The sequence below is a fragment of the Paractinoplanes abujensis genome (assembly GCF_014204895.1).
Classification (GTDB): Bacteria; Actinomycetota; Actinomycetes; order Mycobacteriales; family Micromonosporaceae; genus Actinoplanes; species Actinoplanes abujensis.
The window spans coordinates 6933436-6988802 of the sequence record NZ_JACHMF010000001.1 but is presented as its reverse complement, the minus strand read 5'-3'; the positions used below and the strand labels follow the sequence as shown (position 1 = coordinate 6988802).

Here is a 55367-nt window from a genome sequence, read left to right as displayed (position 1 = left end):
CGTCGATCGCGGCGCTCATCGCGGCCGAACTGCCCGCCGTGGCCAGCACTACCGTGGCCCCGCCGAGCTGCTGCAGCCGCTGCGCCACGTCGCCGGCCGCGCTGTCGAGGTAGTGGTGGGCACCCAGTTCCCGCGCGTCCGCCTCGCGGGCCTCGCCGCGGGCGATCGCCACCGTCTCGAAGCCCAGCTTGGCCGCGAACTGCACACCCAGGTGACCGAGCCCGCCCAGGCCGAGCACGGCGACGAGCTCGCCGGGACGGGCCGAGCTGGAGCGCAGCCCGTTGAACGTGGCCACACCGGCGCAGCCCATCGGCGCCGCCTCGGCCGCGGTGATCGCGTCGGGGATGCGGGCCAGGGCGTTGGCCGGCACGACGAGCGCGTCGGCGTAGCCGCCCGGGTAGGCCCAGCCCGGCACCTGAAGGCGTACACAGTGGATGAAGTCGCCCGAACGGCAGGGGTCGCACACGCCGCAATGGCCGCCGAACCAGCCGACCGCCACCCGGTCACCGGTCTGCCAGCCCTCGACGTCCTCGCCCACGGCGTCCACCCGCCCGGCGATCTCGTGCCCGGTGACCAGCGGGAACGACACCGGGAAGGCGGCGTTGACGAAGGCCGCGTCGGTGCGGCAGACCCCGCAGGCCTCGACGGCGACCCGCACCTGACCGCGGCCGGGTTCGGGGCGAGCCGACTCGACGATGCGGAACGGGGCGCCCGGCTCGGCGACCTGGGCGGAACGAATCATGCTCATGGGAGAACCTCTCTCGTCTTGGAGTTCCTCACCATCGAACCCGCCGGGAAGGGCCCATGAGCTGCCGGAACAGGCCTGGCGCACCCTAGGAACGGCAGTACCAGGTTCGCCCTTCGACGCGCGCCCGGCGGCGTCGATACTGGAGGGCGTGACCCACAACGCGGATCTCAAGGAGTTTCTCCGCTCGCGCCGGGCCCGGCTCCGGCCCGAGGAGTTCGGCCTGGGCGACACCGCCGGAGCCCGCCGCGTGCCCGGTCTGCGGCGCGAGGAACTGGCCGCGCTGGCCGGCGTGAGCGTCGACTACTACGTCCGCCTCGAGCAGGGCCGCAACCTCAACCCGTCGTCGACGGTGCTCGACGCGATCGCCCGCGCGCTGCGTCTCGACGACACCGAGCGGGCCCACCTGTTCGACCTGGCCCGGCCCCGGGAGGCCCGCCGCCGCCCGCCGCGCCGCCCGCAGCGGGTGGCCCCGGCGACCTATCAGCTGCTGGAGACGCTCGACGCGGCCGGCGCGCCCGCCTTCATCGTGGGCCGCCGGATGGACGTGCTCGCGATCAACCACGCCGCCCGCGCCCTGATCTGCGACTTCAACGCGTTGCCGGCCCGCGAGCGCAACTACGCCCGGTTCATCTTTCTCGACGAGAACGCCCGCGATCTGCACCCGGACTGGGCCGTCATCGCCGCCGAGACGGTGGCCACGCTGCGTGTCGACGCCGGCCGCCACCCCGACGACCCGGACCTGTCGGCGCTGGTCGGTGAGCTGTCGGTGCGCAGCGAGGAGTTCCGCCGCTGGTGGGCCGACCACCAGGTGCTGGCCCGCACGAGCGGCACCAAGCGCTTCCGGCATCCGGTCGTCGGCGCGCTCACCATCACCTATCAGGCCCTGACCATGCCGGGCGACGCCGAGCAGACGATGTTCGTCTACACCGCCCCGGCCGGCTCACCCGACCAGCACGCCCTGCGTCTGCTTCAGTCGGGCGCCGAGACGTTCTCCAAGGCGTCCAGCGCGTCCTGATCGAGGGTGAGCGCGCCCGCGGACAGGTTCTCGCGCAGGTGCGCGACTGAGGACGTGCCCGGGATGAGCAGGATGTTGGGGGCCTGGTGGAGCAGCCAGGCCAGCGCCACCGCCTGCCGGCTCGCGCCGATCCGAGCCGCCACCTCGTCGAGCGTGCCCGACTGCAACGGGCTGAACCCGCCCAGCGGCCAGAACGGAACGTACGAGATGCCCTGCTCACCGAGCGCGGCGATCAGTTTCTCGTCACCCCGGTGCGCGACGTTGTACCAGTTCTGCACGGTGACGATCGGGGCGATCGACTGCGCCTCGGCGACCTGGTCGGCGTCCACCACGCTCAGGCCCAGATGCTTGATCAGACCTTCCCGGCGCATGTCGGCCAGCGCCCCGAACTTGTCGGCGATCGAACCCGGCACCGGCGAGTGGCCGTCCGCGCCGCCGCCGACCCGCAGGTTGACCACGTCGAGCGCGTCCACGCCGAGGTTGCGCAGGTTGTCCTGCACCTGTTCGCGCAGCTGGCGGGGCTCGCGCGCGTGCACCCAGCCACCCTTGTCGTCCCGGACCGCGCCCACCTTCGTGACGATCAGGAGCTGTTCCCCGTACGGGTGAAGGGCTTCGCGGATGATCTGGTTGGTGATGTGCGGCCCGTAGAAGTCGGCCGTGTCGATGTGATCGACGCCGGACTCCACTGCCGTCCGCAGCACGGCGATCGCCTCGGCGCGGTCCTTGGGCGGCCCGAAGACCCCCGGCCCGGCGAGTTGCATCGCGCCGTAACCCATGCGCTCGACGGTGATCCCGCCGGCCATCGTGAAGGTTGTCATGCCCCCAGCATTCGCCTTTTCCGGCGGTCCAACCATCACTCGGCCGATCCTGGGACCGGTGGACCTGTGGTGACGGACTCACCCCGCGGGACGCATCTTCCGCAGGTCACGGGTATGGGAGGAGATGGAGAAGACCACGGCGTGGAAGGGACGACCATGAGCACTCTGGGCAGCAGCGGTATCGAGGTGTTCCCGCTCAACCTGGGCGGCAACGTGTTCGGCTGGACCAGTGACGAGTCCGCGTCGCATCAGGTGCTGGATGCGTTCGTCGCGGCCGGCGGCAACTTCGTCGACACCGCGGACGGCTATTCGGCCTGGGTGCCCGGCAACTCAGGAGGCGAGTCGGAGACGATCATCGGGAACTGGTTCGCCGCCCGCGGCGGGCGGGACCGGGTCGTGCTGGCCACCAAGGTCAGCCAGCACCCGCAGTTCCGGGGTCTGGCCGCGGCCACCGTCGCGGCGGCGGCCGACGCGTCGCTGACCCGGCTCCGGACCGACTACATCGACCTCTACTACGCGCACTACGACGACGCCGACACCCCGCTCGAGGAGACCGCGGGCGCGTTCGACGCCCTGGTCAAGGCGGGCAAGGTGCGCGCGATCGGCGTCTCCAACTACAGCGCCGAGCGCATCCGGGAGTGGTTCGAGGTCGCCCGCAGGAACGGTTTCACGCTGCCCGTGGCCGTGCAGCCGCACTACAACCTGGTCGAGCGCACGGCGTACGAGCGCGACATCGCACCCGTGGCCGAGGCCGAGGGCCTGGCCGTGCTGCCCTACTACGCGCTGGCCAGCGGCTTCCTGACCGGCAAATACCGTACGGAGGCCGACCTGGCCAGTGGTCCGCGTGGTGGCGGGGCCCAGAAGTACCTGACCGAGGACGGGCTGGCCGTCATCAAGGTGCTCACCGACGTCGCGGCCACACACGGCGTCGAACCGGCCACGGTTGCGCTCGCCTGGTTGCGTACGCGCAAGAACGTCGCCGCCCCTATCGCCAGCGCCCGTACGACCGAGCAACTGCCGGCCCTGATCGCCTCGGCCACCCTCGACCTGGCGGCCGACGAGATCGCCGCGCTCGACGAGGTCTCGGCCCGCTAGCACTACCCTGCGCGCCCGCATGATCCGCGATTTGTAGTCACCCCCGTTAGAGTCATCGACGGGGGTGACTTGTGGGGGCCGCTCGTGGCGTCAGTCTGGTGTTCGCCCTCAGCGGCGCGACGCAGGCGTCCTGGATGTCCCGGCTGCCTCCGGTTCTCGAGCAGACCCAGGCCGATTTTGTCCGCTTCGGCGCCGCGCTCCTGATGCTCGGCCTCGGCACCCTGACCGCGATGCTGCTCACCGGGGCGGCCTGCGAACGGTTCGGTAGCCGCCGGGTCCTGACCTTCGGTTTCGTCGTCACGCTGGCCTCGCTGCCGGCGATCGCGCTCAGCCGGTCCACCCCCGTCCTGGCCCTGACTCTGCTGGTCATGGGTCTGGGCAGCGGCGTCTGGGACGCCGGCATGAACGTGCAGGGCCACGCGGTCGAGAGCCGGCTCGACAAGCATCTGATGAGCCGCTTCCACGGCTGGTGGAGCGTCGGCAGCATGGCCGGGGCCGGTCTGGGCCTGGCCGCGGCCCGCTTCGCCGTCCCGCTGCTGCCGCACCTGGTCACGGTCGGCGCGCTCACAGCCGGGCTGTGCGCGCTCAGCCTGCGGACGTTCGGCGAGGCCAAGGACCTCCGCTCTGCCCGGTCGCGCCACCAGCAGCGATGGCCGGTGCGGCGCCTGCTGCCGATCGGTACCCTGATCTTCTGCGGCGCCGTTGTCGAGGGTGCGGCCGGCGACTGGCTCGCGGTCTTCCTCCACCAGGAACGCGGCCTTTCGCACACCGGCGCCGCCCTCGGCTACACCCTGTTCGTCTCGGCCATGGCCGCCGGGCGCCTGTTCGCCGAGCGCCCGCACCGCCGCGCCGGGGCCACCGGCGTCGTTCGCTCCGGTGCCATCGCGGCGGCCCTCAGCATCGCTCTCGTGGTCTTCGCCGACGCCGGCTCGTGGGCCTTCATCGGCGCTCTGGGCTGGGGTATCGGCATCTGCTGGGTGTTCCCGGCGGCGCTGAGCGCGGCCGGTAACGCGGCCACGTCGTCCGCGGTGGCCGCTATGACCGCGGTCGGCTACAGCGCCAGCATCTTCGGGCCGCTCGGCATGGGCTGGCTGGCCCACGCGACCGGCTTGGCCGCCGCCATGCTCACCTTGCTCCCACTCGCTCTGGTCGTCGCGCTCCTGGCTTCGGCGCTGGCGGGCGCGGATGCCGGCGAGTGAGCCCTAGCTGCTTCAGCACGAGGGGAATGTCGCCCACCGGGTCCGTCCCGGTCATGAACGTGGCCCAGACCGTCCGGTCGCGCTGCCAAGCTCTGATGTAGACGACGCAATCACGCGGCGTGATGATCCGCAGACGACCCCCGGCCGCGGTCAGCGACGCGCGGATCTGCTGGTCACGGGCCGAGGTGGTGCACTTGTCCTTGATCCGGGTGATCAGTTCCAGCCGCGCCGCGAGGAACTTCTCCCAGTACTGCTCGGTGGCGTCACCGATCTTGCCGCCGTCGTCGAAGAGCGCGAACAACCCCTCGGCCAGCACGTCGCCGAACTCCTCGTCACGCGCCCGATCGGGGTTGGCGAACGGGTCGTACGCCTTCTGCAGCGCGACGCCGACCTGGCCGACCGGCCGCAGCGTCGTGTCGTCGATGAGGAAGAACCAGTCCTCGTTGTAGATCTCCGGGAAGAACGAGTCGATCCGGTGGGTCGCCACCGCCATGGCTCCGCCGCCCAGGAACGTGTCCTGGGCGGCGCCGGTCTCGCGGTTGGCGTGACAGACCACGGAGTTGTCGGGATAGCCGCCGATGCGCAGGCCGACCGCGTCGCAGGTGTCGAGGAGGGCGACCGCACGGCGCAGGTCGTCAGCCTCGGGCACCATGATGTCGTCGTCCAGGAACACGACCCGGCTCCAGCCCGCCATCCGGGCGAACACCAGCCCCAGGTTCCGCTTGGCGCTCGTGTCCGTGCGCCGCCGCAGCCGCGACTTGTTCAGAATGGTGGACGTCTCGAGCCCGGGCAGCCCCGCGATTCCGGTCGTGGGGAAGTCGACCGGGACGACGTCGACGTCGACGTCGCGCAGGAAGTCGGCGACCCGCTGCGCATCCGATCGCTTGCTGGAGAGCACCAGCAGCACGCACTTCAGTTCCGCGGCGAGCCGGGCGGCCTCCCGCAACGACACCTCGTAGCGCGCGCTCGGCACGATGATGGCGTCGACGGGTACGCCGAGATCGCCCGCGGTCGCCGGAGCAATGAGACCGCGGTGCGAAGAATGGTGAGCGCTGTCGTCCTCGCTCACGCCTCAGCCTCGGGCGGCCACTCATGCAGCCGCACCTCGGACTGTGTCCAGTCGGGGGTCACCACCGCTCCATTCGGATTGACCCGAACACGCATCAGAACACTGAACGACTCAGCCTTAGTAAAGCGGTTGCTGATGTGCTCCTCATTACGATCGCGAAACTTTACGTCGGTCAGGGCTCTCACCGCGCCGTACGTCCCCCGCGCATACATACCACTACACAAAGTCACGGTTCGCCGCGCGTTGTAGGGGTTTTTGCCCCGATAAAACAGCGCGACGTCCTCGGCCAAACTACCGGTTGCATCGTCGAGGACGGGCTTGAAGGTAGTCCCTTCGGCCGTCGAAAAAAAGCCCGAATCTTTTTCGCTCGGCCGCAACTGTTGACGAACCGCCAATTCCAGCCGCCGGGTGATGTCCCGGTTGACGGAGTTGAAATCCCCGCCACCCAGCAACACCAGATGAGACGTGAAATCGTCCTCGTCCATCTCCTCCGACTTCAGAATGCGCACGTCAGCCGCCGGGTTCACGGCGCGGATATGTCCGTGCAGCTCGACCAGCGCATCCAGATCGGCGAGCGTCAGAGCGCGTACGTAATCCGGGTTCTTGACATCCGCGTACGGCATCAAGCTGCGCAAACGGGGCGACATGCTCCCGCTGACGATGATGATCGACCGCTGATCCGGGAAGAACCACGTGCCGCCGCCGATGCTGTCGCCGATGGAGCCGGCGATCGTGAGCCGTTGCGGCCAGAAAGCGCCCGGGTCGTCCGGGACCGAATCCTCGAACGACCGCAGGCTGAGCAGATCGGCGTGCACCACGTCGCGCGTGGTTCGCTCGTCCTCGGTGAGTTCGTGCTCCTCCAGCAGCCGGGCCGGCTCCGACTCGACGCTGCGCCGGGTCGCGAAGAAGAGCGCGTACTGCGCCAGCCGGTTCGCGGGGGGAACGATCGGTTTGCGGACGGACTCCCACGACGAGATCAACGACAGGCTCAGCGGGGTGCCCCGGCCCAGCGCCTCCGCCACTTGCTGCTGAGTGACCTTCAGGTCGGGCCACTGCTGAAGCCGGAGCGCACGCAGGCGTCGTGCCAGACGTGCCTCGGGCCGCTCTGCCGGCTGCATCTCGCACCCTTCACTGAACTTCAGGGAATGCCGCCGAAGTTTAGGGTGCCGTGCAAGCTCGCGCTACGCCAAAACGCACGCCGTACATACTGTGCCGAGAACGTGATTGAACGAAGATTCACGTCCGGCACTTGCCTTAGCCTTACTTCACAGAAGTTCATTGAAGTTCAGGGGGCACCGAGATGAACCCAGGGGTCTCTCGACTGACAGCCGGCCTAACTCCCACGACCGCCCGCCGCAGGCGCCGCCCCGACCCTCGTCGGGATCTCGCTCGATGCCTGATGTTCGCGATCGCCCTGCTCATCTTCGCGGCCACCTCCGGGTCAGGTCCCGCCGCGGATGCTTCCCGCACCGAACTGACCGTCTATTCCTCGGCCTGCGCCCTCACCCTGGCCGGGGTGCTGACCACCGCCGTCCCGGTTCTCCGGCTGCTCGCCGAGCACGCTTTCTGGCTGCTCAAAGCCGCAATCGTCGTGGCCACGGTGCTCGGTCTCGTCCACGTCCTCACGTGACCACCTCAGAAAGGGCGGTGCCGCCGGGGCAGGGATTCCCGGCGGCACCGTCGATCGGAGGGGTCAGCAGGACAGGTTGCCGCCCGTGGGGACGCCGAGGATGCCGGCGAACCGGGTGTAGAGGCTGATCCGGCTCTGCACCTGGCCCGAGTTCCCGCCGTTGCACTCGATGCTGTTGATGGCGCGGATCGTCGTGCCGAAGCCGTTGCCGTTGACCATCGCGTTGTGCGACGTGGTGCCCGCGGCGCCGGTGCCGGTCATCCAATACCAGAGGCCGGTCTGCCACGAGATCGACGAGTTGGTGGCGACCAGGTTCGGGTTGTTGAGCAGGTCGACACCGAGCGCGTTACCTGCCGCGTAATAGTTGAAGTTCCAGCTCAGCTGGATCGGGCCGCGCCCGTGATAGGCGGACTGACCGGCCGGGCACCCGTACGGCTGCGAGGTGTCGCAGTAGTGCGGCCAGTTGGCCTGGTTGATCTCGTCGATGTAGACCAGGCCACCGGTCTCGTGGCTCACGTTGGCCAGGAAAGCCGCGGCCTCCTGCTTCTTGACGGTGTCGCTGCCCGTGGTCGCGAAGGACGGATACTTCTTCATGGCGTCGGTCAGCCCGGCGTACGTGTAGAAGGCGTTGCGGCCCGGGAACATCGAGTTGAACTGGGCCTCACTGACGACGAACCCGCCACCGCCACCGGTGTCGCCCCCGCCACCGCCCGTGCAGCTGTGGGGCGACCAGTACCAGGTGCTGATGATCGGGTCGTAGCCCGGGTTGGCGTTCGTGGCCCGGTAGTACTGCCCGTTGCTGTAGCGCACGATCGCGCCGGCGTCGTACCACTGACCGGCCACCCAGTTCGGGTAGTTGCAGGTGGTGCCGCCGCCACCGCCACCGCTGTTGCCGTCGCAGGCGCCGTTGTCCTGCCAGACGTTCGAGCCACCGGTGCTCGGCGCCTCGCCCTGGGTCCACCACTTGGCGGTCCAGTTGCGGCCGTTGTAGGAGGCGGTCATGCCGCCGGTGTAGACGGCACTGCTGCTGTAGGGGGTCACGCACGCGGCGGCCGCCGGGGATGCCGTCATCGGCACCACCGCGCCGACCACACCCAGAACGAGCGCGCCGAGCAGCGTCAGCAGACGATTTCTCTTCATGGCGGACCTTTCGAGCCCGAGGGGGATGAGAGCGCGCGCGATACATCGACAAAAGCAAATGCCCATGGGTCCGGTCAACGGTTTCTGTAAACAAACTTAATTCCTCCCGCGAGACAAGCCCCGCTACCCTGACGCGATGCCGCCCCGGTCCCGCCCCCACACCCCGGGCGGCGGCGACGACGGCGGCGAGCCGCCCCCACCGCCCCGGCGGCCCGGCAGCGGCTCCGGCAGCGGTGGCCACGCCCGCAGCATCGCCGACGCCCAGACCCAGGTGACGGGCAAGGCCCAGGACGGCCGCGCCGACACCGAAGCGCGGGCGACTGGAGGCGCCCCGAACACGCCGGCGGGACCTGCTGCGACGGCTCCGCTGCGGCCGCCCAACGCGCTTCGCCACAATCTCAACAGCATCAAGCTCAACAGCCGCAGCAAGGACAAGAACACCATCGTGCTGCCCGGCACCGACGTCGCCGGGGACCTGGCCGACATCTCCGCCGGGCGCGGCACATGGGACGAAGCGACCAACACCTATCAGGTCAACGGCCGGAGGTACGGCGTGGAATCCGCCAATACCACCTTCCCTGCCGATGGCCCGGGCTTCGTCAACCTCAGCCGTTCCGAGTACAAAGTCCTCAAGAACCTGATCGGCAGCGACGGTGACATCGCGGCGGCCCAGGAAGCCCTGCGCCGTGATCCGTTCATCAGCGAATCCGACTGGACAATGGCCCTCGAGGTCTTTCAACACCACAAGAGCTACCGGGGTGGCGCATGACGTACGGCATCTACTTCGACAGCGGCCAACCCGCCGAAGCGCTGCGCGACGCGCTGCACACGGTTTACAACATTGCGCCGGAGCTGGTCTACGTAGGCCCGTACGAGCAGCTCAAGTCGCACGCCGGGCCTGATCCGATCGTGCTCATCACACCCGCAGGTGGGCCGTTCGGGCATGAGTTCGAGGCCGGTGACGAGCTCACGAAGCGGACCCGGGCCACTCCGCTCGAACTGGCGCAAGCCGTCTGCCGGATCGCCCGCACCCGGGCGCTGCTCGACGAGGGCAGCCTTGCGCCAGACTACTGGTTCCTGGTCACCGCCGACGGAAGCTTCGGCCGGGTGATGACCGACCCCGACAGCGACTACCCGACCATCCTGCACGCCCTGGAGCCCATCCCGGGCGAACCTGGCCTCAAGGTCGTCCCGCCGCCCGATTGGGCCAGGACGTGGTGAACGACGGCTACATTCTCTATCTGGCCGGCGAGGTGGATCGTGCCGATCTTGCCGCGGCACTGACCGAGCTCACCGCGAGCGAGGTCGACATCGGCGACGACGGCCAGGACGACCGGAACTGGGCCGCGCCGGTGAGCTGCACCGCGACGCCCTTGGCAGGCGACCTCCGTTGGCATCTGGACATCTATTTCACCGAGGCGGTCGTGAAGACACCGCCGCGGTCGGCTGCCGGTGCTTTCCTCGCCGGTCGGCTCGACACGGTCGTGGCTTACAAGGGTGTTGAGCTTCCGCCCAGCGCCTTCTGGGTAGTGGGTCCGGACGGCATCCGTACTCGGGCGCGCATCTACGACGAGGACGAGGGGTATCTGATCGACGCCGTCGAACAGCCAGTCGCCGCACTGCCGCTCGCACCCGTCGCCGTGATCGAGCCCTGGCTCGAGTCCTGAGTGCCTCCGCCTCCACCCGAAATCGGCACGAACGCCCACTGCAAATAGTTCGCGCCCCACCGTCAGCCTGAACTGCTGCCAGGCGGCGCCGCCCGTGCAGCCCTCACTGCTGGAGCAACGCACCGGTCGCGGACGAAGTACCGGGCACGTCGACGCACATGCCGCTCTTAGTCACCTTGAGCTGATAGGTGCCGCCGGTCGCGGGCAGCGTCGCCGCGCTCGACGGCAGCATCTTGCAGCCGACCAGCCCGGCGGGCAGGATCATCAGGGCGGCCGTGGCCGCGAGCCATCTGGATTTCCGAGTCATGACCCGGTAGATGCCGGCCGGGCGTCGCGACAACGAGACTCGCGCCTATTTGTCGAGCAGCCATTCCCGTACGGTCGCGGTCTCCTCGTCGGTGAAGGTCATGTCGACGGATTCGGCCCGGCTGAGCACGTTGCCGACGAAGGCCGCGCCGATCTCGGCCGCCGTGGGGGCGGGCAGCCGGAACAGGGGGCAGCCGCCGAAGGCCGCACCGCGCACGACGAACGCCACCGCGCCCCGGCTGACCGGCACCCCCTGATCGCGCAGCCGGTCCCGCGACCAGCTCGTGCACTGGGTCAGGTTGAAGCGGTGCGACTCCACGTACGCGGCCAGGGTCTCGTAGATCGCCGGCCACCAGGTCTGCGGCAGCCGCGGCAGGTCGAGCTGCGCGGCCAGGCGCTCCACGGGCTCCGGCTGGGCCGGGCTGGGCGTCGTGGTCGCGCCCGGCTCCGGGGCCTCGTGCCGGGTCTCGTCCCACAGGAAAAGCTGCGACATCCGCAGGTCGGGCAGTTTCAGACCGGCCACGGCGCGGGCGAAACTGCCGAACCCGAACCAGTTGCTGTCGGTGATCGACTGACCGAGCTGGCTGCGTAGCCGGGCCGCCAGCGAGGCCATGTTGAGCGGTTCGGTGGCGGCGGCGTACTCGGTCGAGACGACCTCACGGAAGGACTCGTACGTCTCGCCCTGATCGGGGACCACGGGGAACTGCTCGTCCTCGTCCAGCTCGACCGGCTCGCCCTGCACCAGCTCCAGCAGCTGCTGGCTGTCCAGCACGTGGTCGGCGATCGAGGTGAACGCCTCGGCCGCGTCGGCCGGAGACACGATCATGGTGCGCCGGTCGGAACGCCGCAGCCGCTGGAGCAGCGGCGTCATGTCGGAGTCGCCGGACGCGATGACGAACTCGTCGTACCGGGTGTCGGCGGCCAGCGCGTCGACCGCGTCCACCACGATCCGGATGTCGGCCGCGTTCTTGGTGCCGCTGTACCGCGGGCAGTCGATCACGTCGAACCCGGCCCGCACGAACCACGGGCGGAACTTCGAGAAGAACAGCCGGGTCTGCTCGCCGGACGGGTCGGTGTGATGGACCCAGCCCGCCGGGTTGAGATAGCAGCGCAGCACGAGCCACCGCCGCGGCGCCTCCGACGTGGCCGTCACCGACATGCGCCGCAGCCAGCCGCCCGGATCGCTGGCGAACTGTACGGCGGCCTCGGGATCAAGCCGGTAGAGCCCGCCGAACACGTTGTCGAAATCGAGATAGAGCGCCGCCCGGACATGACCCACGCTCGCAACCTATCAACGCGGGCGGGGCCGCGCCCGCGCGCTGTGCGGAAACAGCGCGCGGGCTCCTCGCTCCGGTTATGCCGGGGGCAGGGCACCGACCCGCCACAGGCGGACCTTGTTGTCCGCCCCGGCGGTGATCAGACGTTTGCCGTTGGGGGTGATCCGCAGCGCCCAGACCGCCCCGGTGTGCCCGGCCAGCGGCGCGGCGGTGGCGGCGCCGGTCGTGGTGTTCCACAGCCGGACCGATCCGTCGTCCGCGCCGGTGGCCAGCACCCGGCCGTTCGGGGTGAACCGCATGGCCCGCACCGGTCCGGTGTGCCCGGCCAGGGGTTCGGTGGCCGGCTGCCGGGTCGCCATGTTCCACAGCCGCACGGTGTTGTCGCCCCCGGACGAGGTGGCCAGCAGCCGCCCGCCGCGGCCGAACGTGAGGGCGTACACCGGCCCGGCGTTGCCGGTCAGCTGCTTGCCGGCGGGGGCGCCGGTGGCCGTGTTCCACAGCCGTACGACGTTGCCGCCGCCGGACGCGGCCAGCACCCGCCCGCCCGGGCTGAAGCTCACCGCGTACACCGGCCCGGGGTTGACGATCAGCGGCTCGGCGATCGGCTCGCCGGTGGCGACCTGCCACAGCCGTACGGTGTTGTCGTCGCCGCCCCCGGCGGTCGCGAGGCGTTCGCCGTCCGCACTGAACGTGACCAGCCGTACGGGACCGGAATGGGCGGCGATCGTGCGCACCAGCTCACCGGTGGTCGGGTTCCACAGCTTGACCGTGCCGTCGTCACCGGCGGTGGCCATCAGCCGGCCGGTCGAGCTGAACGAGATCGACCGCACCGGCCCGACGTGACCGGTCAGGGCCGGTCCGTTGCGCTGCCCGATGGTGGGATCCCACAGCGACACCTGGCTGTGGCCGGCCACCGCCAGCAGCTTGCCGTCCGAGCTGAACGCGATGGAGTAGATGGGCCCGGTCTTGGCGGCGAGCGTCGGACCGCCGCGGCGCCCGGTCGCGGTGTTCCACTGCCGGACGGTCGCCTTGCTCACCGTGGCGAACACCTTGCCGTCGGGACGCACGGCGATGAGGCCGGCCGAGCCGGGCACCACTGTCCGGTTGGCGGTCGTCGCGCCGGCCGGGCCCGGAGCTTGCGGGTTGGCGTGTGCTGGGGCGGCGGCTAGTGCGAGCAGCCCGACCAGGGCCACCGCAACGGACCAACCGGCACGACGCCGGTGGCCACCGACCGCATAGTCACTGCTCGTGTCTTTACGATCTCTTTTGGTAGTCACACCGGCACCGTAACGACCAAGTGTGGCGGTTTTGGGGCGGTTTCCCGCCGTTCCCCCGGCCGGGTTCTGCCCCCGCTCAGGCCGCCGGTGTCACCAGGCGGCGAACCCGGTCGACGCCGATGGCCAGCAGCAGCGTGGGCAGACGCGGACCGGTCTCGCGGCCGGTCAGCAGCCGGTAAAGCAGAATGAAGAACTTCCGCTGCACCGCCTTCAGCTCGGCCGTGGGCGCCACATCCATCGGCAGACCGAGCACCATCTTGGGAACGCCGTAGACCAGCGTCGTCAACCCGGCCAGCGACCAGTGCTCGTCCAGACCCTCCACCAGATGGCGCAGGGCCAGGCGCTCGTCGTCGGCCAGACCGGCCAGCAGCTCCGCGTCCGGCTCGTCGGCGACCCGGGTGCGCGCGTCGGCCGGCATCTGCTCGGCCACCCAGCGCATTGCGCAGTCGAGCCGCGGACGCACCTCGCCCAAGTCGTCGACCGGGCGCTCCGGGTCCAGATCGTGCAGGATGCGCAGCATCTGCGCCTCGTCACCGGTCGTGATGTCGGCGACCGAAGCCAGCATCCGGTACGGCAGGGGGCGCGGCGTCACCGGCAGCTCGGCCTCGGCCGTGCGCCGGGCCCGGTCGTACGCGGTCGCGTCGCCACCCGGAGCCGTGCCCGCCTGCACCTTCGTGCCCAGCGCGTCCCACTCGTCGTACAGCCGCTGAATCTCCTGGTCAAAGGCGACCTTGAAGCTCTGGTTGGGCCGGCGGCGGGCATAGAGCCAGCGCAGCAGCGGCGCCTCCATGATCCGCAGAGCGTCGCCCGGGGTCGGCACGCCGCCCTTGGAACTGCTCATCTTGGCCATGCCGGTGATGCCGACGAACGCGTACATCGGGCCGATCGGCGGTTCCGCCCCGAAGATCTCGCGGACGATCTGCTGGCCCACCACGTACGACGAGCCGGGCGAAGTGTGGTCCACACCGGACGGCTCGAAGACCACGCCCTCGAACGCCCACCGCATCGGCCAGTCGACCTTCCAGACCAGCTTGCCGTGGTTGAACTCGGACAGCTTGACCGTGTCGCCGTGCCCGAACGCGCAGGTGTAAGTCAGCTCGGTGGTCTCGTCGTCGTACGCCGTCACGGTCGTCGTGTCGCGGCCACAACCCGAGCAATACGGCTTGTACGGGAAATACTGGCTGCCGCTGCCGCCGTCGTCCTCACTCGCCGCGCCCGACCCCTCGGCCGCCGCGGCCTCCTCGGCCGAACTGTCGGCGGTCACGGCCGCCGGCTTGGCCTTCGTACGGTACTGGCCCAGGATGGCGTCGATGCGGTGCCGCTCACGCATCGCCAGCAGGATCTGCTCCCGATAGACACCCGACGTGTACTGCTCCGTCTGGCTGATGCCGTGGAACACCACACCCAGCTCGCCCAAGGCAGTAATCATCGCGGCCTTGAAGTGCTCCGCCCAGTTGGGGAAGTCACTGCCGGGCGGCGCGGGCACCGACGTCAACGGCTTGCCGATGTGCTCCGACCAGGACTCGTCGATGCCGGCCGGCACCTTACGGAACCGGTCGAAGTCATCCCACGAGATGATGTGCACACACTCGCGGCCACGGCGCCGAATCTCGTCGGCGACCAGATGCGGGGTCATCACCTCGCGCAGATTGCCCAAGTGGATCGGACCCGACGGGCTCAACCCGGAGGCGCAGACGATCGGCTTGCCCGGCGCCCGGCGCTCCGCCTCGGCAATAACCTCGTCAGCGAAGCGGCTGACCCAATCCGACTCGGCAGTGCTGGACATCGGGCGCGGATCCTTTCGACCTTCGAGTGGAAATCGGTCTACAAACGCGAGTGGACCTGAACCGCGTCTCCGCAGGTCAGGCCCATCAATGCTGTGCGCCCGAAGGGACTCGAACCCCTAGCCTTCCGACCCGTAGTCAGATGACTAGTGGTCGCTAGTCCACTCTGCAATCCTTCGGGCCAAAGCATGCGCAAAAGGTGCTCTGGCAGGTCAGAGCGCCTTTGCACGTCCCCCGTTCAAGGCCAAGTGCATGATACAGCTCGCCGACTTGCAGGTCGTCGCCGCTCGAACGTGCTGGTTCAGCCGCGCCCGTCCGGAAACGGTCGCCGACGTCCGACCACCCACCGATCACCCGGCACCGGCATGTCGAGAGTGACGGTACGCGGGCGGTCGGCCTGAGCCTGGGTCGGAGACCACCGGCCCAGTGCGGTGCGCTGTCATCGCCGGTTACCGCGCCGAGCCCGGCCTGTGCACGCTAGGGGATTGCTGGCCAGCCGGCGTGCCAGGTACGCCGGGGTTAAAGAACCGGGCGTTGCTGCCGATGATGAGCCCATGAAGTTCTGGTCCCCGCGCGTGTTGCCGGTGACGGCGGCCGTCCTGGGGGTGCCGACGCTGCTGGCGCCGGATTCGACCACGGCAGGCCTGACGTACGGCCTCGCATTCCTCCTCATCGTGGTGGGTGCGTGGCTGGCGGTCCACGCGGAGGCGCGTCACCGCCTGCCACGGGCGCTCATGGCGGCGGCACTCACCGTGTGGCTCTCCGGCGACCTCGTGTACTCGGTGCTGACCTGGCGGTTCGGCGAGTTGGGTGACGTCTCGGCCGCCGACGTGTTCTGGGTCTCGGGGTATCCGCTGCTGGCGGCCGGCCTGATAAGCATGGTGCGGGCGCGCACCACCGGCCGGCTGCGCGAGGCGACGCTCGACGGGCTGGCCATGGCGACGGTGGTCGGGGTGCTGTTCTGGCAGTTTCTGATTCAGCCGGAGATCACCGATGAAGCCGCGTCAGCGGCCATGATCATCGGTGCCTTCTACCCGTTCGGGGACGTGCTGCTGTTCGTTGCGGGCGCTCTGCTGGTGCTCGCGCCGGGCAACCGGCGTGGCCCGACCGGCTATCTGCTGACCGCCCTGACCATCACGTTCCTCGGTGACGTGGTGATCACCGTATTGTCCGCGGTGCTGTCGGACTTCGACACCGGCCGGCTGGACTTCCTCCTGCTGCTGGCGAACAGCCTGTTCGCCGCGGCGCTCTGGCACCGGGACACCGACCGGCCGGAGAAGGGGCGTACCGGCGTCGAACGGGTGCACTCGGCCCGCCTGGTGTTCCTCGGCATCGCGCTGATCACCCTGCCGGTGCTGAGCCAGCTGCACGTCCACGACAACGCCCACGGCCATGCCGTCCCGTGGATCGCGTCGATCCTGCTCACCACGATCATCTTCGCGCGGTTCGTCCTGGTGGTCCGGGATCAGGAGCACGCGAAGGCGGCGCTGGCCCACCGGGTGGCGCACGACGATCTGACCGGCCTGGTCAACCGTCAGGAGCTGCATGCCCGGCTCACCGCGGCGCTCGGGCGCGGCGACGGGCCGGTGGTCCATTTCCTGGACCTCAACGGCTTCAAGGCGATCAACGATCGGTACGGCCACTCCGCAGGCGATTTCGTGCTGACCGAGGTCGCCCAGCGGCTGAACCGGCAGGCGCACCCCAACGACATCGTCGCCCGGCTAGGTGGCGACGAGTTCGTCGTCGTCACCGAGGACACCGCCGACGCCGGTAAGGTGTCCGAGCGGATCCGGGACGCGGTACGGGCCGAGATCGTTTTCCACGGCCACCGGCTCGAGGTGGACGCCAGCATCGGCGTGGCCTCGGCGGCCGACCTGAACCATCCCAACTCGGACCTGCTGCTGGCCACGGCGGACGAGGCGATGTACCGCGTGAAGCGCCATCGCCGGAATTCCACCGCCGAAGCGAGAGGCCACGACAGTGCGCCGGTGCGCCTGACGGTGTAGGGGCGGGCCCGCGGATCACCCGGATCCCATGCTGCGGGAAGACCGCCGTGACTCCTGGGAACGACAAAAGCTCTGAACCGCGTTTCCGCAGGTCGGGGTCGAGTCCATGATTGACTCGCTTCCCGTCCCGATCGCCGCCACTCGCGCGTGCTGATTTAGTCGCGCTTGTGCTGAAACGGTCGTCGACATCCGATCACCCACGGATCACCACGCGCCACCATTACGCAGCGTGATCCCTGCTTCGATCAGTGCTGGTCAGTGCGGTAAGGCCAACGCTTCTCCGCCGGTCCACTGCGTTGTGGCATCCGCTGTAGCGCCGTGCGATCACCCGCGGATCACCATCCTTGACACGGCTGCGGCCGACCATCTCGAACTGTTGCCAAAGTCCGTCGCTGACAGCAACCACGAAGGAAAGCATTTGATCCGTAGCCGGACTCAGGCATGGTCATGGCCTTCAAGGCGAGCCTTCTCGCCGTCCGGGCTCGTACGCCGGGCGGAGTCGGCATCACGGTCGGCGACGATGCGGTTCATGAGTTCGCGGGATGCGGCGACAAGATCACCGGCGCGGGCGAGCAGCGCCGCGGACGTCTCGATCACCTCGGCCGTGACCTGCCTGGCCGAGTCCGTAGACGAGGGCCCCGGTTTCGGCACCGGGCGGACAGCCGGCACCGGCCCGTTCGGCGCAGGCGGGCACAACGACCGCCGGGTACCGGTGAGGTCCAGGACCTGGGCGACAATCCCGTTGTCGTTGACGACGCTCAGGCTGCCACCGGCGGCGAGGGCAAGCGCGCGGCAGGTGAGCAGGGCGCCGATGGTGGCGGCGTCGATCGAAGTGGCGTGCTCGACATCGACCACGACATGGTGAGTGCCGATGGCCAGAGCATCCCTGACGGCGGCGGTGAGCTGAAGGCGGCTGCTGCGGTCGAACGCGCCGCCGGCCATTATCGGGACCGCCCGAGTGTCTGCCGGGTCCGGTGCGAGCTGCCGGATCGATGCCTCACTCTTTTCGACCATTCCACCTTCCCCTCGCAGCGCATGGGGCGAAGGATCGCTTCAGCTTGGGACATGCGATCGGGAGGCCGCTACGTCACCAGACGAGGTACCAGCCGGTATCTGTGTGGTGAGCGAAGTGTCCATGCCGGCGAAAGCTCGTAGCATCGTGCGCAGCAGGCGATGTCGCGAAAACACATCGGCAAGGTCGCTGGGCGGGAGGACAAGCGCATGGTCACCACGACCGCGGCTGAACTGACCGACGTCGACGCCATCGAGGGGTTCCTGAGCGACGCCTACGGCAGCGACTTGCGCATCCGCAGCGACCTCGACCACCCGCTGCTGCGCTTCTGTCGCGCCGACGCCGGCGCCTTCGCTCTCGACCGTCTGGACCAGTCCGCCGTCCTGGATTTCCAGGTCGCTCCGATGAACAAGGTCGTCATCGCCCGGATGAGCAGCGCCCGCGTGCAGCGGACCTGCGCCGACTCCGACCGGCAGTACGAGGTCGGCGACATCTTCCTCGGCTCCTACCCTGACCTGCCGTATACCGCCCGTCTGCAGCCCGGCGAGTTGACCAACTGCGTCATCGATCTCGCCGAGATCGCCAAGGTCGCGGCCACCGCCCCCGGCCGGCTTCCCCGGCCGATCCGGTTCACCAGCCTCGACCCGATCTCCCCGGCCGCCGCGGCACGCTGGTGGACTACCCGCTCGTACGCCGCAGATTTGCTCGACAATCCCGATGCCGCGGCCGCGCCGCTGGTGCTGGCGAGCGTGGCGCAGCTACTCGCCGCGGCGACGCTGGCGGCGTTCCCGAACACGGCACTAACCGATCCCACCATCGAAGACCGCCATGACGCCCACCCGGCCAGTCTGCGCCGCGCCATCGCGTTCATCGACGACAACGCTCACCGCGACATCAGCCCCGCTGATATCGCCGCCGCTGCCTACGTCACCATCCGCGCCCTGCAACTCGTGTTCCGCCGGTATCTCGACACCACCCCCACCGCCTACCTGCGCCAGGTGCGCCTGCACCACGCCCACCACGATCTGCGCACTGCCGACTCCACCAGCGGCGCGACCGTCAGCGCCGTCGGGGCCCGGTGGGGCTTCGCCAACCACAGCCGTTTCACCGCCGAGTACCGCGCCGCCTACGGCACCACCCCGTCCCAAACCCTTCGCCGATAAGCCAGACCGGTCCGGGTCAGCACCGGCCCGCGCGACAGCGAGCCGGCAGCGCACCATCGGCGGCCATCGGCACGCCGCCGGAGTCGGGCACCGGCGGCGGGTCCGCAAGGACACGACCAGTGGCAGGCGTGGTTTCGGCACGTGCGGCAGCCGCGGGACGGATCAGTGCGGCCTTGACGTCCAGGATCGTGAGCACGTGCGCGACGATGCCGCCGGCGTTGACGATCCGGATGCCGCCTCCGGCCGCGGCGATGAGGTCTCGGCAGGTGAGCAGGGTCGCCACGGTTGCGGCATCGATGAAAGTGACAGCGGTCAAGTCGAGGTCGATCCTGCGGTGACCCGCGGCCACTGCCTCGCGCGCCGCGGCCAGAATGAGCTCGCGGTTGTCGCGGTCGAACTCGCCGTATGCGTGCAGTACCGCCCTGCCCGAGGTGCCTGCACCGGCGATGCGGAGGCCTGCCCATGGATCGGCTCGGTCCCGGTCGCTGACCTCGCCTGTGCTGTCCGTGGCCGCTCCCCTCGATCGGCGTTCCCGACCGACGGCACGCATGGCGAAGCAGCCAGGCCCCTGCGATCAGCCTCTCGCCGATCCACCGAACGGGCTACTACGAATCACGAAGTCTGGAGGACGTCCTGTGCGGTGAGCGAACTGGTGAACCCGGTGCGGTGCACTTGGTCGGCGCGCAGTGCACGGGCGCGTTCATCGGCGAGTTCGGCGTCGCGCCGGGCCGTGGCGGCCCGTTCAGACATCTTTCCGGCGGTGAGCGAGCGCTGATGTGCGCGGTCGCGGGCGCGCGCGACATCGGTGTGCAGGGCACGGGCCCGCTCCAGTGCCCGAGACAGGCCGCTTGGGTCTTCCACCTCTTCATGCACACGTCCGGGGGACCAGGCGTCAACACGGCCGTGGTTGCGGCATCGTTGTACGGGTAGACGCGACGCAATTCGCGTAAACCGGCACCCGGGGTTCTCCGATCGTCGGGAAGGACGAGAACGGAGGACGGCCGTGTCCCTGACATCTGTGCCGATCGCGCGGGCCGCGATGCAGTCGGACGATCTCGGCGAAGTCCAGGATTTGATGAGTCAGCGTTATGTCGAGCATCGCACCAGGGTGGTCGGGGGCGCGGACGCATTCGTGTTCCGCTCCGCGTCCGCCGGCGCTGGTCCGCTGACCGTCGACCAGCTCACCTACCAAGCGTGCATGGCGATCGAGGCGCAGCCGTTCGAGTCGCTGTTGGTCGTCAGCGTCCTCGACGGCCGGTTCGACCTGACCGCCGGCCGGCAGCAGTCCCACGCCGGCCGGGGTGAGTCGCTGCTCTACCTGCCGCACGTCGGCCTGGACCTGCTGATGGACCGGATGACCTACCAGGTCCTCCAGCTCCCCCTGCGCGTGGTGACCAGAATCGCCGGACGGGCCGGCGTCGCCGAGCCGGACTTCCGATTCGAGGCGATGACCGCGGTGACCCCGGAGGCGAACCGGCAGTGGCTGGCCACCATCGCCTACCTGACCCGGCTGCTGTCCGGCCCGGCCGAATCCGGCATCCCCGCTCTGCTGCTCGACGCCGCGATCGACGCCACCGCCACCGCCGCGCTCAGCGTTTTCCCGAACACCACGATGACCGCCGGCTACACCCCAGGACCAGGCCAGGTCGCCCCAGCGGCCATCCGCCGGGCAGTCGCCTTCATCGACGCCCACGTCGCCGAGCCGATCACCCTCGACCAGATCGCCGCCGCCGCCGGGCTCAGCACCCGCGCCCTGCAAGCCGGATTCCGCCGCCACTACGACACCACCCCCACCGGCTACCTGCAGAAGGTTCGCCTCGAGCACGCCCACCGCGACCTACAGACCGCCGACCCCGCCGACGGAGCCACCGTCGCCGGCATCGCCCGCCGCTGGGGCTTCCCCGACCACAGCCGCTTCAGCGCTGCCTACCGCACCACCTACGGCCAGACACCCAGCCACACCCTGCGCTCGTGAACACCCCCGCACAATCCGAGGATGACCGCCACCGGGAGCAGGCCATGACGTCGTTCACCGAGATGAGCAACGCGGAAGCCGTCCGCGAAGTGCTGGCGACCCACTACGGTGTCCGCCGGGTCGCCATGCCCACAACCGGCCTGCTGCTCGGCGTCGGCCTCACCGACCTCGGCCCCCTTCAATTGCACCGCGCGACCTGGGGCATGACCTGCACCCTCGACAGCACCCTCACCGGGCAGTTCTTCATCGGCCACGTACGGGGCGGCACCGCCACCTACTCCCACGGCCACCGCTCAGTGGATCTCGCCGCCGGTGACGCCTATCTGGCCGCCGTACCGGACCAGCCGATCTCCTGGAACATCGACCGCGCCGACCTCGACCTGATCGCCTTCGACACCAGCCTGATCCACCAGGTCGCCGACACCACCGAGAGCACCGGCACCCGCACCCGAGCACCGTTCCGGTTCACCGGGTTTCGCCCCACCAACCCGCACGACAACCAACGCTGGCTCGACACCCACCACTACGCCCGGCAGATCGCCGGCACCGACGGCACAGCCACACCGCCGCTGCTGCTGGGCAGCCTCGCCCGTCTCCTGGCCGCCACCGCCCTGACCGTCTTTCCCAACACGGCCCTGACCGATCCGACCATCGAGGACCGGCGCGACGCTCACCCCGACTGCCTACGCCGCGCCATCGCGTTCATCGACGACAACGCCCACCGCGACATCAGCCCGGCCGACATCGCCGCCGCCGCACACGTCACCATCCGCACGATTCAGCTCGCGTTCCGCCGCCACCTCGACACCACCCCCACCGCCTACCTACGCCACGTGCGCCTGCACCACGCCCACCACGACCTGCGGGCGGCCGACTCCACCACGACCACCGTCTCCGCCGTCGCTCAGCGTTGGGGCTTCGGCAACCACAGCCGCTTCACTGCCGCCTACCACCACACCTACGGCACCACCCCATCCCGAACCTTGCGCGACTGATTCCATGCCGTCTGCGTCACTCGTCGGCAAGCCATACGGGGCGCGTGGCGCGTGGCGGCTCGAGAGCCTTGCTGGGTACGGTGCCGGGTGGAGTGAGCGCGAGGACGCGGGTGCCGGGTCATCATGGGGCCCGGAGCGGATGTTGCGAGCGGAGCTGATCATGGAGCGTGAGAGACCGGACAGTCCGGCCGGGGACGCTGCGGCGGCACGGGCGGTGCTCGATCAGCTGCCGGTGATGGTGTCCGCGTTCGCCGGCCCGCAGCATCGTTTCGTGGTGGTCAACGCCGCGATGCGGGCGTTCATCGGCGGCCGCCAGATCCTCGGCGTGCCGATCCGCGAGGCGTTCCCGGACGTCGCCGGTCAGCAGATCTTCGAGCTGGTCGACCGGGTCTGGGAGTCCGGAAAGGTACTGACCATTCCGGAGATGCGCATCCAGTTCGACGCCGACGGCTCGGGCACGGTGCAGGAGTTCTTCGTCGACTGGACCGGTATCCCGAACCGCGACGACGACGGCACCGTCGTCGGCATGATCGCCCTGTTCATCGACGTCACGGCCCGGGTCCGGGAACGCCAGGCGGCCCAGGCCCGCGCAACCGACGCCGAACGCCGGTACGCGGCCGTGCGGGGCGTGGTCGCCGAGATGCAGCAGGCGTTGCTGCCGACCGCGCTGCCGGTCCTGCCGAGCGTGGAGATCGCGGCCAGCTACCTGCTCGCCGACGCCGACACCGCGGCCGGCGGGGACTGGTTCGACGCGTTCGCTCTGCCGGACGGACGGCTCGCGCTGATCGTCGGTGACGTGGTCGGGCATGGTGTCGCCGCGTCGGCGACGATGGGTCAGCTGCGAGTGGTGCTGCACGAGCGGCTCGCGGCCACCGGTGATCTGGTGGCGGCTCTCGAAGCGGTGGATCGGCTTGCGACAACCGTCCCGGGAGCGCGGGCGGCCACGGTGTGTGTCGTCGTGCTGGACCCACGTGACGGTTCGCTGTCGTACTGCACCGCCGGCCATCCTCCGCCGCTGGTGCTGTCGGCCGATAAAGAGGCCCGCTATCTACCGATCACGGGAGCGGGGCCGCTCGGGGTCGGATCACATTTCGGCGTGGCCGCGGACAGCATCGGCCCGGCCGAGATCGTGCTGCTGTACACCGACGGGATCCTGGAACGACCCGGACGTGACGTGCCCGGCAGCACCGTGGAGCTGGCCGGCGTCGCCTCGGACGTGGCCGCGGACCGGGCCCTGCGCGGCGATCCTGGTACCACGACAGAGCGTCTGACCACCCAAACCCTGGAACTGCTGACCCGGCTGACCGGACACAGCGACGACATCACCCTTCTCGCGGCGGCACGCCGAGAGCCGGCGCCGCCGCTGCGCCTGGACCTGCCGGCCGTGCCGCTGACGATCACGCTGGCGCGGTCCGCCCTCAACGATTGGCTGCATTCGATCGGGGCGGGTGAACAAGACCGGGTGGCCCTGGAGCACGCCGTCGTCGAGCTGGTCACCAATGTCAACGATCACGCTCACGACAAGCCGGCCGATCCAACGCACACCGTCACCATTGCGGCCGACCTGCACGACGACGGCCAACTACAGCTCAGCGTCGCCGACACCGGACGCTGGCGAGAACCACCACCGGACAGCCCCAGCACCGGTGGACAAGAATCCGGCCCCGCCCGCGGGTTCGGTCTGGCCATGACCGCATCCCTGGTCGACCACCTGGAAATCCTTCCCACCGACTCCGGCACCACAGTCCACGTCCGGCGCAACGCCACCGTCCCGGCCCGCCTGCTCACCGCCGACCAGATCACCCACGGACTCCCCACCGCGGCCCCGCTTCAGACGGCCGCGATGCGCATCGTCGAACAACCCGAAGCACCGACTCCTCGGATCGCGATCCACGGCCCCCTCGACGCGACCAACACCGAGTACCTGGGGGCCGAACTTGACCGCCTGACCCGTGGGGGCACCCGGGAACTGATCGTCGACCTGACCGAGGTCACCCACCTGGCCAGCGCCGCCGTCGCCGACCTGCATCGCTCCCGACCCGACCCCGGAAAATACCCGTTACGGCTCTACGCCCCGGCCGGCAGCACCGCCCACCACGTCCTGAGCCTGGTCAACCTGCCCCACGAAACCACCGACCCGCACCTGAACACACCGGCCCCCGACCTCGGCGCCTAAATCACTCGGCAGGGCCGACCATCCCCGAACCCTGAGTGCTGCCGTCAATGCTCGCCCACGACCGAAAACTGCCAGGTCTGCCCAAGCCATCACTCGATTGAGGGAACTCACATCACCTCCCGCCCCAGCCAAGCTCAATACCAGGAGCTCAACGGCGGAGGACAGCCATGGCCAGCACCAACAAGACCTTCAAACGATGCGGATGCCGCACCCCACAGGGCAAACGACTCGAACAGCACTGTCCACGCCTGCCCGAGCGCGGTCACGGTTCCTGGTACTTCCAGTGCTCGGCGCCGAGTCTGTTCGGACGCTCCGAGCGCATCCGCCGCGGCGGGTTCGTCTCCCAAGCGGCCGCCCGCACAGCGCGGGAGGAATGCCTGGCCGACAGCGCCGCCCAGCGCGCCGGCGACGGCTGGACCGTCGAACGCTGGCTACGGCACTGGCTCGACACCCGCACGAAGATCCGGCCGACGACCCGGCTGCACTACACCCGAGACGTCGAACTCGTCCTCATCCCTGACTCGGCCACTACCGGCTCTCCGACCTTGATGGGCCGCTGCTGCGCGCGGTGTTCGCCGAGATCGCGCAGACCACCAACAGCAAAGGCAAGCCGCAGTCGCCGTCCGCGCTCAACCACCTGCGCACCACCCTGCGCGCGGCACTCAACCTCGCCGTCCGCGAGGAGCTGATCGGCAGCAACCCGGCGCGACACATCGAGATTCACGGGTACCGGCGTCCGCACGCCCAGGTCTGGACAGACGGCCGCGTCGAGCACTGGGAAAACACCGGCGAACACCCATCGGTGGCGGTCTGGACCGCGAAACAGCTCGCCGCCTTCCTGGAAGCCAACGCCGAGGACTCCCTTTTCGCGTTCTGGTGGCTCGCCGCCCTTCGCGGCCTCCGGCGCGGCGAGCTCTGCGGCCTGCGATGGGCGGCCGTCGACCTCGACCGCGGGCTGCTGTTCGTCGAACGCCAACGCACCACCGCCGGCTACACCGTCGTCGAAGACGAACCCAAAACCGCCGCCGGCCGCCGAGCCGTCGCCCTGGACAAGCACACCGTCCCGATCCTGCGGGCGCACCGCAGCCGCCAACTTGCCCACCGCAACAAGCGGCACGGCAACAACCAGGTATGCGTCGACTCCGGCTATGTCTTCACCCGCAAGGACGGCGACCCGATCAACCCAAAAGGCCGGACAACGAGAAAGGCCCGAACCGCGTTTCCGCAGCTCAGGCCTCAATCGAAGAAGTGCGCCCGAAGGGACTCGAACCCCTAACCTTCTGATCCGTAGTCAGATGCTCTATCCATTGAGCTACGGGCGCTCGTTCAGTGCTCAGCCAGCATACACACCCGGCATTCGCGCGGAGACTCCGGGATTCGAACCCGGGAGGGGCTATAAAACCCCAACCGCATTAGCAGTGCGGCGCCATAGACCAGACTAGGCGAAGTCTCCCCCGGCGGCCATGACGACCACCGACGGTTGAGGATACCGGACCCGCTGACGGCCGCACAAAGAGGTTGCCACCCGGCGGGTCGGACCCTTCTCCAACAGGTGAAATGTTGCCATGAGGGATAGGCTTCCGCGGCATGGAGGAGAACTCGCCCCCCGAGCGCCGCAAGCCCACGCGCGCCCGCACGCCGTTCAACGCGCCAGGCGAGCGGCCCCCGGCTGAGACCCCACCCAAGCGCCCTCGAAAGGCCCCACCCGCGGTGACGTTCCAGCCCCCCGGTGCCGAAAATCACCCCCAAGAGCCTTCCCGTACGGGCTCTCCGCGCGCCTCCACCCCCGCCAGCGCCGACCGCTCCCAGCCCGCGTCCGACCAGCGCGCGTCCGGTCAGCGCCCCCCCGACCAGCGATCCTCGGACCAGCGCGCGCCCGGGCAAGCTCCCTCCGGACAGCCCGCATCCGGCGAGTCCTCGTCGGGTCAACGCGCCTCCAGCCAGCCCACGGCCAGCCAACGTTCATCCGGCCGGCCCGCATCCGACCAGCCCACGTCCGGGCAGTCCGGGTCTAACCGGCGCGCTTCCGGTCGGCCGGCGTCCGGACAGCCTTCATCCGGTCAAACCGACTCCGACAAGCCCGAGTCCGCTCAGCCCTCGTCGCCGCCGGGTTCACCTCAGCCCTCGTCCGGGCAGCCCTCGGCCCGGCCCGCGCGTGCCCGCAAAGCCCCCGCCGACGCCCCGCAGCCGGCCAAGAAGGCCACCCCCGCCCAGAAAAGACCGGCCAAAAAGGTCGCCGCCGCGGCCCAGACCACGCCCGCGGCGAAAGCCGCCAAGAAAGCCACCCCAGCGAAGAAAACCCCACCCCCCGCTCCCGATGCGGCCGCGACTCCCACCGAACGGCCCACCGCCAAGCCGGCACCCACGAGCCCTTCCGTCGGGGCGACGCACACCCCCAAGCCGACGGCCAGCACACCGGCGTCTGCCCGCGCTTCCGCCGAACCCGCCCGTGGCGCCGCAGGCCCCGCGCCGGCCGGCGCGGAAACCTCTGCATCAGCCTCGGCCCGTCCCGTGAAGCCAACCGTCGAGTCGGCACCCATCGGCACTCACACCGCCAAGCCCACGCCGGCGAGCAGCACCACAACGCCGCCCAGCAAGCCCACTGCTTCGCACGCCGCCGCAAGCCTGGCCCCGGCGGCCACCGGCACCGTCGCACCGACACCGCCCGGCGACGCCACGGACACCACATCCGCGCAAGCGGGAAAGGCCGCGCCCGGCAAGCAGACCGGTGTGCCGACACCGCTCGACACCACCCCCACCGGGAACACCACATCCGCGCCGGAAGGAAAGCCCGCGCCCGTCGAGCCAGCCGCCCCGCCCACCGACACCACCGGCGGCGTGAATGTCACATCCGCGCCAGCGGGAAAGGCCGCGCCGACACCGCTCGACACCACCCCCAGCGCGAACACCACATCCGCGCCGGAAGGAAAGCCCGCGCCCGTCGACCCGGCCGCCGCGCCCACCCCAACCGCCCCCAGCGCAAACGCCACGTCCACGCCAGCCGGAAAACCCGCGCCGACACCGCCCGCGAACACCACCTTCGTGCCGGACGGCAAGTCTGGCGGGCAAGCCGCGCCGCCTGCCACGGGCGACTCCCCGGGGGCTGCCGCGCCGTCGTCGTCCCCCGTATCCGGGCCGGCTGATGAGCCCACGGCAAGCGCACCAACCGAGAGGCCCGCCGCGCCCGAGCATCCCGGGTCGCCCGCTCTGCAGCCCGAAACGGATCGCTGGGCCAGGTTGTTGGCCGACCCCGTGCACACCCCCGAGCTGCTGGCCTTGGTCGCCGTGGCCACCATCGGACCCCGCGCCCGGGCTTGGGCCACTTCGACCAGTGCGGCTTATCCCGCGGCCACCCCGGCGGCGTTGACTCGTCTGGCCATCCGGCAGTTCACCCGGTTCGGCGCGTTCACCAGCGTTTTCGGTGCGCTTGCGGGGTCGTACGCGTCGTTGGCTCTGGTTTCCACCCGCTCGTTGACCGACGCCGAGCTGGTGCTGCACGTGGCGGCCGCTCATGGCTTCGACCCGGCGGATCCGCGCCGGGCCGTCGACCTGTTGGTGATCACGCAGGTGCACGACTCTGTGGCGGAGGCCGAGGAGGCGCTGGCCGCCACGTCGGGTGCCGAGCCGACGGCGAGCGGCCTGGGTGATGCGGTGTGGCGGCTGGGTCGCATGTTTGTGCATCGCAGCGGCGGCTGGACCGTCCTGCGCGCGATCAACCGCTATTTCCCGGGGGTCAGCCTGCTCGGCGCGGTGCTCACCAGCGCGGCCGACGCCCAGGCCACCGCGGCCCGCGCCGTCACCTATTTCCGGCGGCTCACACCCAGGTGAACCACGATTCCGGCAGCAGGGCGTAGCCGACGAAGGCCACCACGTCGAGCAGCGTGTGCGCCACGATCAGCGGCATGACGCGTTTGTAGCGGAGGTAGAACAGCGAGAACACGACGCCCATGACGGCGTTGCCGATGAACGCGCCGAAGCCTTGGTACAGGTGGTACGAGCCGCGGAGCACGGCCGACGTGGCCACGATCGCGACGGTGGACATGCCCCACTGTTTGAGCCGGGTCATCAGGTAGCCCACCACGATGACTTCTTCCAGCACCGCGTTCTGGACGGCGGCCAGGATCAGCACGGGCACCGCCCACCACACGGGTTGCAGGGCGGCCGGCACGATCTCCGCGTTGATGCCGAGCAGCTTGGCCACGTACACCAGGAGCAGCCCGGGAATCCCGATGCAGGCGGCCAGCAGTGTGCCCCAGCCCCAGTCGAAGCGTTGCCGGTCGAACGACAGGCCGAGTTCGGTGCGGGGTGAGATGTGGTCGCGCAGCAGCAGGTAGAGCGCCAGCGCGACCGGGATCAGGTCGAAGAACGTGCCGAGCAGTTGATAGGTGAGGTCGAGGTAGGGCCGTGGTGACTGCGACGCGTTGAGCACGGCCGCCTGCTGGGACAGGGGCTTGTCGGCAGTCAGCTTGGCGATCAGCGAGACCACCGAATAGATCGCGCTCTGCCCGAGCGACAGCAGGAGCACGATGATGATCTCGGCGGTGAGGATCGGCCGGGTGGCCTGCTGGCGCTCAAGGGTCACGCGCCAACTGTAAGAGCTGTCACTCGATGGGTACTCCGGTCCTCGACGTAAACGGACTAATCGGGGCAAGCGTCACGGCATGAAATGAGATGAGTCGCACGGGCCGTGCGTCGCCTTTCCGACTCTTCTGCCCAGGCTGAGCACATGGGAGACCTCGGACGCATGCTCAAGGAGAGCTGGAGCCTCGTCGAGGAGCATCAGGACAAGGTCGCCGGTTACTTCTACGCGCGCCTGTTCCTGTCCAATCCGGCCCTGCGGGATCTCTTTCCGGTGCACATGGACGTCCAGCGCTCGCGGCTGCTGGACGCCGTCGTCCGGGCCGTGCAGACCCTGGAGGACCCGGAGAAGTTCGACGAGTACCTGCGCGCGCTGGGCCGTGACCATCGCAAGTTCCACGTGGAACCAGAACATTACGAGGTAGTGGGGGGTGCGTTGATCGAGGCGATGCGCCAGTACGCCGGCGAGCAGTGGAGCGTCGAGTACGACCAGGCCTGGGCCGACGCGTACGCGACCATCGCCTCCAAGATGCTGAGCGGCGCGGAGGCCGACACCAACCCGCCCTACTGGTACGCCGAGGTGGTCGCACACGAGCGGCGGGCCAAGGACATCGCGGTGTTCACCGTTCAGCCGATGCAACCTCTGGAGTTCCGCGCGGGCCAGTATCTGAGCGTCGAGTGCCCGCGAATACAACCGCGGCTGTGGCGCACCTACTCGGTCGCGAATGCCCCACGCCGCGACAACACCCTGGAGTTCCACGTACGGGCGGTGGGCGCGGGCTGGGTGTCGAGTGCGCTGGTCCGTCGGCTGGAAGTCGGCGACATGGTCCGGCTGGCCGCCCCGATGGGCACGATGAACCTGGACCGCCGTTCCACCCGCGACACCGTGTTCATCGCGGGCGGCACCGGTCTGGCGCCGATCAAGTCGTTGCTCGAGGAGCTGACCCGCTACAACCGGACCCGCTGGGTGCATCTGTTCTTCGGCGCGCGCAACCGCGAGGACCTGTACGACCTGGCCGAGCTCAACCGCCTGGCGGCTCGCTACCCGTGGCTGTCGGTGGTCACCTCGTGCAGCGACGACCCAACCTTCCCCGGCGAGCAGGGCGACATCTCCGAGGTAGTGGCCCGCTACGGCCCGTGGAGCGAGCACGACTTCTTCGTCTCGGGATCGGGGCCCATGGTCAAGGCCACCCTGAAGACGCTGGCCGAGCTGCAGGTGCCGTCGATCCGCATCAAGTACGACAGCTTCACCGACTTCTGAAAAGGCGTTCCTAGTACGCCCAGGGCCGCCCGCTTTGCGTGTAGTCCGGCACGAGGTTGGACTCCGCGTTCATCCGGTCCACGTACAGCCGGCCCTCGAGGTGGTCGATCTCGTGTGCGACCAGCCGGGCCATCGCCCGCTCGAAGCGGGTGATGACGCGGGTGCCGTCGTACCGGGCGTGCTCGACGTCGATGATCAGCGGTCGCCGCACCAGCCCGCGGTAGTCGAAGAACGACAGGCAGCCCTCGTACTGCTCGTCCCGGTCGTTGGACTCGCCGACCACCCGCGGGTTGATCAACACCACCGGGTCGGCGTCACGGTCGGCCGGGCGCACCACCGCGATGGCCGCCGACCGGCCGATCTGCGGCGCCGACAGGCCGACGCCCTTCGTGAAGTCGTGCACCTGCTCGAGCCGGCCCAGGGCCGAGTGCAGCGCCGCGATCGTCTCCCGGGCCGCCGACGCCTCGCGGGGCAGCTGGAAGTGCCGGGCCCGCTGCCGCAGCAGCTCCGAGCCGCGCTGGACGATCCCGATGCCACGCATCTGGCCGGACGCGCGGGGCTGGCCGTCGCCGTTGTTCTCGGGGGCCAGCGCCGAGCAGGCCGGGGCGCCCGCCGCCCGGAAGCGCCACTCGAGCCGGTAGCGCGCGTTCAGCTGGGGTGAGTCGGTCGACCACTCGAAGACTGCCCGGTCGCCGTCGTTGTGCCGCTCCATCGGGGTGCGCACCGGCACCTCGGCCGCGAGCGACGTCTCCACCCCCCAGACCTGCGGATCGAACGAGGACGGGAAGTCGAGCCGTACGGTCAGCCGGCGCGTGGGCAGCCGCACCGCGCGCTGGAACCACTGACCCCACTTCTCCACACCGATCGTGTACTCGTACTGAATCGTGGTTCGCTCGCCCGGGTAGAGCGCGAACTGGCCACTCTCGTTGGCGAAGAGCAGCCACACCTCCTTGGAGGCGTCCCGGTCGAGCTTGATCCGCCACTGCATCGGCTCGATCGCGTCGCCCTCGCCGGCGCATGCGCTGAGCGCCAGCTCGTCGAAGGTGAGCGGGTTGTCGCGGTGGTGGCGGTTCGAGCCGGTCGGGTCGTTCGGATACCGGTCCACCGCGATCTTCACGAGATACCGTGTCACCGGTTCGGAGCCGGCGTTGTAGAGCGCGCGGCGCACCCGGCAGCGATAGACCCCTTCGGTGTACGTGAGTTCAGCCACCTCACGCTCGACGATCAGCCCGGTGCCGGGCGGAAGCCACTGCACCGGCACGGGCGGGTCACGATGCAGGGCCGTGCTGCGGGCGTGCCGGAGTTCGTCGTACTCCTGGAAGCGCTGCCAGATCGCGCCGCCTGCCCCGAGGACCGCCTCAGCCCGGCGGGCGAAGTCCTCGGTCGGCTTATGTCGCCGGCCTTCGACGTGGCTGACGTAGGACGGGTCGAAACCCATGCGCGCGGCAAGCTGCTTCTTGCTCATGCCCCGCTCGACCCGCCAATGCGCCAGCGCCGTCACGAACTGGTCAGCGGCCCGCTCGACGGGCGAGGTGGTCATCATCGATGTCCCCTTCGCGGACGAGAATTTCAGTGTCGTCGCCGCTCGTGTCCGGATGGTGCTAGTAGCGCGTACACGACAGATACCTTGACGAATCAGGCAACGTGCGCGCAGCCGGTTAGGTGACCCTTGCGCAGGGTATTCGTCCGAAATAGGGGCTTGGTTAGCCTAGCCTTACAGGTGTACGGTGGGTCGTCGTCACGGAGGCGTTTCGGCCTGCGTGTCCTTTGTTCGACTCTCATCGAATTTGGCGAGGTGAATGCGGTGACCGAGATGCTGAAGTCGCCGCTGGGTGGGTGCCGCCGGTGACCACCGCCCTCGATCGCGCCGCACACACCGTCACCGTCGCCGCGGCTGACCCTCTGGCCCCCGTCACCGGCACCTTACGCGCCATGTTCGGCACGAGCACCGAACTGCCCGGGCTTGCCCCCGACCTTGTGGTGCACGACACCACGGGCTGGTCCCCCGCGAGCACCCTGGCCGGCGGCCATCTCGACACGCTGCTCGAGTCGTCCCGTCGCCGCTGGAACGCCCAGCCCCATGCCGCCGCGGCGCTGGCCTGGAAGGCGTACACGTATTGGCTGGCCCTGCCGGCCGTACTGGGCTACGCCTCGGCCCGCCGCGTGCCCCTGCTCACCGCGGACAACGCGCTCATCCACTTCGACGACCCGCGCCCCCTGGTCACGGTCGGGCTGCGCGCCGACACCCCGGTCGCCGTCCTGCCCGGCGACCCGATCGCGATCGCCGGCCTGCCCCACGTACGCGTCGTCCCCGACGAGGCGGCCCTCCTGGCCGAGCTGCGCCGCTCGCTGCTCGACCAGCACCTGACGCCCCTGCTCGACGCCATTCACGACCGCGTACGCCTGGGCAAGCGCACCCTGCTGGGCTCGCTCTCCTCCGGCGTGGCCTACGGCGTGCTTCGCTCGGCCGACGTGCTGCCCGGCCGCTCCGCCGAGACGATCGCCCAGCTGCACGAGGCCCTCGGCGTGGAAGACCTGATCGAGCTGGTCCCCGCCCGCAACGGCAAACTCGACGTCCAGCGCAAGACGTGCTGCCTGGCCTTCACGCTGCCCCAGCCCAAGGTCTGCAAGGGCTGCTGCATCAAGCCCTGATCCGCCGCGAAGGCTACCCGGCCGGCCCGGTCACCGGCGTCGTGACCGAGGCGCACAACCCGGTCACCGGCGACCTGGTGGGCGTCGCCAGGGTCGGCATTCCCGCGCCGGCGTGAGGCGGCTGAACCTCACGTACAACTGACTTACAGGAACGTGTGTCAGGCTCGACGGGTCCGTGTTCAACTCGCCGATCCCGACGAAAGGAGCCACGGATGCCGTCGCTTTCCCAGCGCCTCCGCGCGTTTCTGTCCAGCCCGCAGGGTCAACGTGTGATCGAGCAGGGCCGGCGCCAGCTGGCCAAGCCCGAAAACCAGCACAAGCTGCGCAGCCTGCTCACGAAGTTGCAGGGTCGCCGTCGCTGATCGATAAAAAATGGGCGGTCCCGATGTCGGGGCCGCCCATTCTTCGTGTTCAGCCGATGTCGGGGCCGGTCAGCACCGCGTTCGGGTCGTCGACCAGGTGGCGGACGTCCCACACCCAGGCGCCGCCGGTCCAGGTGGGCTGGAAGCCCAGCAGGCCGGTCATCGCGCGCAGCATCTCGGTGTCGCGCAGTTGCGGCGTCAGCACGACCACCGCGGCCTTCCAGTAGCGCAGGTCGGCCAGGGTCATCTCGCGACGCGTGTCGTTGATCTCAGGGATCGGGTTGCCCTGCCGGATCGACGCCATCAGGCCGCTGGTCGGACGCCACGGCGGCGAGAACAACGCCGTACGGTCGCTGGGGTTGAGCGGGTTCTGGTTGGGCAGCAGCGCGTACGCCCCGGCGATGCGCATCTCCTGGCCCGTGATCGCGGTCCAGCGCAGCGGGTCGGGGTAGCCCGAGTCGGGCAGCGGCAGCGAGACGACCGTGTGGTTGTCGTCGACGTACTGCTTCCAGGCGCCCGAGGTGACGAACTCGGGGGTGGGGGCCATCGGCGCCGTCTTGAGCTGCACCGGCACCAGCGGCACGAGGGCCATCGCGACCGCCGTGATCATCGCGACCCGGATCGGCCCACGCGCGGCCGGCTGGGTCTTCACCAGGTCGATCGCGCGCTGCACTCCGAGGGCCAGCAGGAAACCGACGACCGGTGCGATGGCCATGGCCCAGCGGGTGGGCACGGCCGAGTTGAGCACCGGAACGCTGTGCAGTACGGCCCAGATGCCGGGGATGCCGGTGTTGATCCCGTTCAGGAAAATTCGCGGACCGAGCGACATCGCCCCGAAGAGCAGTGCCAGGAAGCCCAGGGCGAGAACAGCAGCCGAGCGGCGCATCCAGACGATCAGGCCGACGAAGAGAATGACCAGGCCCCAGCCGAAGAATGCGTTCTCCTCGGCCGGATTTTGCGCGAGCCGCTCGGCGATCACCGCATTACCGGCGACCGAGTGGCTCGAATAGGCGGTGAAGGAGGCCAGGTCCGCGCCGAAGTTACGGACGAACTGCGGCAGGCCGTGGTAGCTCTGCGGACCGAAGAACTGCACCGACAGCGGGTAGGCCAGGACGGCCAGCGTCACGGTGCCGGCGATGGTCAGCCCACGCAGGAACTGGCGCGTCTCACCGGGGTGACGGCGGCGCCGCACGATAGCCATGATCAGGCAGAACACGCCCAGCCCGACCGCGGTCATGAAGAGGACCTCGAGGTTGATGAACGCCTGCCAGATCAGCAGCGCGGCCATGATCAGGCCGTTGCGCACGGCCCGGCCCGGCTGCCGCAGGCGCAGGGTCCGCCAAATGATCAGCGGCACCAGGAACTGCGAAACGATGTTCGGGTGACCACCGGCGTGCGAAACCATGCTCGGCGCAAATGTGCAGAAGAGCGCGCCGACCCAGGCTGCGATACGTGATGAGACGAACACACGGGAGAAGACGAAATACCACGCGATACCGGTGCCCGCCAACGCCAGCGTAAGAAATAAGTTGAACGCCACATGCGGCCCGAACAGAAGCGTTACCGGCGTCATCGGCAGCGAAACGGCCAACACCGAGGTGTTGGCCATCATGTTCACCCCATCGGGGTAATTCATACGATCGGAGAAGAACGGATATGCGCCATCGGTGAGCACGCGCGCACCATGCGCCATCATCCACTCAAAGAAAGCCTGATCCTGTGGGTCATCGCGCAACTGGTGATCGAGATTGAGCCACAAGGGAGCCGTCAGGTAGAGCGCGACGGCGATGAACGTCACCGCGGCCAGGACGTCGCGCCAGTCCGGACGACGCCGCCACCAGCGCTGGGCAGGCCTTTGTGCCTGCTCAGGGGCCGCCTCGACATCGGGCACGACCGATCTGGGAGCGGTCGGTGCGACGTCGGTCCCGAGCGCGATCAGCTCCGCGTCGAGGTCCTCGGCTTCGGTCACTTGACGGGGCGGCAGCACGTTCCCGCCGGCCGGTTGGCCTGTCGAGGCATTACCCGTAATCGTCATAGCGTGGGCGAGCCTAACTGAGGTTGGTAACGTTGCAGTGACGAGCGGCCCATGCGTGATCGAGCCGATATGAACGGTGTATTCGTGACATCCGTGCGGTCCGGCGCATGAGAAGCGAGCGGGTGGAGTACCCCGCGGACTATGTCTCAATCAGGCAAATAATGATGGCCTGAGCCGGGCTCAACTTTCGGTTACGCGCCCCGGATGGTTAACTCTTCCGGTCCCGCTGTCAGCTCGGATCGGCAAGACGAGGGAACCTTACATATGGCAGACATCACTGGAGACCAGCGGATCCAGTCCGAAGTGCTCGAAGGCCTCGCCACGGCCGTGAACCACCGCCGGTGGTTCGTCGAGCTCGCTCTTCCGTACCTCGGGGACAACCCGATCGAGATCGGCAGCGGTCTTGGGGACTACGCGATCGAGTGGGCGGAGCACCTTCCGCGGTTCACGGCGACCGAAGCCGACCCGGACCGGCTCGTGCTGCTCAAGGAGCGCATGGCCGACTACCCGAACATCGACGTGCGCCAGATGCTGCTGCCGTCGCCGGACGCCAACGGTGAATACAGCGCCGCGGTCTCGTACAACGTGCTCGAGCACATCGAGGACCACGTCGGCGCTCTGCGCAGCATGGCCGACCTCGTGCGCCCCGGCGGCCGGATCATCATCATCGTGCCGGCGTTCATGTTCGCCATGAGCAACGTCGACATCGCGACGGGGCACATCCGCCGCTACACCAAGAAGACGATGCGCGCCGCCATGACCGACGCCGGCCTGCAGATCGAGAAGATGCACTACGCGAACGCGCTGGGCCTGATCGGCTACTACGGCGCGACCAGCATCTTCAAGCTGGCCCCCAAGGAGGGCCCGATGGTCAAGGTGTACGACTCGCTCGTGCTGCCGGTGACCAAGGCCGCCGAGAGCGTCGTGAAGCCGCCGTTCGGCCAGTCCGTCTTCGTCGTGGCGCGCACCGCCGCCTGACGATCACGAACGTCGAGGCCGCCGTCGCATGACGGCGGCCTTTCCGCGTACGGGGGAAGTCAGCCTTTGACCTGGAACGTCGGGCGGATCGTGGCCCGGGCCAGGGTGTGGAAGGCCAGGTTGAAGCCGACGTAGGCCGGCGACGCCTCCGGCGGGACCTCGAGCTTGTCGACGTCGATCGCGTGCACCGCGAACACGTAGCGGTGCGGGCGATCGCCGGGCGGCGGAGCCGCGCCACCGTACGCGCTGTCGCCGTAGTCGTTGCGGACGCAGAACGCTTCACCGGGCAGAGGGTCGACGCCGCGCGACAGCTCGGTCGTCTCGACCGGCACGTTGACCAGCACCCAGTGCCAGAATCCGCTGCCGGTCGGCGCGTCCGGATCGAAGCAGGTCACCACGAAGCCACGGGTCTCGGCGGGGAATCCCGACCAGGACAGCTGGGGTGAAAGGTTTTTGCCGCCCACACTGGTGTGGGCGTACAACTCGTCGAGCGGCCGGCCGTCGGTCACGTCCGCGCTGGTCACCGTGAAGGACGGGACGGCGGGCAAGAGATCGTACGGATCCGGGGCAACGGCGCGTTCGAGACTCATCGTGATGTCCTCCGGCGGTATGCAGGCCTTCTCCGCACGAAGAGTAGTCCGTTCCGGTATCGCCCGCCTTTCGCAACGATTGCGGCGCGCTGTCACCCGATCGGGCGGACGCACAGCCGGTGCGCACGCAAACTCGGGTGGCGGGTGATGCTTCTGTCTGACATCCGACCGGGTGCGCGCGGCCGAGATCCCCGTGCCTGGTGGCGATACGCAAGTCGGCACCCGCTGCTGGAGGCGGGTGCCGACTGCTGTAAAGGCCATCATTGTCCGACGAATTCCACCAAATCGGGCGCGGCACCTGAGACGATCGAAACATGAGGGCGCCTCTGCCGGCCGACGAGCCGGGCCGGCTCGCAGCTCTGCACGACGCGCAGGTGCTCGACACCCCGCCGGAGGAGGACTTCGACGACATCGCGCTGCTCGCGTCGCAGATCTGCGGCACGCCGCTGGGTGCGGTCAGCCTCGTCGACCGGGATCGCCAGTGGTTCAAGGCCAAGGTCGGTACGGATCTCGAAGGCGCACCGCGCGACCTGTCCTTCTGCACCTACACGATCACCTCGCACGACGTGCTCGAAGTCCAGGACACGGCGGTCGACCCGCGCTTCGCCGCCAACCCGGCGGTGAACGCGCACCGGCTCAAGTTCTACGCCGGGGCGCCGGTGGTGCTCGACGGGACGTTTGCGGTCGGCACGGTCTGCGTGGTCGACCACGAGCCGCGGGTGCTCACCGACGCACAGCGACGGGCCCTGCGCAGCCTGGCCCGGCACGCGTCGGTGCAGCTCGAACTGCGCCGGTACGCCCGGCACGCGGGGGAGATCGCCGACCGCATGCGTCAGCTCGACCGGATGAAGGACTCGTTTCTGGCCACGGTCAGTCACGAGCTGCGGACGCCGCTGTCCACCATCCGCGGCTACCTCGAGATGCTGCTCGAGGACGACTTCGACGCCGAGACGTCGCGCCGGTTCCTGTCGGTGATGTCGCGCAACTCCGACCGGCTGCTGCGGCTCATCGACGAGCTGCTCATGGTGGCGAAGATGACCGACGACCGGATCCAGCTCGACCTGGCCGAGGTGGACCTGGCCGACCTGGCGCACCAGGCGACCGCGGCCTGCCGGGCGCTGGCCGAGCACCGCGGCGTCAAGCTGCGCGACCGCACCGAACAGCCAGTGCCGGCGCGCGCCGACGGCAAGCGCATCGCCCAGGTGCTCAACCATCTGCTGGTCAATGCGATCAAGTTCACGCAGCCGGATGGTGAGATCACGATCGACTCGACAGCCGAGGGCGAACCCGAGCTGACCATCACCGACACCGGGGTGGGCATCGCGGCCGACGAACTGCCGCACGTTTTCGACCGGTTCTATCGGTGCGCGGCCGCCGAGGTGATGGCCGCTCAGGGGCCGGGGCTCGGGCTGGCCATCGTCAAATCGATCGTCGATGCGCACCACGGCAGCGTTCATCTGGAGAGCGAGCCGGGAATCGGCACGACGGTCCGCCTCACGCTGCCGCGCTGACCGCCATTGGCCGCAAAGCGCCGGGGTGGGTTCCCCGGCGCTTTCGCTGACGTGCCTAACGGTGACTTACGCGTGCGACCCGCAATCCGGAATACATCTTGCGATAGACCACTCCGGTGCGGTGGTTGCCCGCGTCGATCATCATCCCGCGGCCCATGTAGATGCCCACGTGTCCGGGTCCGACGACCAGGTCGCCGGGGCGGGCGTGGGCTCGCGAGATACCGCGCGAGCGGGCCGCCTGCGCACCGGACGAGTGCGGCAGGCTGATGCCGGCCAGCGCGTACGCCCGCTTGGTGAACCCGGAGCAGTCGAAGCCGCCCGAGCCCATCCCGCCGCTGACGTACCGCTTGCCGACCTGCGAGCGAGCGAACGCGATGACTGCGTTCATCCCGTTGCCGAGCTGCACGACCCGCTGGCCCTGCGGCTTGGCCTGCGCGTAGCGGACCGTCACCTGACGCTGGTAGCGCCCGCCGGTGCGGGCCCGCGGCGCCCGGACGTAACGTGCGTTCTCGACGTTCTCGGTCACCTCGACGCCCTCGGCCGCCTCCTGAACGGCGCGGAGAGCCGCGGTTCGGGCCTCCTGTTCGGCTCGCACCCGCTGCTGAGCCAGCTGACGTGCGGTCGCGTCAGCCCGGCGGAGCAGTGCGGCCGTGGCGGGCACGGCCGCCTCATCAGTGATCTCGCCGCCCAGCAGGTCCTGGCGCGCCTCGACCATGGCCAGGGTCTCGGCGGTGCGGACCGCCACCCGCTCGTCGGCCACGGCCAGTTCCACCGCGTCCCGCAGGGCCTGGCCGTTGTCCGGGGCGGCGAAGGGATTGAGTCGGGGCCGGGCCGTCGTCGCGGCCCGGGCGAGTGAGAATCGCCGGGGGGCGGCGCGCGATGCGCGTTCGGCGGTAGTGGTGCGCTCCTCGATTCGAGTGTCATCCGAGGCATTGGGGCCCACCGGGTTCGTGGGTGGCACGGCCTCGGCGGCGTGCTCGGTCGGGTCAAGAGCGGGCGAGAGGACAGCCAGCGCGAGTGCGCCGGCGGTGAACGCCCGGCTCGGGGACGGACAGTGCAGTGTTGCCTCCGACATCGGTCCGGGGCTCTCGCGCGAATCCCGACGGCGTGGCATTAGCGTGCACCGCGCCGGCACCGCCCAATACGGACGGCAATGGGAACCCGGACTACTCGTTAATTCCGTCGACCATGCCAACACACATCAGGAATGTTGCGGGGCCGAAATCGCACAATCACCCTTGCTCGATCGAGAAAAAGAATGCGAGTTACGCACTCGATCGGCTCCGGTGGATCTCCGAAATGCGTCCGTGATCAGGACAGAGGGACCCGTACGCCCGTACTGTAAGGCGACTTGTGCAGCAGGAAACCGGTCAGCCGGGTGCCCTTGGGAACGTCGAACGGCACCACACCCTGGCGGATCGCGCCGGCCGGAATCTCGTCGAGCAGCGACGGATCCTGATCGTTCACGAAGACCGCGGCCTGCTCGGCCACCCGATAGGCGTGGCCCTGCCCGTCGAGCCCGCGCTGGGCCCCCGGATCGAGCAGCCGGGGTTCCTTTCCGGTGTTCTGTACGGCCATGCTGACCAGGCAGAACTCTCCGTCGGCGGCCAGCGGCAGATCGGGCGGGCCGACCTCGGCCACTCCGCACTCGGTCTTCGTCACGGCGACCGAAAGCGTTCCCTCCGCGGCTCTGCGGCCGGCCGGAAGCACTACGAGCTGGGCCACCGTCGGCGTCGGCACAACGTCGACCGGCGCGGCGCTGTCGAGCGCCACGCTACCGGTGGCCACCGTCTCGGACGGGGGCGTCTCGCCACCTCGTCCGGCCACCGCGTAACCCACTACCCCCACTACTAGCAGGGCAAACACTCCACCTACGAGCCACGGCGCCTTACCGCGTCGGGCCGGTGCGGGCACCGGCTTCCGACCGGCCGGTGCCGACCGCGCAGGGCGCAACGGCGTGTTGGTCATGAGACCTCCCGGTGTCGCTCGTCAGGCGGGTCCCGCGAGCCGCGAGCCCACCGGCCGATCACTCGGCCCGAGTGACACCATGCTGAGCGGCGCACCCTCCGAGTCCGTTTCGCCGCGCCGCAAAAAGCGGTCAAACACACATAAAATACGCACAACTATCGCCCGAAAGGGTGGGTTTAGGACCTCTTTAGGGGGTAAGCAGAATTTTGCCGAGGTGGTCGCTCGACTCCATCAGCTCATGCGCCTCGGCTGCCTGCGCCAGCGGAATCGTCGTCTGGATGACCGGCTTGACGGCCCCCGCCTCGACCAGCGGCCACACGTCACGGGCGACGGCGGCCACGATCCGGGCCTTGTCGCCGGCCGGTCGAGCCCGCAGCGACGTCGACGACACCGAGCCGCGCTTGGCCATCAGCAGGCCCAGGTCGAGTTCGGCCTTGCGCCCGCCCTGCATGCCGATCACCGAGATGCGGCCGTTCGGCGCCAGCGCCTCGATGTTGCGGCTCAGATACTTCGCGCCCACGATGTCGAGGATCACGTCGGCCCCCTGGCCGTTGAACTCGCGGGTGGCGGTCACGAAGTCGTCGGTCGTGTAGTCGATGAGCCGATCGGCGCCGAGGGCTCGGAGCGCCTCGTGCTTGCCGGACCGTGCGGTCGCGATCACTGACGCACCCAGGGCCTTGCCGAGCTGGATGGCGAACGTCCCGATGCCGCTGCCGCCGCCGTGCACCAGCAGCGTACGGCCCTTGCGCAGCCGGTCCCGATCCACCACGTTCGACCACACCGTGCACGCGACCTCGGGCAGCGCGGCCGACTCGATCAGCGAAAGCCCGGCCGGCACGGGAAGCAACTGCCCCACCGGAACGGCCACCCGCTCGGCGTACCCGCCCCCGGACAGCAGCGCGCTGACCCGTTCGCCGACGTGCCGGTCGGTCACCCCCGGCCCGACCGCGCTGATCACACCGGCGCATTCCAGGCCCGGATAGGGCGAGGCGCCGGGCGGCGGCGGATAGAAACCCTGCCGCTGAGCGACGTCGGCCCGGTTGACGCCGGCGGCGGTGACGTCGATGACGACCTCACCGTCGCCGGCCTCAGCATCCGGAACCTCACGCGAGACGAGCTTCTTGTCCTCGATCACGATGGCGTGCATGGTTCCTAGCTTGCCCTGTTACGGCGCTGTCCACTTCTGGTTCGCGGCCCCCGTGCAAGCCCACAGTTGCAGCTTCGCGCCGTTGGCGGTGCTGTTGTCCTTCACATCGAGGCACTTGCCGGACGCATTGTTGACGATGTCGCGGCCGGCCGTGACCGTCCACTTCTGACTCGCGACGGCATCGAGACAGTCCCACTGGTGGACCGGCGCGCCGTCCGCCGTCGAGTTGTCGGCCACGTCGAGGCACTTGCCCAGGCCGCGGATCGTGCCGTCGCTGCCCACCGTCCACTGCTGGTTGGTGTTGCCCGGCGTGCAGTCCCACAGCTGCGGCAGGTTGCCGTTGGCGGTCGACCCGTTCGACACGTCGAGACACTTGCCGCCCAGCCCGGTGATCGTGCCGGTCCCGCCGCTGCCGCCCCCGGATTGCGCTCCGCTCCAGGTGAACGTGGCCGACGTACGGCTGGGAAGGTTGTAGACGAAGGACTGCCCACCCCAGTTCACCTTGACGCTCTGCGCGCTGCCGCTCGTGTTGTAGGCGATCAGCGCCTTGGAGCCGTCGCTGTTGCGGAACGCCACGTTGGGGACCGTGCCGTTCGCGCTGGAGTCGATCCGTACGGCACCCGGCTTCACGAACTTGGTCAAGTGACCCATCGTGTAGTACTCGACGGTGTAGTCGACCTGGCCGTTCCGGCTGCCACCACGCTGCACGGTGATCAGGCCGGTGCACGTGCCGCAGCCGCCGTTGTGCGGTCCCATGTTCTGATCGACGGCCAGCGACCACTTCGTCCAGGCACGGCCCCAGTTACGGAAATACTCGATCAGGTCGCCCATGTCCTCGGCGTGCTGATTGCTGACCCAGGTGCCGCCCGAGTGCTCGGTCATGTACATGTTGACGTTCGGATACTGGTTACGCACCGTGCTCGCCGTCGACGGGTTACCGCCGTAGTCGTGCCACGCGATGCCGCCGAAGTTCGGGTGCTTGCGGATCGCGGTGTCCGCCACGAGCGGGGCCACCCACTGGTCGTACGTGTCGAAGTTCCAGTCTCCGATGAGGAGCTTCGTGTTGAGACCGGCCGCCTGCAGCGCGGGCATCAGGTCGTTCTTGGCGAACGACTGCAGACCCGAGACCGGCCACTGCATCGACGGGTAGCCCGGGCAGCAACCCGGCTCGTTCTGCGAAGTGACATACCGGATCGGCACGCCCTGAGCCTGATAACCCTGGATGTACTTCACGAAGTACTGCGCGTACGTCTTGTAGTACTGGGCCTGCAGATACCCCTGGCTGTACGCGTTGTTGTCCTTCATCCAGGGCGGCGCGGTCCACGGCGAAGCCATGACGAACCCGGCCGGGTTGAGTCCGACCGCCTGCTTGGTCAAGGCCATCACGTCGGCATCCCGCGCGAGCGAGAAATCGTTCACGTCGCAGCACGTGTTGTCGTACGAGAAGTTGTTCTGCGCCAGGTCGGACGAGCCGATGACATTGCGGATCGCGCTCACCCCGATGCCGGCGGTCGGGCTGAACAACTTCGTCATGACGTCGTTCTGGGTGGCGGCCGACAGCGCGCCGCTGCCCCGGATGTTGAACGCCGCGGTGTCCGTGATCGACGCCCCGGCTCCCTCGAACTGCTGGTAACTGGTGTTCTCGTTGACCGTGATGGTCTGGTTGGCCGACCCGCTGCTGCTCCCGAACGCAACCGGGGACTGCTGCTGCAGCCCTCGCGTCACGGTCCGGCCGCCGGCGTCACTCGTGGTGGTCAGGTAGACGTTCACCGTCTCGTTGGCGGCGAACGCGGCCGGGGCAGCCAGGACGGTCGAACTCAGGACCGCGGTAGCTACCCAGGCGACTTTCTTGGGGATGGACACGGTTGGAACTCCCTTGCCATAGGTGGGGGCCTTGGGGCGGGAAAGGTAAAGGCTCTGAACTGTAACCACGCTCGTCGATGTTGTGTCAACCGCCTGTAACATTTACGGAGAGCGTGTTCCAGCAGCTCAGGAGCCTTTTCAGAGCCATGATTTAAGTTTCCGTACGGCCTGTGTCAGGCCCGCGGGCCACCATCTGGCACACTGGGACAGCAACATCGGGAGGGCTCGCCTAGTGGCCGATGGCGCCGGTCTTGAAAACCGGTAAGGGGAAACTCTTCGTGGGTTCGAATCCCACGCCCTCCGCAAGTCCCTTGTCAGCGAAACCTTCGCTGACCAGTGCGAATGCAGCGGGCGAGGGTTCGCCGCCCGGCCGTTGGGTCTCATTACGGACCACTCGAACTCGATTTCGCCTCGCTGCGACCGCGGCGCGACCACCGACTTGCGGCAGTAGAGCTGCTCTTCGCAGTTTCGAGACCGCACATCGGAGGCCGACGCGGACGGCAGTGGATCGCTTCTCAAGAAGATGCAGGCAGCGGCTGAGCCCAGGATGACGTTCTCTTCGACTTCGACAGCGAGGAACTGGACGTAATCGGCGGCCAGTTTCCGTCGCTCGCTGATCAGGAGTGCAGGGCCTCGCGGGCTGAGAACATCACGCTGGCGGCCAGGAAAGCGGCATTCACCAGCGTGAACAACCCGACGAACCAGATAGTCCACTGTGGGGCGACGGTCAGCACCAGCCCGGCCAGGGCAACCACCGCGCCGTAGTCGCGGACGAGCTTGACCAGGCGTACGGGCAGGGAGCGGCTCGTCACCATGCTGGCGGCCTTGTCGCCGGTCTGCATGACCGATGTGACGAGGTTGACCATCCACGTGCCGGCGAAGGCGGCCAGCAGCCAGGCCGGGGTGTCGGGCACCTGGGCCTCGGCGACGGCGCCCAGGGCGGCCACCAAGGAGATTTGCACGGCCACGTCGCACAGCACGTCGAGGCGGGCGCCGGCGGGGCTGGTCTGGCCGGTTACGCGGGCCAGTTGGCCGTCGGCGCAGTCGAAGGCGTAGGCGAGCTGCCAGCCGAGCAGGGCCAGCAGGCCGATGGGCCAGGCCCAGATGCGGCCGTCGGCGACGGGGATGGCGGTGGCGATCACCAGGATCGAGACGAGGCCGCCGATGCCCAGGTTGAAGACGGTCAGCACGGTCGGGGCCAGCCGGTGTTTGTGGGCGTGGACGGCGATCCGGGCGCCCACGTGCTGGCTGACGGCCTCGCTGAAGAGGCCGCCGCCGCGGTTGACGGCGTAGTAGTCGGCCGCGGTGGGGGCGGGGGGTGCGGGGTCAGCGGGCGGCGACGGCTGCGACATAGGAAGCCAGCTTTCTGCTGATCTCGTCGGGGGTCATGGCCAGGTGTTCCAGGATCGTGTAGCGGTCGGGCCGGGTGCGCGGGGCGAACGCGACGGCCTCGGCGAACTGGGCGTCGGTCAGCCCGACGTCGGACGGGAGCCGGGGCAGGCGGTGCCGGGCCAGGCAGTCGGACATCTGGGCGAAACGCCGCTCGTCTCCGCGCAGGAACGTGCAGAACAGCGCGCCCAGGCCGGCCAGTTCGCCGTGGGAGGCGGTGCCGGGGAAGAGCGCGTCGACGGCGTGCATGATCTCGTGACAGCCGCCGCTGGCGGGCCGGCTGCTGCCGGAGACCGCCATGGCCAGGCCGCTGGCGATCAGCGCTTCGGCCAGCACCGTCACGAATGCGTCGTCGTCGAGGTCGCCGGGCATGGTCAGCACTGCTTCGGCGCCCATCCGGGCCAGCGAGGCGGCCAGGCCGTCGACCGGTTCGCCGCGCATCTCGCGGGCCAGTTCCCAGTCCGCCAGGGCGCTGATGTTGCTGATCGCGTCGCCGATGCCGCCCCGGTTGACGCGGTCGGGGCCGGTTTCCACGAAGTCCAGGTCGACGATCACGCCGAAGGGGATGTGCACCCCGTACGAACCTTTGACGCCGTCGTTGATCAGGCTCGCCACGGGGGAGCCGATGCCGTCGTTGGCCAGGCTGGTGGCGACCGAGATCATCGGCAGGCCCCAGCGGTTGGCCGCGTACTTCGCCGTGTCGACGGTGGTGCCGCCGCCGATGCCGACCACCGCGTCGTAGGGCCGGGCGCGCAGCTTGGCCGCCAGTTCGAGGGCGGCGTCGAGGGTGCCGCCGGTGGTGGTGAAGACGTCGGCTGACTGCAGCGAGGGCCGGATCAACTCGACCACCCGCTCACCCAGGCCGGGCCCGACGACCACGGCCACGTCGCCGCCGGCCGAGATGCGTCCGTCGGCGAGCAGGCGGCCCAGGTCGGCGACGGCGCCGCGGCGCACGTGGATGTGCAGCGGCGCTTGGACGCTCCGGGCTAGTAGCGGCATGCGATGTCCCGCGCCTTGGCCAAGTCGTCGTGGTTGTCGACCTCGACCCAGTCGACCTCGCCGATGGTGGCCGCGCGGACTTCGCCGCCGCGGTTGGCGAATTCCTGGAAGCCGTCCTCGTAGTAGAGGTTGGGGTCGCGTTCCCAGGTCGCCTTGAGGGCGTCGGCCAGTTCGGCGGCGGCCGACCCTTCGATGATGTTCGCGCCGATGTATTCGCCGAAGGCGGCGGCCGGATCCATCAGCTTGGTGATGCTGGTGAGTTGCCCGTCGTCGTTGAAGATCGTCTTCATCTCCTCGTCGGCGAGTTTCTTCACATTGTCGACCGCCAGCAAAATGCTCGGGCCGCGCTGCGCCAGGAGGGTCTCTTCGACGCTGATGGGGTGCACCGTGTCGCCGTTGACCATCAACGCTCCTTGCGCGAAGTGGTCACGGGCGAGCCAGAGGGAGTAGGCGTTGTTCCACTCCTCGGCCTTGTCGTTGTGCACGAGAGAGATCTTCACGCCGTAGCGCTCCTCGAAGCCGGCCTGGCGCTCCTCGACGGCTTGCGCGCAGTAGCCCACTACGATGGTCACGTCGGTCAGCCCGGCCGCCGCCAGGTTGCGCAGCGAGATGTCCATGATCGTCGTGTCACCGTCGACCGGGACGAGGGCCTTGGGCAGGGTGTCCGTGTACGGACGAAGTCTGCGCCCGGCTCCGGCGGCGAGTACCAGACCGATCATCGGAGTCTCTCCCTCTAATTGGTGAACTCCAGGAGAATAGCGGGTGGCGTCCCACGGCTCGGACGGCATGAGCCAGCCGAAAATCCCGTAGAGGCGGCTCGTAAGCTTGTGCGCATGACCGCTGAGCAGCTGATCTCCTTTGCCCGGGGCGCTCCGTCGCTGGACATCATCGACGTCGAGGGCCTCGCCGCCGCAGCAGCACGTGCCTTCGAGGCCGATCCCGCTGGTGTGACCGCTTACGGCACGTCCGTCGGCTACGTCCCGCTGCGCAAGTGGATCGCCGAGAAGCACAACGTCTCGCCGGACCAGGTCATTGTGACGAACGGCTCCCTGCAGGCCGACGCGTTCCTCTTCAACCACCTGGTGCAGCCCGGTGACGACGTCGTGGTGGAGAAGCCGACCTACGACCGCACCCTGCTCAGCCTGCAGAACCTGGGCGCCAAGGTGCACCAGGTCACACTTCAGTCCGACGGCATCGACGTCGACGAGCTGCGCGCGCTGCTCGAGTCGGGCGTCCGTCCCAAGCTCGCCCACATCATCCCGAACTATCAGAACCCGGCCGGCATCACGCTGTCGGCGGAGAAGCGTCAGGCCCTGCTCGCGCTGGCCGCGCAGTACGAGTTCACGATCTTCGAGGACGACCCGTACGTGGACATCCGGTTCCGCGGCGACGCCCTGCCCTCGATGCTCTCGCAAGACACGGACAACCTGGTCGTGCACGCCTCCAGCTTCACCAAGACGGTGTGCCCCGGTGTCCGCGTGGGTTACCTGGTCGGCCCGGCCGCGCTGATCGACGCGATCGCCAAGAAGGCCACCAACCTCTACATCTCGCCCGGTATGGTCTCCGAGGCGATCGTGCACCAGTTCTGCGTGTCGGGCGACATCGAGCGCTCGATCGCGACGGTGAGCGCCGCCCTCGGCGAGCGGGCCCGCGTGCTGGCCGAGTCGCTGCGCAAGCACATCCCGGGCGCCACCTTCACCGAGCCCGACGGCGGCTACTTCCTCTGGGTCGACCTGCCCTCCGATGTCGACGTCGACAAGCTCTTCCCGGCGGCGATGAAGAAGGGCGTGGCGATCGTCAAGGGCAGCGACTTCCTGCTCGAGGGTGGTCACAGCTCGGTCCGCCTGGCTTACTCGGCTGTCACCGTCGAGCAGATCGACGAGGGCGTGCGCCGTCTGGCCGAGGCCATCGAAGAGGTGCGCGCCTAAGAAGCGCCGAAAGGCGGACGCCCGGTGGGTGTGTCACCAACCCGCCGGGCGTAGCCTCGGGCGGTTTGTTCGTCCGTGTGGGGGAGGTCATCGTGAGCGATCGCAATCGGAACCGGCCGTTGTCGCGAGCTTTCACCGCTCCCGTCCGCGCGATGAACCGGATCCTGGGCACGGCCGACGACAGCTCCGAGCAGAACCAGGGCCGCCGGGCCGGCAGCGCGGTCGTCGATTGTGCGGTCTACGTGGCCGGCAAGCGGATGCCCGGTCATTTGTCCCCCGACGAGGCGCTGCGGATCGCCTGCGAGCGCGACGACGCGTTCGTCTGGCTGGGCCTGCACGAGCCCGGCCAGGACGAGATGAGCGAGATCGCTCACACGTACGGGCTGCACGAGCTGGCCGTGGAGGACGCGGTCAAGGCCGAGCAGCGCCCGAAGCTGGAGCAGTTCGGCTCGGTGCACTTCCTGGTCATGCGGACGGCCCGCTATGTGCCGCACGGTGAGATCACCGAGACGTCGCAGGTGGTCGAGACCGGTCAGATGATGGTCTTCGTGGGCGCCCAGTTCGTCATCACGGTGCGCCACGGCGACGCCTCGGAGCTGGGTTCGGTGCGGGCCGACCTCGAGTCGGAGCGGGCCGACCTGATCGAGCAGGGCCCGTGGGCGGTGGCCTACGCGGTGACCGACCGGGTCGTCGACCACTACGTCGCGGTGGCCGACCGGGTCGAGGCCGATCTCGACCTGATCGAGGAGGGCGTGTTCTCGCGCGACCACGCCAGCCCGATCCCGGCGATCTATCAGATGAAGCGTGAGCTGGTGGAGTTCCGGCGCGCGGTGGTGCCGCTGCAGCGCCCGCTGGCGATGATCGTGGCGCTCGTGCCCAAGCGGATCGGCAAGTATTTCCGGGACGTGCAGGACCACTTGACCCGTACGGTGGAACAGGTCTCGTCCTTCGATGATCTGCTCAATTCGATCCTGCAGGCCCGGCTGGCCCAGGTCACGGTCGATCAGAACAACGACATGCGCAAGATCGCGGCATGGGCGGCCATCGCCACGGTGTGGACCGCGGGGGCCGGCATCTACGGCATGAACTTCACCTTCATGCCCGAGCTGACCTGGCAGTACGGCTATCCCGCGTGGTGGACGATCATCCTGATCGCGTCGGTGCTGCTCTACCGGGTGTTTCGCCGCAGCGGCTGGCTCTGAGCAGCACGACAGGGCGGGCCGCCGAGAGCTGGGACCCGCCCTGTCGGGGCGTCGGCAATCGTTACCGAGGGGTGTTCGGCGAGGTTCCGTTCTGCGAGCTGTAGGCCTGCGGGATCTCCTTGTCGGTGACCTCGGGCTCGAACGCCGCGTCGTCGGCGCCCGTCACAGCGGTCGTCGAGGGGCTGATCGGCGCGGCCGGGTCGTACTCGTCCCACTGCGCGGCCTGACGGCGCTTGGCGGCGTACGCGGCGGCGATGCCGATCGCGGTGCCCAGCAGCGCGAAGCCGACGAGCTTCTTGCCGCGCCCGCTCTTCTCGCGGCCGATCGCCTTGTTGGCCCGCTTCTGCAGCGTCTTGGCGGCCTTCTTGTTCTCCTTGGCGGCCTTCTTGGCCTTGCGCCGGCTGAGCTCGCCGGTCTGCCGCGCGCTTTCGCTCGCCTGGCCGACCTTCTCGCTGGCCGCGGCCACGAGCGGGGTGATCGTGGCCACCGCGCTGCCCCAGCCGCTCGAAGCCACGTCCTTGGCCTTGGTCGCGGCCGGCTGCACCCGGTCGACCGCGGCGCTCAGCGTCGGCCCGACCGTCGCGCTGGTCTCCTGCGCCGCGAGCGACGCCGCGCGCTTGAAGTGGTCAACACTCTGCCCGAGCTCGTTCTTCATCCGCGTGCTGCGGCTCTTGCGGCGCATCGTCGTGATCACCAGTGCCCACCTCTCCAGTCTCTGCCATGAATGGTGCCCTGTTTCGGTACCCCCTCGCTGCCGCTTCAGACACATGGGGGAGGATCCGAACTGCAAGGAACTGTCCAATCGCCCCGCCGAGGTACGCCACGGGGCGACCGTGACACAGACAGGAGTACCCGTGGCCGAGAAGCTTTACGCCATCCTGCACACGAACCATGGCCCGATCCGGCTGCAGCTGTTCCCGGATCACGCCCCGGCGACTGTGCGCAACTTCGTGGAGCTCGCTGAGGGCACGAAGGACTACACCGACCCGCGCACCGGTCAGAAGGGCTCGGGTCCGTACTACGACGGCACGATCTCGCACCGCGTGATCGCCGGCTTCATGATCCAGATGGGTGACCCGACCGGCACCGGCCGGGGCGGACCGGGCTTCCAGTTCGCCGACGAGTTCCACCCCGAGCTGCAGTTCGACCGTCCGTACCTGCTGGCCATGGCGAACGCGGGCCCGGGCACCAACGGCTCGCAGTTCTTCATCACGGTCGGCCCGACCCCGCACCTGAACCGGCGCCACACGATCTTCGGCCAGGTCGCGGACGAGCAGTCGGCCAAGGTCGTCGACTCGATCGCCAACACGCCGACCGCCGCGGGCGACCGGCCCCGCGAGGACGTCGTGATCGAGCGCGTGGAAATCGAGCGCGCTCAGGACTGAAGTAACCTTGGAACATGAGTGAGGCTCCGTCGACGGCTCCGGTCTGTTATCGCCATCCGTCGCGGGAGACTTACATCCGGTGCACACGGTGTGACCGGCCGATCTGCCCCGATTGCATGAACGAGGCGTCGGTCGGTCACCAGTGCCCCGAGTGCGTGGCCGAGGGCAAACGAACCCAGCGCCAAGCCCGTACGGCGTTCGGCGGCAGCCTCGCCGGCCGCGCGGGCTACGTGACCCGCGGCCTGATCGCGATCAACGTGGCGGTGATGGTGCTCTCGGCCGTCGTCGGCGGCCCTCGGGCGATCGCCGGCGCGGGCGGCTGGTTCGGCCTGATGGGCGGTCAGACCGACGTCACCCGTTGGGCCTCGGTGCTCGGCTACGCGCCGTACGTGATCGGGGGTGACCCCCACGGCATCGCCGCCGGTGAGTGGTGGCGGCTGTTCACCGCGATGTTCGTGCACTACGGCGTGCTGCATCTGCTGCTCAACATGATGTTGCTCTGGCAGCTGGGCCGCTATCTGGAAGAGAAGCTGGGCCCGATCCGCTTCGCCGCGCTCTATCTGCTGGCCGGCCTGGGCGGCAACGTCGCGGCGTATGTCTTCACCGCCCCCAACGCCCCGGCCGCGGGCGCCTCGACCTCGATCTTCGGCCTGGTCCTGGCGATGATCGTGGTCAACCGGCGGCTGCGCCTCGACATCAGCCAGCTGATCCCGCTGCTCGTGGTCAACCTGCTCTTCACGTTCAGCGTCCCCAACATCTCGATCGCGGGCCACATCGGCGGCCTGATCATCGGTGGTGTGGTCGCTTTCGTTCTCGCGTACGCCCCGACCAAGCGCCGCAGTCAGATCCAGGCGGCGGGCTGCGCGGCCGTCTTCGTGGTGCTGCTCCTCGCCGCCGTCATGCGCACGACGGTGCTGCTGGGTTAGCTCGCCACCCGCAGGTCGGCCAGCGCCGTGGCCACGTCGTCGGGCAGTTCGCCCAGGTCGTTCGCGCTGAACAGGAAGATCGCGTCGCCCGCGTCCAGCTCGAGATATTCGCTGCGCAGGCCGCGGTGCGAGCGGCGGTCGACCCGTACGCGCTCGATCTGCCCCCAGGTCAGGCGGCGGCGGCCCAGGAACCCCGTCACGACCGTCACACCCTCGGCGTCCGCGGCCAGGCGCACCGGCCGCAGCAGGTCACGCAGCGCCCACACCAGCAGGGCCAGCACGAGCACGCCGGCCAGGACCCAGCGCACCGGGTCGCGGCCGGCGAAGGCCAACGCCAGGACGGCCACGGCGACCGCGGCGATGAGTTTGCTGACCGGAAGAACAGGCTTGACGCGCCACTGCATGCCACCACTATGGCAGTCCGGGTTACCGTCGACTCATGCGTGATGCGGTGATCGTCGGAGCGGTCCGGACCCCGATCGGCCGGCGCGGCGGCGGCTTGGCCGGTGTGCACCCGGTCGACCTGTCGGCGCACGTGCTGCGAGCCCTGTCCGAGCGTACGGGTTTCGACCCGGCCGACGTCGACGACGTGATGTGGGGCTGCGTCTCCCAGGTGGCCGAGCAGTCGTGGAACATCGGGCGCAACGCCGTGCTGGCGGCGGGCTGGCCGGAGGCGGTGCCGGGCACCACCATCGACCGGCAGTGCGGCTCCAGCCAGCAGGCGCTGCACTTCGCGGCGGCGACGGTGATCTCCGGACAGGCCGACCTGGTCGTGGCCGGTGGCGTCGAGTCGATGACCCGGGTGCCCATGGGCTCCAGCGGGCAGGGCGCCGACCCGTACGGGGAAACGCTGCGGACCAGGTACGGCGTCGACTCGTTCAACCAGGGCGTCGGCGCCGAGATGGTGGCCGAGCGGTGGGGCTTCTCGCGCGCCCAGCTCGACGAGTTCGCCCTGTCCAGCCACGCCGCGGCCGCCCGCGCCCAGGACGCCGGTGAGTTCGACGCCGAGATCGAGCCGCTGGCCGGCGTGAAGCTCGACGAGGGCATCCGCCGCGACACCACGCTGGAGAAACTGGCCGGGCTCAAGACGCCGTTCCGCGACGGCGGCCGGATCACCGCGGGCACGGCCTCGCAGATCTCCGACGGCGCCGCGGCGCTCGCCGTCACCACCTCGGAATGGGCCGCCGCGCACGGCCTGCGCCCGCTGGCCCGCGTGCACGCCGCGGTGATCGCGGCCGACGACCCGGTGATCGTGCTGACCGCGCCCATCCCGGCCACGGCCAAGGTGCTGGCGCGGGCCGGTCTGCGGATCGACGACATCGGCGTCTACGAAGTGAACGAGGCGTTCGCGCCCGTGCCGCTGGCCTGGCTGGCCGAGACCGGCGCCGACCGCGCCCGGATGAATCCGCGCGGCGGGGCGATCGCTCTCGGTCACCCTCTCGGGGCATCCGGTGCGCGCATCATGACGACGATGCTGCACCACATGCGACAGTCCGGCCTGCGATTCGGCCTGCAAACGATGTGTGAGGGAGCCGGTATGGCGAACGCAACGATTGTCGAGGCTTTGTAATTCGACATTCATCGGCCGGTGGCAGCGACTTCCCCGGGAGGTCGCCGTTAAACGCCACATGGACGTGTTTTCCCGTACGTTCCTTCCCGCCGCGGCCGAGGCCGGTGTCGCCATCCCGACCGTCAGCCGGCACATGCCCATCTTCCGCCGCTGCGTCGAGCCCGACGAGACCACCGTGCTGGTCGGCCGCTGCCAGCGCCCCGAAGCGCCGCTCTCCGGCGAGTTCATGCTGGTGCTGACGCATCGGCGGCTCGTGGTGACGCAGGAGACCAAGGTGTTGCACCGGCTGCGGCTGCACCTCAACACCAACCTGCGGCACCTGAGCAACGTCTCGTGGAGCCCCACGACGTCCCGCTCGGACCTCGAGATCGCCGCCACAGCGGTCGACGGGGTGCGCGAGCGGTTCCGGTTGCGGCTGAACAACGCGGAAGCCGTACGGCAGCTGGACGAGCGGCTGCGCGAGGTCTTCCACGCCAGGCACGCCCTGGCCGCGTAGGCCTAGGTGTCCTGCCCCAGGAAGTCCACGATCGACGCTCGCAGTCCGGCCGCGTCGAGGCCGTGGGCCCGGGCGTGGTCGCGCCAGCTGCCGTAACGCCGCACCTCACCGCGCCCGACGCCCAGGTGCAGAACCCGGTGCGGCAGACCCGCCAGGGCGCTGCTCACCGCGGCGGCCGAGGTGCCGGCCAGGTACGGCTCGACCATGACGACCTCGCCCTCGGTCAGCACACGCAGACCGTCGGCGTCGAGCGGGCGCGGCGTGTTCGTGTACGCCACCGTGACGTCGAGCCCGGCCGTGGCCTCGAGGACCGGGCCGAGCATCGGGCCGACCGCCACGATCAGCGGGCCGCCCCGCCGCAGCACCCGCAGCCGGCCGCCGTCGAGGTGGGGCCGATCGTTCTCCTGCACGCCGAGCCGCACGTAGACCCGGTCGTCGTGCCGGGCCGCCGCGCGCAGCATGGCCGGTACCTCGTCGTGATGCCCGGGCACGTGTACGGTCCAGCCGTCGAGTGTGTCCAGCAGCGCGACGTCGCCCGGCGACTGGTGTGTGTAGCCCTCCTCCGACGCGTCATAAGAGCCGCCGATGCTGACCACGACGGCGCCCGCGTCCTGGTGGCCGAGGTCGAGCTTCAATTGCTCGTACGCCCGGTCGACCGCGAAAGGCGCGTACGAGTGCAGATAGGGCCGCAGCCCGGTGAGCGCCAGCCCGCCCGCGACCCCCGTCATCAGCTGCTCCCGGATGCCCACGTTGAGCACCCGGTCGGGATGCCGGCGCTGCACGGGGAGGAAAGCCTCGGCGGAGATGTCGGCCAGCACCAGCGCGGTCCGCGGGTCCTCGTCGAGCAGCGCGGTCGTGGTGGCCACGAACGTGTCCCTCATCATGTCGCTCAGCTCCCTTTGCGTTCGACGGTGGCGACGACCAGGTTGGGGCGGTCGTGCCGGAGTTTCAGCGCGCGTTCCAGCCGCTCCCGGTCGCGGCCGTCCACAACGGAGACGTCCCAGCCCGGGAAGCGGGCCGCGATCCCACCGGGCCAGCCGTGCGTCGCCGACTGGTTGTCGACCACGATCGCCGTGATCGGCAGGTGCGTCGCGGCGGCGTACGCGATGGCCTCGTGGTTCGACCCCTCGTCGAGTTCGGCGTCACCCAGCAGCACGAAGGTCCGCGTACGGGTGAAGCCTTGGGCCCGCAGGCCGAGCGCCATCCCGGCACCCAGCCCGAGACCGTGCCCGAGCGACCCCGTGCCGATCTCGACGCCCGGGATGCGGACACGGTCGGGGTGGTGGCCCAGCGGGCTGTCCCATCCGCCCAGGTCGTCGAGCCACGACTCGGGAATGAAGCCCTTGGCCGCCAGCACGGCGTAGTAGGCGGCCGGACCGTGCCCCTTGGAGAGCAGGAAACGATCGCGATCGGGCGCGTCGACGGTCTCCGGTGTGATGCGGAGCACCCGGTCGTAGAGCACCCACAGCACGTCCAGGGTCGAATGGGCGCTCGGTAAGTGTTTGCGGTCCCCCGTGATGCGTTGCAGCAGGGGGCCGAGCCGGTCGGTGTGCACTGCTGTCGCTGTCATGGGGTTAGAGTGCAACTTGAAGTTCACTTCAGCTCAAGGATGGCGATGGAGACGCTGACGATCGGTGACTTCGCGGCCCGCAGCGGTGTGGCGCCGTCGGCCCTGCGCTACTACGAGCGCGAAGGCCTGATCCGCTCCACCCGCACCACCGGCAACCAGCGCCGCTACGAACGCTCCGAGCTGCGGCGGGTCGCCTTCATCAGGATCGCCCAACAGGTCGGCGTCTCCCTCGACGAGATCCGCGCGGCCCTGGCCGAACTGCCCGAGAACCGGACACCCACCCGCGCCGACTGGGCCCACCTGTCCGACCGCTGGCGGCACCGCCTCGACGAGAAAATCCTGCTCATGCAGCGCCTACGCGACGACCTCACCGGCTGCATCGGCTGCGGCTGCCTCTCCCTGCACCGCTGCAAACTCATCAACCCCGACGACACCCTGGCCGCCGACGGCACCGGCCCGCGGGTGCTGCTCCGACCTGCTTAGATCGAGCCATGGCAACCCGGCTGGTGCAGATCAACATGAAGGCCCACGACGACGCGGCGCTGGGCCGGTTCTGGTCGCAGGTCCTCGGCTGGGGCATCGACCACGAAGCCCCCGGTGTGACC

Annotated in this window: 56 protein-coding genes and 3 tRNA genes (2 of these 59 only partly in view); 28 read left to right on the top strand and 31 right to left on the bottom strand. The window is 69.2% G+C overall.

Annotated elements, in window-relative coordinates:
- Window positions 1-748, bottom strand: the 5' portion of a protein-coding gene (locus BKA14_RS32030; protein WP_184954502.1) for an alcohol dehydrogenase catalytic domain-containing protein. The gene continues 269 nt to the left of window position 1, outside the view; only the first 748 of its 1017 coding nucleotides appear in the window; the start codon lies at window positions 746-748; its stop codon lies beyond the left edge, outside the window.
- Window positions 749-896: 148 nt separating this feature from the next.
- Here BKA14_RS32030 and BKA14_RS32025 point away from each other — a divergent pair, with 148 nt between their 5' ends.
- Window positions 897-1763, top strand: coding sequence for a helix-turn-helix domain-containing protein (locus tag BKA14_RS32025; RefSeq protein ID WP_239093179.1), 867 nt, complete (start codon window positions 897-899; stop codon window positions 1761-1763).
- Here the strand turns inward: BKA14_RS32025 and BKA14_RS32020 are convergent.
- The gene (locus tag BKA14_RS32020) at window positions 1718-2581 is read right to left on the bottom strand and encodes an oxidoreductase (protein ID WP_184954498.1); all 864 of its coding nucleotides are present in this window, start codon (window positions 2579-2581) and stop codon (window positions 1718-1720) included. The two genes, BKA14_RS32025 and BKA14_RS32020, sit on opposite strands and share 46 nt — an antisense overlap.
- Window positions 2582-2737: 156 nt before the next feature.
- On the opposite strand from BKA14_RS32020, the gene BKA14_RS32015 reads away from it, so the two are divergent.
- Window positions 2738-3676 carry an aldo/keto reductase gene (locus BKA14_RS32015; protein WP_184954497.1) on the top strand — a complete coding sequence of 313 codons (939 nt, stop codon included), beginning with the start codon at window positions 2738-2740 and terminating at the stop codon, window positions 3674-3676.
- Between the two features lie 98 nt (window positions 3677-3774).
- A complete protein-coding gene (locus BKA14_RS32010) occupies window positions 3775-4875 on the top strand; it encodes an MFS transporter (RefSeq protein WP_184954496.1) in 1101 nt (366 codons plus the stop codon).
- Here BKA14_RS32010 and BKA14_RS32005 read toward each other — a convergent pair.
- Window positions 4802-5944 carry a hypothetical protein gene (locus tag BKA14_RS32005; protein ID WP_184954494.1) on the bottom strand — a complete coding sequence of 381 codons (1143 nt, stop codon included), beginning with the start codon at window positions 5942-5944 and terminating at the stop codon, window positions 4802-4804. The two genes, BKA14_RS32010 and BKA14_RS32005, sit on opposite strands and share 74 nt — an antisense overlap.
- A complete protein-coding gene (locus BKA14_RS32000; RefSeq protein WP_184954492.1) occupies window positions 5941-7062 on the bottom strand; it encodes an XRE family transcriptional regulator in 1122 nt (373 codons plus the stop codon). Before BKA14_RS32000 ends, BKA14_RS32005 begins: the two co-directional genes overlap by 4 nt.
- A 281-nt stretch (window positions 7063-7343) precedes the next feature.
- On the opposite strand from BKA14_RS32000, the gene BKA14_RS31995 reads away from it, so the two are divergent.
- Entirely contained in the window at window positions 7344-7574 is a 231-nt protein-coding gene (locus tag BKA14_RS31995; protein ID WP_184954491.1) for a hypothetical protein, read from the top strand.
- A 63-nt stretch (window positions 7575-7637) separates the two neighbouring features.
- Here the strand turns inward: BKA14_RS31995 and BKA14_RS31990 are convergent, their stop codons facing one another.
- A complete protein-coding gene (locus BKA14_RS31990; RefSeq protein WP_184954489.1) occupies window positions 7638-8714 on the bottom strand; it encodes a glycoside hydrolase family 19 protein in 1077 nt (358 codons plus the stop codon).
- Window positions 8715-8850: 136 nt separating this feature from the next.
- On the opposite strand from BKA14_RS31990, the gene BKA14_RS31985 reads away from it, so the two are divergent.
- From BKA14_RS31985 to BKA14_RS31975, 3 genes are read left to right on the top strand one after another with little or no spacing between them, the layout of a single operon-like run.
- Window positions 8851-9483 carry a hypothetical protein gene (locus BKA14_RS31985; protein WP_184954487.1) on the top strand — a complete coding sequence of 211 codons (633 nt, stop codon included), beginning with the start codon at window positions 8851-8853 and terminating at the stop codon, window positions 9481-9483.
- The gene (locus BKA14_RS31980; protein WP_184954485.1) at window positions 9480-9935 is read left to right on the top strand and encodes a hypothetical protein; all 456 of its coding nucleotides are present in this window, start codon (window positions 9480-9482) and stop codon (window positions 9933-9935) included. Before BKA14_RS31985 ends, BKA14_RS31980 begins: the two co-directional genes overlap by 4 nt.
- Window positions 9932-10381, top strand: coding sequence for a hypothetical protein (locus tag BKA14_RS31975; protein WP_184954483.1), 450 nt, complete (start codon window positions 9932-9934; stop codon window positions 10379-10381). Before BKA14_RS31980 ends, BKA14_RS31975 begins: the two co-directional genes overlap by 4 nt.
- A 103-nt stretch (window positions 10382-10484) precedes the next feature.
- Here the strand turns inward: BKA14_RS31975 and BKA14_RS31970 are convergent, their stop codons facing one another.
- From BKA14_RS31970 to lysS, 4 genes are all read right to left on the bottom strand, one after another.
- Window positions 10485-10688 carry an RICIN domain-containing protein gene (locus tag BKA14_RS31970; protein WP_184954481.1) on the bottom strand — a complete coding sequence of 68 codons (204 nt, stop codon included), beginning with the start codon at window positions 10686-10688 and terminating at the stop codon, window positions 10485-10487.
- A gap of 45 nt (window positions 10689-10733) precedes the next feature.
- The gene (locus BKA14_RS31965) at window positions 10734-11966 is read right to left on the bottom strand and encodes an NYN domain-containing protein (protein WP_184954479.1); all 1233 of its coding nucleotides are present in this window, start codon (window positions 11964-11966) and stop codon (window positions 10734-10736) included.
- A gap of 75 nt (window positions 11967-12041) precedes the next feature.
- Window positions 12042-13241, bottom strand: a complete 1200-nt coding sequence (locus BKA14_RS31960; protein WP_239093177.1) for a WD40 repeat domain-containing protein — start codon at window positions 13239-13241, stop codon at window positions 12042-12044.
- A gap of 76 nt (window positions 13242-13317) precedes the next feature.
- Window positions 13318-15027: a lysine--tRNA ligase gene (lysS, locus tag BKA14_RS31955; RefSeq protein ID WP_184954478.1), complete on the bottom strand. Its 1710-nt coding sequence runs from the start codon at window positions 15025-15027 to the stop codon at window positions 13318-13320.
- Window positions 15028-15579: 552 nt separating this feature from the next.
- Between lysS and BKA14_RS31950 the strand changes: the two genes are divergently transcribed.
- On the top strand, window positions 15580-17031 hold the full coding sequence (locus BKA14_RS31950; protein ID WP_184954477.1) for a GGDEF domain-containing protein: 1452 nt from the start codon (window positions 15580-15582) through the stop codon (window positions 17029-17031).
- Window positions 17032-17466: 435 nt separating this feature from the next.
- On the opposite strand, the gene BKA14_RS31945 is transcribed toward BKA14_RS31950, so the two are convergent.
- Entirely contained in the window at window positions 17467-18045 is a 579-nt protein-coding gene (locus tag BKA14_RS31945) for an STAS domain-containing protein (protein ID WP_184954476.1), read from the bottom strand.
- A 159-nt stretch (window positions 18046-18204) separates the two neighbouring features.
- On the opposite strand from BKA14_RS31945, the gene BKA14_RS31940 reads away from it, so the two are divergent.
- Window positions 18205-19206 (top strand): helix-turn-helix transcriptional regulator, encoded by a 1002-nt coding sequence (locus BKA14_RS31940; RefSeq protein ID WP_184954475.1) that lies wholly within the window; start codon window positions 18205-18207, stop codon window positions 19204-19206.
- Between the two features lie 16 nt (window positions 19207-19222).
- Here the strand turns inward: BKA14_RS31940 and BKA14_RS31935 are convergent, their stop codons facing one another.
- Together BKA14_RS31935 and BKA14_RS31930 are read right to left on the bottom strand one after the other, a co-directional pair.
- Window positions 19223-19756, bottom strand: a complete 534-nt coding sequence (locus BKA14_RS31935) for an STAS domain-containing protein (RefSeq protein WP_184954474.1) — start codon at window positions 19754-19756, stop codon at window positions 19223-19225.
- 62 nt (window positions 19757-19818) lie between these two features.
- Window positions 19819-20079: a hypothetical protein gene (locus tag BKA14_RS31930; protein WP_184954473.1), complete on the bottom strand. Its 261-nt coding sequence runs from the start codon at window positions 20077-20079 to the stop codon at window positions 19819-19821.
- 130 nt (window positions 20080-20209) lie between these two features.
- On the opposite strand from BKA14_RS31930, the gene BKA14_RS31925 reads away from it, so the two are divergent.
- From BKA14_RS31925 to BKA14_RS45260, 4 genes are all read left to right on the top strand, one after another.
- The gene (locus tag BKA14_RS31925; RefSeq protein ID WP_184954472.1) at window positions 20210-21181 is read left to right on the top strand and encodes an AraC family transcriptional regulator; all 972 of its coding nucleotides are present in this window, start codon (window positions 20210-20212) and stop codon (window positions 21179-21181) included.
- A gap of 44 nt (window positions 21182-21225) precedes the next feature.
- A complete protein-coding gene (locus BKA14_RS31920; protein WP_184954470.1) occupies window positions 21226-22176 on the top strand; it encodes a helix-turn-helix transcriptional regulator in 951 nt (316 codons plus the stop codon).
- A gap of 160 nt (window positions 22177-22336) precedes the next feature.
- On the top strand, window positions 22337-24352 hold the full coding sequence (locus tag BKA14_RS31915; protein WP_184954468.1) for a SpoIIE family protein phosphatase: 2016 nt from the start codon (window positions 22337-22339) through the stop codon (window positions 24350-24352).
- Between the two features lie 568 nt (window positions 24353-24920).
- Window positions 24921-25628, top strand: coding sequence for a site-specific integrase (locus BKA14_RS45260; RefSeq protein WP_239093175.1), 708 nt, complete (start codon window positions 24921-24923; stop codon window positions 25626-25628).
- Here BKA14_RS45260 and BKA14_RS31905 read toward each other — a convergent pair.
- The 4 genes from BKA14_RS31905 to BKA14_RS31890 form a co-directional block, all read right to left on the bottom strand.
- A tRNA-Arg gene (locus tag BKA14_RS31905) sits at window positions 25602-25674 on the bottom strand. The genes BKA14_RS45260 and BKA14_RS31905 overlap by 27 nt on opposite strands.
- A 40-nt stretch (window positions 25675-25714) precedes the next feature.
- A tRNA-Ser gene (locus tag BKA14_RS31900) sits at window positions 25715-25805 on the bottom strand.
- A gap of 664 nt (window positions 25806-26469) precedes the next feature.
- On the bottom strand, window positions 26470-26628 hold the full coding sequence (locus tag BKA14_RS31895) for a hypothetical protein (RefSeq protein ID WP_184954466.1): 159 nt from the start codon (window positions 26626-26628) through the stop codon (window positions 26470-26472).
- 270 nt (window positions 26629-26898) lie between these two features.
- Complete coding sequence (locus BKA14_RS31890; RefSeq protein WP_184954465.1) at window positions 26899-27438, bottom strand: hypothetical protein; 540 nt, start codon at window positions 27436-27438, stop codon at window positions 26899-26901.
- Window positions 27439-27589: 151 nt separating this feature from the next.
- Here BKA14_RS31890 and BKA14_RS31885 point away from each other — a divergent pair, with 151 nt between their 5' ends.
- Window positions 27590-28180, top strand: a complete 591-nt coding sequence (locus BKA14_RS31885; protein ID WP_184954463.1) for a hypothetical protein — start codon at window positions 27590-27592, stop codon at window positions 28178-28180.
- On the opposite strand, the gene BKA14_RS31880 is transcribed toward BKA14_RS31885, so the two are convergent.
- A complete protein-coding gene (locus BKA14_RS31880; protein ID WP_184954461.1) occupies window positions 28167-28934 on the bottom strand; it encodes a CPBP family intramembrane glutamic endopeptidase in 768 nt (255 codons plus the stop codon). The two genes, BKA14_RS31885 and BKA14_RS31880, sit on opposite strands and share 14 nt — an antisense overlap.
- A gap of 144 nt (window positions 28935-29078) precedes the next feature.
- Here BKA14_RS31880 and BKA14_RS31875 point away from each other — a divergent pair, with 144 nt between their 5' ends.
- Window positions 29079-30191 (top strand): globin domain-containing protein, encoded by a 1113-nt coding sequence (locus BKA14_RS31875; protein ID WP_184954460.1) that lies wholly within the window; start codon window positions 29079-29081, stop codon window positions 30189-30191.
- Window positions 30192-30201: 10 nt separating this feature from the next.
- Here BKA14_RS31875 and BKA14_RS31870 read toward each other — a convergent pair whose 3' ends face one another.
- Window positions 30202-31731, bottom strand: a complete 1530-nt coding sequence (locus tag BKA14_RS31870; RefSeq protein ID WP_184957089.1) for a peptide deformylase — start codon at window positions 31729-31731, stop codon at window positions 30202-30204.
- Window positions 31732-32123: 392 nt separating this feature from the next.
- Between BKA14_RS31870 and BKA14_RS31865 the strand changes: the two genes are divergently transcribed.
- A complete protein-coding gene (locus BKA14_RS31865) occupies window positions 32124-32843 on the top strand; it encodes a ferric iron reductase (protein WP_184957088.1) in 720 nt (239 codons plus the stop codon).
- Between the two features lie 212 nt (window positions 32844-33055).
- A complete protein-coding gene (locus BKA14_RS31860) occupies window positions 33056-33205 on the top strand; it encodes a hypothetical protein (RefSeq protein WP_184954458.1) in 150 nt (49 codons plus the stop codon).
- Window positions 33206-33254: 49 nt separating this feature from the next.
- Here BKA14_RS31860 and BKA14_RS31855 read toward each other — a convergent pair whose 3' ends face one another.
- Window positions 33255-35240 (bottom strand): DUF6311 domain-containing protein, encoded by a 1986-nt coding sequence (locus BKA14_RS31855; protein WP_184957087.1) that lies wholly within the window; start codon window positions 35238-35240, stop codon window positions 33255-33257.
- Between the two features lie 264 nt (window positions 35241-35504).
- Between BKA14_RS31855 and BKA14_RS31850 the strand changes: the two genes are divergently transcribed.
- A complete protein-coding gene (locus tag BKA14_RS31850; protein ID WP_184954457.1) occupies window positions 35505-36218 on the top strand; it encodes a class I SAM-dependent methyltransferase in 714 nt (237 codons plus the stop codon).
- 59 nt (window positions 36219-36277) lie between these two features.
- Here the strand turns inward: BKA14_RS31850 and BKA14_RS31845 are convergent, their stop codons facing one another.
- Entirely contained in the window at window positions 36278-36808 is a 531-nt protein-coding gene (locus BKA14_RS31845; RefSeq protein WP_184954456.1) for a YbhB/YbcL family Raf kinase inhibitor-like protein, read from the bottom strand.
- Window positions 36809-37122: 314 nt separating this feature from the next.
- Between BKA14_RS31845 and BKA14_RS31840 the strand changes: the two genes are divergently transcribed.
- Window positions 37123-38319 (top strand): GAF domain-containing sensor histidine kinase, encoded by a 1197-nt coding sequence (locus tag BKA14_RS31840; protein ID WP_184954455.1) that lies wholly within the window; start codon window positions 37123-37125, stop codon window positions 38317-38319.
- A gap of 55 nt (window positions 38320-38374) precedes the next feature.
- Here the strand turns inward: BKA14_RS31840 and BKA14_RS44460 are convergent, their stop codons facing one another.
- The 4 genes from BKA14_RS44460 to BKA14_RS31820 all read right to left on the bottom strand — a co-directional run bounded on the left by BKA14_RS44460 (window position 38375) and on the right by BKA14_RS31820 (window position 43297).
- Window positions 38375-39394, bottom strand: coding sequence for a C40 family peptidase (locus tag BKA14_RS44460; protein ID WP_239093171.1), 1020 nt, complete (start codon window positions 39392-39394; stop codon window positions 38375-38377).
- 236 nt (window positions 39395-39630) lie between these two features.
- Window positions 39631-40167: a DUF4352 domain-containing protein gene (locus tag BKA14_RS31830; RefSeq protein WP_184954454.1), complete on the bottom strand. Its 537-nt coding sequence runs from the start codon at window positions 40165-40167 to the stop codon at window positions 39631-39633.
- A 307-nt stretch (window positions 40168-40474) separates the two neighbouring features.
- Window positions 40475-41434 carry an NAD(P)H-quinone oxidoreductase gene (locus BKA14_RS31825; RefSeq protein WP_184954453.1) on the bottom strand — a complete coding sequence of 320 codons (960 nt, stop codon included), beginning with the start codon at window positions 41432-41434 and terminating at the stop codon, window positions 40475-40477.
- Window positions 41435-41452: 18 nt separating this feature from the next.
- Window positions 41453-43297, bottom strand: a complete 1845-nt coding sequence (locus BKA14_RS31820; RefSeq protein ID WP_239093170.1) for a ricin-type beta-trefoil lectin domain protein — start codon at window positions 43295-43297, stop codon at window positions 41453-41455.
- A 218-nt stretch (window positions 43298-43515) separates the two neighbouring features.
- On the opposite strand from BKA14_RS31820, the gene BKA14_RS31815 reads away from it, so the two are divergent.
- Window positions 43516-43600 (top strand) — tRNA-Ser (locus tag BKA14_RS31815).
- A 314-nt stretch (window positions 43601-43914) separates the two neighbouring features.
- Here the strand turns inward: BKA14_RS31815 and BKA14_RS31810 are convergent.
- Genes BKA14_RS31810 through BKA14_RS31800 form a run of 3 tightly spaced genes read right to left on the bottom strand, consistent with a single transcriptional unit; the run spans window position 43915 to window position 46404 of the window.
- Window positions 43915-44649: a CDP-alcohol phosphatidyltransferase family protein gene (locus BKA14_RS31810; protein WP_184954451.1), complete on the bottom strand. Its 735-nt coding sequence runs from the start codon at window positions 44647-44649 to the stop codon at window positions 43915-43917.
- Window positions 44624-45685, bottom strand: a complete 1062-nt coding sequence (locus BKA14_RS31805; protein WP_184954450.1) for an iron-containing alcohol dehydrogenase family protein — start codon at window positions 45683-45685, stop codon at window positions 44624-44626. Before BKA14_RS31805 ends, BKA14_RS31810 begins: the two co-directional genes overlap by 26 nt.
- Window positions 45673-46404: a phosphocholine cytidylyltransferase family protein gene (locus BKA14_RS31800; protein WP_184954449.1), complete on the bottom strand. Its 732-nt coding sequence runs from the start codon at window positions 46402-46404 to the stop codon at window positions 45673-45675. The genes BKA14_RS31805 and BKA14_RS31800 overlap by 13 nt, the downstream gene beginning before the upstream one ends.
- 114 nt (window positions 46405-46518) lie before the next feature.
- Here BKA14_RS31800 and BKA14_RS31795 point away from each other — a divergent pair, with 114 nt between their 5' ends.
- Both BKA14_RS31795 and BKA14_RS31790 read left to right on the top strand, forming a co-directional pair.
- Window positions 46519-47613: an aminotransferase-like domain-containing protein gene (locus BKA14_RS31795; protein ID WP_184954448.1), complete on the top strand. Its 1095-nt coding sequence runs from the start codon at window positions 46519-46521 to the stop codon at window positions 47611-47613.
- A gap of 152 nt (window positions 47614-47765) precedes the next feature.
- Window positions 47766-48815, top strand: coding sequence for a magnesium and cobalt transport protein CorA (locus BKA14_RS31790; RefSeq protein ID WP_184957085.1), 1050 nt, complete (start codon window positions 47766-47768; stop codon window positions 48813-48815).
- 61 nt (window positions 48816-48876) lie between these two features.
- Here BKA14_RS31790 and BKA14_RS31785 read toward each other — a convergent pair whose 3' ends face one another.
- Window positions 48877-49509, bottom strand: coding sequence for a hypothetical protein (locus BKA14_RS31785; protein ID WP_239093169.1), 633 nt, complete (start codon window positions 49507-49509; stop codon window positions 48877-48879).
- 160 nt (window positions 49510-49669) lie between these two features.
- Here BKA14_RS31785 and BKA14_RS31780 point away from each other — a divergent pair, with 160 nt between their 5' ends.
- Both BKA14_RS31780 and BKA14_RS31775 read left to right on the top strand, forming a co-directional pair.
- Window positions 49670-50200, top strand: a complete 531-nt coding sequence (locus BKA14_RS31780; protein ID WP_184954447.1) for a peptidylprolyl isomerase — start codon at window positions 49670-49672, stop codon at window positions 50198-50200.
- Window positions 50201-50214: 14 nt separating this feature from the next.
- Entirely contained in the window at window positions 50215-51126 is a 912-nt protein-coding gene (locus BKA14_RS31775) for a rhomboid family intramembrane serine protease (RefSeq protein ID WP_184954446.1), read from the top strand.
- Here BKA14_RS31775 and BKA14_RS31770 read toward each other — a convergent pair.
- Window positions 51123-51530: a PH domain-containing protein gene (locus tag BKA14_RS31770; protein WP_184954445.1), complete on the bottom strand. Its 408-nt coding sequence runs from the start codon at window positions 51528-51530 to the stop codon at window positions 51123-51125. The genes BKA14_RS31775 and BKA14_RS31770 overlap by 4 nt on opposite strands.
- Window positions 51531-51565: 35 nt before the next feature.
- Here BKA14_RS31770 and BKA14_RS31765 point away from each other — a divergent pair, with 35 nt between their 5' ends.
- Both BKA14_RS31765 and BKA14_RS31760 read left to right on the top strand, forming a co-directional pair.
- Entirely contained in the window at window positions 51566-52696 is a 1131-nt protein-coding gene (locus tag BKA14_RS31765) for an acetyl-CoA C-acyltransferase (RefSeq protein WP_184954444.1), read from the top strand.
- Between the two features lie 58 nt (window positions 52697-52754).
- Window positions 52755-53192, top strand: a complete 438-nt coding sequence (locus BKA14_RS31760) for a hypothetical protein (protein WP_184954443.1) — start codon at window positions 52755-52757, stop codon at window positions 53190-53192.
- Between the two features lie 2 nt (window positions 53193-53194).
- Here the strand turns inward: BKA14_RS31760 and BKA14_RS31755 are convergent, their stop codons facing one another.
- Entirely contained in the window at window positions 53195-54073 is an 879-nt protein-coding gene (locus tag BKA14_RS31755; protein ID WP_184957083.1) for a transketolase family protein, read from the bottom strand.
- Window positions 54074-54081: 8 nt separating this feature from the next.
- Window positions 54082-54762 carry a thiamine pyrophosphate-binding protein gene (locus tag BKA14_RS31750; RefSeq protein WP_184954442.1) on the bottom strand — a complete coding sequence of 227 codons (681 nt, stop codon included), beginning with the start codon at window positions 54760-54762 and terminating at the stop codon, window positions 54082-54084.
- Window positions 54763-54801: 39 nt separating this feature from the next.
- Between BKA14_RS31750 and soxR the strand changes: the two genes are divergently transcribed.
- A complete protein-coding gene (gene soxR / locus BKA14_RS31745) occupies window positions 54802-55245 on the top strand; it encodes a redox-sensitive transcriptional activator SoxR (RefSeq protein ID WP_184954441.1) in 444 nt (147 codons plus the stop codon).
- 8 nt (window positions 55246-55253) lie between these two features.
- Window positions 55254-55367: the start of a VOC family protein gene (locus BKA14_RS31740; protein ID WP_184954440.1), read on the top strand. Its footprint extends 624 nt past the window's final position; the window shows 114 of its 738 coding nt (coding positions 1-114); its start codon is at window positions 55254-55256; its stop codon lies beyond the right edge, outside the window.

Bases quoted from the DNA above. Each gene is read 5' to 3' on its own strand.
- BKA14_RS31945 (WP_184954476.1), bottom strand. From the start codon at position 18,045: ATGGTCGAAAAGAGTGAGGCATCGATCCGGCAGCTCGCACCGGACCCG.
- BKA14_RS31845 (WP_184954456.1), bottom strand. From the start codon at position 36,808: ATGAGTCTCGAACGCGCCGTTGCCCCGGATCCGTACGATCTCTTGCCC.
- lysS (WP_184954478.1), bottom strand. From the start codon at position 15,027: ATGTCCAGCACTGCCGAGTCGGATTGGGTCAGCCGCTTCGCTGACGAG.
- BKA14_RS31775 (WP_184954446.1), top strand. From the start codon at position 50,215: ATGAGTGAGGCTCCGTCGACGGCTCCGGTCTGTTATCGCCATCCGTCG.
- BKA14_RS31810 (WP_184954451.1), bottom strand. From the start codon at position 44,649: ATGTCGCAGCCGTCGCCGCCCGCTGACCCCGCACCCCCCGCCCCCACC.
- BKA14_RS31750 (WP_184954442.1), bottom strand. From the start codon at position 54,762: ATGACAGCGACAGCAGTGCACACCGACCGGCTCGGCCCCCTGCTGCAA.
- BKA14_RS31875 (WP_184954460.1), top strand. From the start codon at position 29,079: ATGGGAGACCTCGGACGCATGCTCAAGGAGAGCTGGAGCCTCGTCGAG.
- BKA14_RS31790 (WP_184957085.1), top strand. From the start codon at position 47,766: ATGAACCGGATCCTGGGCACGGCCGACGACAGCTCCGAGCAGAACCAG.
- BKA14_RS31805 (WP_184954450.1), bottom strand. From the start codon at position 45,685: ATGCCGCTACTAGCCCGGAGCGTCCAAGCGCCGCTGCACATCCACGTG.
- BKA14_RS31995 (WP_184954491.1), top strand. From the start codon at position 7,344: ATGTTCGCGATCGCCCTGCTCATCTTCGCGGCCACCTCCGGGTCAGGT.
- BKA14_RS31855 (WP_184957087.1), bottom strand. From the start codon at position 35,240: ATGACGATTACGGGTAATGCCTCGACAGGCCAACCGGCCGGCGGGAAC.
- BKA14_RS31870 (WP_184957089.1), bottom strand. From the start codon at position 31,731: ATGACCACCTCGCCCGTCGAGCGGGCCGCTGACCAGTTCGTGACGGCG.
- BKA14_RS32015 (WP_184954497.1), top strand. From the start codon at position 2,738: ATGAGCACTCTGGGCAGCAGCGGTATCGAGGTGTTCCCGCTCAACCTG.
- BKA14_RS31980 (WP_184954485.1), top strand. From the start codon at position 9,480: ATGACGTACGGCATCTACTTCGACAGCGGCCAACCCGCCGAAGCGCTG.
- BKA14_RS31985 (WP_184954487.1), top strand. From the start codon at position 8,851: ATGCCGCCCCGGTCCCGCCCCCACACCCCGGGCGGCGGCGACGACGGC.
- BKA14_RS31970 (WP_184954481.1), bottom strand. From the start codon at position 10,688: ATGACTCGGAAATCCAGATGGCTCGCGGCCACGGCCGCCCTGATGATC.
- BKA14_RS31950 (WP_184954477.1), top strand. From the start codon at position 15,580: ATGAAGTTCTGGTCCCCGCGCGTGTTGCCGGTGACGGCGGCCGTCCTG.
- BKA14_RS31760 (WP_184954443.1), top strand. From the start codon at position 52,755: ATGGACGTGTTTTCCCGTACGTTCCTTCCCGCCGCGGCCGAGGCCGGT.
- BKA14_RS31825 (WP_184954453.1), bottom strand. From the start codon at position 41,434: ATGCACGCCATCGTGATCGAGGACAAGAAGCTCGTCTCGCGTGAGGTT.
- BKA14_RS31935 (WP_184954474.1), bottom strand. From the start codon at position 19,756: ATGCGTGCCGTCGGTCGGGAACGCCGATCGAGGGGAGCGGCCACGGAC.
- BKA14_RS31990 (WP_184954489.1), bottom strand. From the start codon at position 8,714: ATGAAGAGAAATCGTCTGCTGACGCTGCTCGGCGCGCTCGTTCTGGGT.
- BKA14_RS31915 (WP_184954468.1), top strand. From the start codon at position 22,337: ATGGAGCGTGAGAGACCGGACAGTCCGGCCGGGGACGCTGCGGCGGCA.
- BKA14_RS31765 (WP_184954444.1), top strand. From the start codon at position 51,566: ATGCGTGATGCGGTGATCGTCGGAGCGGTCCGGACCCCGATCGGCCGG.
- BKA14_RS31800 (WP_184954449.1), bottom strand. From the start codon at position 46,404: ATGATCGGTCTGGTACTCGCCGCCGGAGCCGGGCGCAGACTTCGTCCG.
- BKA14_RS31940 (WP_184954475.1), top strand. From the start codon at position 18,205: ATGTCGCGAAAACACATCGGCAAGGTCGCTGGGCGGGAGGACAAGCGC.
- BKA14_RS32020 (WP_184954498.1), bottom strand. From the start codon at position 2,581: ATGACAACCTTCACGATGGCCGGCGGGATCACCGTCGAGCGCATGGGT.
- BKA14_RS44460 (WP_239093171.1), bottom strand. From the start codon at position 39,394: ATGTCGGAGGCAACACTGCACTGTCCGTCCCCGAGCCGGGCGTTCACC.
- BKA14_RS31860 (WP_184954458.1), top strand. From the start codon at position 33,056: ATGCCGTCGCTTTCCCAGCGCCTCCGCGCGTTTCTGTCCAGCCCGCAG.
- BKA14_RS31840 (WP_184954455.1), top strand. From the start codon at position 37,123: ATGAGGGCGCCTCTGCCGGCCGACGAGCCGGGCCGGCTCGCAGCTCTG.
- BKA14_RS31850 (WP_184954457.1), top strand. From the start codon at position 35,505: ATGGCAGACATCACTGGAGACCAGCGGATCCAGTCCGAAGTGCTCGAA.
- BKA14_RS31770 (WP_184954445.1), bottom strand. From the start codon at position 51,530: ATGCAGTGGCGCGTCAAGCCTGTTCTTCCGGTCAGCAAACTCATCGCC.
- BKA14_RS31920 (WP_184954470.1), top strand. From the start codon at position 21,226: ATGACGTCGTTCACCGAGATGAGCAACGCGGAAGCCGTCCGCGAAGTG.
- BKA14_RS31865 (WP_184957088.1), top strand. From the start codon at position 32,124: ATGTTCGGCACGAGCACCGAACTGCCCGGGCTTGCCCCCGACCTTGTG.
- BKA14_RS32000 (WP_184954492.1), bottom strand. From the start codon at position 7,062: ATGCAGCCGGCAGAGCGGCCCGAGGCACGTCTGGCACGACGCCTGCGT.
- BKA14_RS31795 (WP_184954448.1), top strand. From the start codon at position 46,519: ATGACCGCTGAGCAGCTGATCTCCTTTGCCCGGGGCGCTCCGTCGCTG.
- soxR (WP_184954441.1), top strand. From the start codon at position 54,802: ATGGCGATGGAGACGCTGACGATCGGTGACTTCGCGGCCCGCAGCGGT.
- BKA14_RS31755 (WP_184957083.1), bottom strand. From the start codon at position 54,073: ATGAGGGACACGTTCGTGGCCACCACGACCGCGCTGCTCGACGAGGAC.